The organism is Helicobacter pametensis ATCC 51478, from assembly GCF_000518225.1.
GTDB lineage: Bacteria > Campylobacterota > Campylobacteria > Campylobacterales > Helicobacteraceae > Helicobacter_G > Helicobacter_G pametensis.
Genome location: NZ_JADE01000008.1, coordinates 1 through 57380, shown reverse-complemented (window position 1 = coordinate 57380; position 57380 = coordinate 1). Strand labels below are relative to the sequence as shown.

Sequence of the window (57380 nt, the reverse complement as noted above, 5' to 3'; positions counted from 1 at the left end):
AACTCATGACACACCTCACATACAAAATAAGCCCTCACTCGATCAGCAAGCTCATAAAATCCCTTGCGATCCAGTTCAGTTTTCACCACAATCCCCTCTTTTTCAAAAAGCTCCATATTGCGATAAAAGGTGGTTTTGTTGGCATCAAGAGAAAAAGATTCGAAACTCAAGGGAGCTCTAGCACGCGCAAGAATTTCTATCATCTGCACTCTCAAATCACTCACGCTGATTCCGTGATCTTGAAGAAGTTTGCGTGCATTCATCAAGCCCAAATCCTTTTTTATTTTAATTTTATCACTTCTATTATGCAACTTAGTTGCATCTGCTAAAATAACTATTTCATTATCCCACACCAAGGAAAAACTATGAAAAAGCTTCAAGCTATCTTTTTTGCATTCTTTGCTTGGACACTTGGCTTTCTTTATGCCAAACCTCTCATCTCTGTGAGCATCCCTCCTCAAGCTTACTTTCTCAAACAAATCGCTGGTGACACAGTGGAGATTCACACCCTGATCCCCCAAGGAGCAGATCCTCATACTTTTGAGTTCAAACCTCAAATGATCCTAGATCTTCAAAAGAGTGATTTGTATTTGACGATGGGATTGGAGTTTGAACACATCTGGATTCCCAAACTCAAAAACAATCTTGCACACACCCAGATCCTCTCCATCGCCCCAATCACAAAAGACCCTCACACTCACAAGCATTCCCATCATCTCCACCATCACAACCCACACACTTGGCTCAGCCCAATGCTAGTCAAAGATATCGCACACAAGATCACTCAAATCCTTATCTCTCATTATCCCCAACACAAAGCACTTTATGAACACAATCTAAATGCTTTTCTTGAGCAGATCAATGCTTTGCATCAAAACATTACAAACCAGCTCAAATCTCTCAAAAATCGCACATTTATCACCTATCATCCAGCATGGGGACACTTCGCCAAAGAATTCCAACTCAAAGAAATCTCAATCGAATTTGAAGGCAAAGAGCCCACACCTCAGATCCTAGCCCAAACCCTCAAAGCCATCAAAACACATCACATCAAAGTCATCTTTGTACAAAATGGTTTCTCCACACAGGCTGCCTCTACTCTTGCCAAACAAACAGGGGCTAGTATTTGGATCACAAACCCCCTAGCTTATGACTGGGAGCAAGAGATGCTTCATTTCGCACAAGGCTTGATTCAATGATTTCTATTTGCAATCTAAGCTTTACCTACAATCACCAAGAAGTGCTCTCCAATCTCTCACTAGAGTATGATTGCTCGCAGTTTCTGGGAATCATTGGCAATAATGGTGGTGGAAAATCAACTCTGATCAAACTCATCCTAGGCTTGATCCAAGATCCTACCCACGCCATCCACAAAGACATCTCTCCCGCACAAATAGGCTATGTCCCACAACACATCACAGGCAATCCCAATTTCCCAATCTGTGTCTTTGATCTTGTTTTGATGGGATGCACACGCCCCTTTGGACTCTACACCCAAGCAGACAAACAACGCACTCAAGAGATCCTACATGAACTCAATCTTGCTCATCTTGCCCATCAAAACTTCAATGCCCTTAGCGGAGGACAGAAGCAAAAAGTATTGATTGCTAGAGCTTTGTGTGCTGATTCTAAGCTTTTGATTTTGGATGAGCCCACTGCACACATTGACACCCACTCAACCCTTGAGATCTTTTCCTTGCTTTCTACTCTGCATTCCCAAGGCAGGGGAATCATTGTCGTCTGCCATGATCTTGAACTCTTGCTGACTTATGCCACGCATATTGCTCATCTTCAAACAACTCTTTCACTCTTTGAGATTCCACGCCAAAGAGAAGAATTACTCCAAGAATTTGGATGCAAACACCACATCAAAGGAAATTGTGATGCTTGAACAACTGCTAGCTCTTCTTGAAATGCCCTTTATCCACAATGCGCTCCTCTCCATCATCCCCCTAAGCATTGCTTGTGGAATCCTAGGATCACTGATCATCATCAACCGCCTCTCTTATGTCGCTGGGGGACTTACTCATGGAGCCTATGGGGGGATTGGGATTGGAGCATATTTTGGGATTCCTATCCTTATGAGTGCGATGATCTTCTCACTTGGATTGGCTTTGCTTGTGGCCTACCTCATCAGGCACCATAGGCATGCGAGTGATAATTTTATCGGTGCTATTTGGGCTTTTGGAATGGCACTTGGAATCCTCCTCATCCAGTCTAGCTCTGGTTATCAAGCTGATATGATGGGCTATCTATTTGGCAATATTTTGGTGCTTTCAAATTTCAATCTTTGGATGATGTGGGGATTGGCTTGTCTATTTTTGGTTGCTGTTATTGGACTTTATCCCCAAATCCAAGCTCTCAGCTATGATGAGGATTTTGCCAAAACTAGGGGCATTAGAAGTGGGGGGTTGTTTTATCTTCTTATTTTGATGATTGCCTCATGTGTTGTGATCACGATGCAAGCTGTGGGGCTGATCCTTGTGATCGCACTTCTAAGTATCCCCACTTTTATCGCCCAAGGATTAAGCAAAACACTCAAAGGTATGATGGGATTCTCTGTGTTGTTTAATCTACTTTTTTGTCTAATAGGACTTTTGGGGAGCTTCTTGCTCAATCTATCAAGTGGAGCAAGCATTGTGATGGTGAGTGTTTTGGGATTTGGGATTTATCTTGGAATAAAGTGGCTATTGGATCCCAAAAGATCGCGCAAAAGCCCTAAGATTTTGCCCTGATTTTGTGCATTATTCAAAAGTTTTGAAGCTCCAAAGGATCGTAGTTTGTATTCTTTCACATCTTCTTCACTCAAAGCATTGATACACTCAATCATCGCTTCAAGTGAAAAATCACGCGATACCCTCCCTAGATCATAGTCTGCAATCAAATCTTTGACATCAGGATTGGGTGTGCTAACAAGCATCAAAGATGATCCAATATATTCAAAGACCTTGTTGGGGATTGTGCCAAGGAGATTATAAGTCTTTGGAGGCATATAGTAAAGTCCGATATCAAACTGATTCCCAAAAGGAATGATCTCCTCAAATTTCACAGGCTGATGCAAGAAGATCTTCTGTCCTCTATCCCATCTTGTTTTGATCATCTGCTCAATCTTGGCTCTATAATGTGATTCACCTCCCACAAGCACCAAATGCAACTCAAAGCACTCCTCCAACCCATCACTCAAACACACCACATCTTCAATGCTACGATTGGATGAGAGGGCTCCATGATAAAGAATGCGGATGGATGACTTCACTTCAGATGGGGGCAAATCATAAAAATAGGGCCAAGAAGGATAATACACAGGAGAGATTCCAAACTCTTGGGCATAGCGCTTCACAAAACTAGGTGAAACACTTAGCACACAATCAGCCTGAGGCAAATACTCTCTACACAAATCAGTATAAAAACGCTTAAAAAGCAGATTCCATCGAAAATCTGAAGTTATCCATTCTGGAAAATACTCTTGAGCATCAAAAATCACTTTGGCATTCTTTTTGTATTTGAGTGCGATGGGCAATAGTGGCAAATCAAAACAAATAATGGCATCAAAGCTCTGAGATTGAAGCAATGGAACAATTTCTAGACGATTTTTTGTCCAGATAAGTTTCTCCCATTTGGAACACAAGACATCCATATAGAGTTTCATCTCTTGCCAGAAATTGCGCTTTTGATAGCTTGAGAAACTAAACATTTTCACCCCCTCACACACCCCACTTCCAATCCCTATCGCATAGAGCTCAAAGCACTCTCTCAGATTCTCAATCATTCTCCTTGGACGAGGATTGCTTGAAGGATCAGAGGCGGTGAGAATAAGAATCTTGTCCATTCAAGCATTCCAAAAAACTCTCAACCCCCATCTCTTCTCTATTTTGGTTATAGCGTGCAAGCCCCCCCATAATCTCATCGATTAAAGCCTGCTTTTGTCCAGATCCAAGCCCAAGTAAATAGCGTGCTTTCTCTCTATAATCCTCTTCATCCACAGCCATCGTTTTCCATTCTTGCTTGATCTTACTTGGATCTTTGGCAAGCACCAAAGATAGCTTACCTTTGGCCACATATTCGATCCGACTTTCTCCCTGCTCCATAGGGAAACTATCTAGCCATAGGTCAAGAATATGTCCATAAATCGCACTATCAACATAGCCACAGAAATAAAATCTCTTCATAAACTCTTCATACCCCTCCCCCAAAATCTCTTCAAGCTTACTTTGAATCTCTTTGATATTTCCACTCCCACAAGCCAAATATATAGTATCTGGGAACTCCTGCATCAAGGAAACAATCATACGCAAATAAGGCAAGCTATCAATCTTGGTTAGTCGTCCGATTGTCCCTATGATTTGTTTGTCTTTGGGGTATTTGGCACGATGATGATTGATGATCTCCTGAGGCACATAGGGATCATAAAATTCTCTATCCATCACTACGGGTACCCCAACAAACTCATAGCCCTCATGCCTCAAAGAAGTCGCATTGCCACAGATATGTGTCATCTTAGAATCAAGATAGGGCAAGTTATAGACAAAATTGCCATGCGACCAGAAGATCTGCTTTTTTGCACTACGCACAGCAAGAAGAAAATCACTGATTCCATAGCCATTATTGGGACTAATCAAGATATCAACACCATCTTTTTTCATCTCTTCATTTAAACGCAATGCTTTGTGCAGATGTGAGTTATAAAACCCTTCTTGATTGCACTCTGCCCCCACATCAAAAATCTCAATCCCCAATCCACGATAGTTTTGCATCGCAGCTTCAGAGTTATCTGACTTTTCAAGCAAACTCATCAGATAAATCTTAATCGTATAGACTTGGCTAAATTTTGGATGAGCAAGAATTTGCTTCAAAAAGCTGTATTCGACCTTGTAGGGAGAATTCTCCACAATCCGATCTCTCAAGATTCCAATCACGCGCTTAGGTTTTGGAGTAGATTCTGATACACAAGCTAGATGATGCTCTCTGCCAAACTCTTCATACCGCCTAGATGCCACCAAGTCAATCTCATCACAAAAGCTTCTCCATTGATCTTGAGATGCATAGCTATTGCCACACATATGATAGATGAAAAACTGCATATACATCGCATGATCGAGATGTTCGCTTTGAGGGGATTTAAGATAGGCATAAAACAACTCTCTCCACAGCGGATAAAGCTCAAGCCATGAGCGATGATTAAAAAAACTTGTGATGTTCCAAAAGCAATGAAGCTGCCAATTTAGTATCGATCTTGCGCGCATGATGGGCAAACTCATACAATACTCAAGAGCAAGAATCTCACGCATACTTTCCAAAAATAACTCCATGCTAATTCCCATCTTGGGAAATGCCTCACGGATAAATTCTGAAGCACGCCCCATGGGTCCAAGATGCATCTGTAAATGACTAATGCCTTGGATATATCTTTGGATTCCTTTTTTGGATTCTCCACTCAAAATCCATCCCAAGACTTCTAACTCCAAGAGCATCAGATTCTCAATATCACTCAATCCTTCTTGCAAAAAATACTCTTGAGCCGTTTTGATAAACACCTCTAGCTCATTACTACTATCTACCCCCTCAATGGGTGCAAACACCAAATAAGTTGCCAAATAAAAACTCTCCCCCACATCCCCATTTTTGAGCACAAGAGTAAGCAATCTCTCTCTTAAAGTCTGAGCTACTTGCAAATAATCTTGAGGGGATTGCACATAAGCTCTCTCAAAATCACCAATCTCATAACTCAATAATGACTTGAGCAAAACTTCTAGATCACTCTTGTATTGACACTTCTGCAACCCTTCTTTCAATCGATCAATCATCCTTACTCCTATCCAACAACCACATATAGCCCAATCCATAATTCTTAGCATAGGGCTCAATCTCTGCGCTCAAAAAACCATTTTTCTCATGGATCTTGATTACTTTCCCTACGGGAATCTCTGCAAAAAATACATCATCCATCCCATTGGTCACTACCTCATCCCCCACATTGATCTCACTTCCCAAGGGGATAAAATCAATCAAAATTTGATGATTTTTACCTCTGATGATTCCCAAAGAGCGCGACTTGCCAATGAATACACCATAAGAGCACAACGAATCTCCATTGAGATAGCCCACCATACGCTCATGATCTGTCATTTTGGCTACACCCACTACATAACCACCACTTACCAATCCATACAATCTCCCCTCTTCTCCCTCATAATCTGTAAGCCAAACACGATCATAATTCCCCACTTCTACATAAGAAATCGAGCGAATTGGAGTGAATTGCGAGGATGTAAAAGAAGGAAGATTATAAAACCTCAGAATCTGCTCAAGCTCAGAGCGTAACTCATCTCGTTCAAACCTAATTTGTGTAGCATCATGGACTTGCTCTCTTAGCTCTTCAATGGTTGCAGCTTGATCAAAATAAGTCTGATAGGATTGCACAAGCCACTCTTGAGTGTCAAAAACTGCCCCCTTGACCCGATCTCCGATCGCCAAAACCCCACCGCGAAGCATATGATCAACTTTAAAAAAAACAAATAACCCCACCAAAAATAAAACAAAGAAGAAGAGAGGTTTGGATTTCATTACTCAAAACTCAACTGCTCCAAAAGATCCATCTCCTCAATCGCCTTGCTTGTTCCTTTGGCCACACACAATAGAGGTTCCTCAGCCACAAAAACAGGAAGCTTAACAAGATCTGAAAGGTATTTATCAAGCCCTCGTATTAGAGCTCCTCCTCCAGTCAAAACCACTCCATTCTCAACGATATCTCCTGCCAAATCAGGTGGCATAGATTCCAAAACGCTTTTGAGTGAATTTCCAATCTCTTTAAGCTGAGATTTGATCGCTTCTCTGACATCCTCACTTGTGAGTTCAATGGTATTGAGCAATCCACTCACCTGATCTTTTCCTTTTACCTGCATTCTAAGAGGCTGATCAAGCGAGATGGCTGCTCCAATACCGATCTTGATCTCCTCACCAGTCCTCTCTCCAATATAAAGATTATAGTTGGCTCTGACATACTCAACAATCGCTGTATCAAGCTTATCTCCAGCAACCCTCAAAGATTTAGCAATCACAAGTCCACCCAATGAAATCACGCCAATCTCTGTTGTCCCCCCTCCGATATCTACCACCAAACTTCCCCTAGGATCACGCACAGGCAAGCCAGCACCAATCGCTGCTGCCATTGGCTCCTCGATCAAAAACACTTCTCTAGCTCCGGCACTCATAGCTGATTCTCGCACTGCTTTACGCTCAACTCCTGTCAAACCATAAGGCACGCAAACCATAATCCTTGGGCGCATCAGAGACTTTCTTTTGTGAGCCTTTTCCACAAAATAACGAATCATTTTTTCTGTCATATCAAAATCTGCAATCACTCCATCTTTCATAGGTCTAAGTGCATAGATGCCCCCTGGTGTTTTACCCACCATATCTTTTGCATCACTTCCCACAGCAAGCAACTTACCTCTCGTCCCATAACGATCATTTTGGACTGCGATGATGGAGGGCTCATTGATGATAATCCCCTGACCCCTAACAGAAACAACAGTATTGGCTGTCCCCAAATCTATGGCAATATCATGAGAAAAAATCCCAATAAAACGATCTAGTATCATTTGTGCTCCTTTTTGATTTCTGCATCTTGATTTTTCGTTGCTTCAAATACTGCCTTGATGTCTTCAAGAGAACAAGGAAAAATGGCTTGATCTCTGACTTCCTTGGCTCCCACAACATACCCCATCTCTTTCTGCTGTGGCAAATCAAACATCACAGGATTCAATAACCCCTCCAAAATACTTCTCAAACCCCTAGCACCCGTCTTGCGCTCAAGTGCAAGGCTAGCAATCTCCTCAAGTGCTCCATGAGTGAAGAGAAGCTTAGCACCATCCATATCAAAGAGTTTTTGATATTGCTTGATCAATGCATTTTTGGGTTCACTCAAAATCCGAATCATTGCCTCTTGAGAGATTTTTTCTAAAGTCACCACAACAGGCAAGCGCCCAATCAACTCTGGAATCAACCCATACCCCACCAAATCATCAGGCTCAACTTGTGCTAGTAAGCTTGACTCATCTATTTCATCTTTGTTTTGCTGATTGAATCCTAGAGTCTTGCCACTCACACGGCGCTTGATGATCTCCTCCATCCCATCAAATGCCCCTCCACACAAGAATAAAATATTGCTTGTATCAATCTGGATAAAATCTTGATGAGGATGCTTGCGTCCTCCTTTTGGAGGGACATTGACGACACTACCCTCGATGATTTTGAGTAATGCTTGCTGCACACCCTCCCCAGATACATCGCGCGTAATTGAGCGATTTTCTGAAAGTCTAGAAATCTTATCAATCTCATCAATAAACACAATCCCCCTCTGTGCCCTCTCCACATCTCCATCTGATGCTTGAAGCAAACGAGTTAGGATATTCTCTACATCTTCCCCCACATATCCTGCCTCAGTCAAACTTGTCGCATCACAGATTGCTATAGGCACTCCCAAAGTCTTGGCCAAAGTCTGTGCCATCAGTGTTTTTCCACTCCCTGTCGGTCCAATAAAAAGCACATTGGACTTATTGATCTCAACATCTCTATACTCACCCTCATACTCCCCCATATAAACACGCTTATAGTGATTATAAACCGCCACACTCAATACCTTCTTGGCATTTTCTTGTCCGATCACATACTCATCCAACGCTGCCTTTAGTTCGCTAGGTGTAGGTAGCTCTTCGACTACCTCTGAGGGCTTATCCCATTCTTGAGTTTGCTCCAAATCAGAATCAAGGATTTGATTGATCGCTGCGATGCAATGCGCACAAATACAAGCATTTTGATGTGAAATAGCCTCATCGCTCAAAATCACAGACTCTCTAGGCTGAGGCTTACCACAAAAACTACACGGATACATAGGGGGGTTATTCACTGCTTTTTCCTTTCTTAAGAGGGATTCCACGCTCAGATTCCAAAATAAAATGACAAATCTTGGAAAGCACAGGATGTGATTGGCACTGATCTAATTCTGCTCTTGCTAGCTCTTTGAGCGGTGAAGTGCGGGCAAAGAGACGCCTATATAATGCCGAAATCTCATCAATCGTTTCAGAATCAAAGAGTTTGCGCATACGATGCTTATTGAGTCCTCGAATGACTGCGCGATTACCCTCAAGCATACAATAGGGTGGGGCATCTTGACTGAGTGCTGATGCTCCAGCGATCATCGCACCATCACCGATTCTGACAAATTGATGCACAGGGGTAAGTCCCCCGATATTGACATAGTTTCCAATCTCAATATGCCCAGCCAAAGTGGCATTATTTGCCAAAATACAATGATCTCCGATGATGCAATCATGAGCCACATGCACATAAGCCATCAAAAGATTTTGATTCCCAATGATTGTTTTACCACCTCCACCTTCAGTCCCTGGGTTGAGTGTGGTGAATTCTCTGATGAGATTCTCATCCCCGATGATCAACTCTGATTTTTCTCCAGCATATTTGAGATCTTGTGGAGGAACACCCACAGCTGCCCCTGTGAAGATTTTGTTGTTTTTCCCTATTTTTGTGTAGCCAGTGATGGTGGCGTGATTGTAGATCACACTTCCCTCACCGATCTCTACATTCTCTCCAATCACACAAAAATCCCCTATCTCTACATTCTCTCCAATCACTGCCCCCTCACTGATCACTGCTGTTTTTGCTATTTTTGCACTTGCAGAAATACTCATATCAATCCTCCGCATCAGCCACCATGGCCTTAAGTTCTGCCTGCGCCACAAGCTTATCATCTACATAGGCATAAGCCTGTAGCTGCCAAATCGCTCCTTTTTGTTTCAAAACTTCAACTTGGTATTCTAGACGATCTCCTGGAGTGACAGGAATGCGGAATTTCACTTGATCAATCGTCATAAAATACACAATCTTTCCCTCTGCCAAAGAAAAATCTTCTCCAAACATACTCATAAAAGCCAAGATTCCTCCAGCTTGTGCCATCCCCTCTACAATCATTACTCCAGGATAGATTGGCTTTTGAGGAAAATGACCCAAGAAGATCTCTTCATTGATGGTGACATTTTTGTAGGCTTTGATCCTCTGATTGAGTTCCAACTCAAGCACACGATCAACAAGTAGCATAGGATAACGATGAGGCAAAATCTTTTTAATCATATTTACATCTAGCATAAAACAACCTTGAAAAAACTTTTGAAGGGATTATTCTACTAAAACTAATCAAAGAAAGATTGTCTTGTGCCAGCTAAAGAATCTTGGTGACAAAAATACAACTGATTTAGAAATCCATACTTCAATCCATCTAATAGACATCCTTAGAGCATTACAAGCTAAGGCAATGTCAAATCAAGTTTCACTCAAAGCCAATCTTCCATCCAAAAAATCAAAAATCACACGATTTTTGCCGATTCCCAACACACTATTTCTAAGCTTACAAATCCCTTCAAAGGATGTTTTCTCGCCATGGGCGGCCTCATTGCGAATCTTTTGCACAATTGAGAGATTACGAAAGATTCCAGAAATCATCCATTTGAGATTATTGTTTTCTATACCTTGAGAGATAAGAGGATTGTGGAGCAAAAACTTATATGTCCCTAGATTTGGACGAAATTCCCCAAGATCTGCAACACTATATTTTCTGCCCTGCACTTCAAATAAGATCTCTAAAATCTCCCCATCATCTTTGGCCAAAAAGAAAAAAAGAATTTTGAAAAACAAATAAGCCTCCATCTCCACAGCTTTGCCGTATTTGATCGCCACACCACTAAAATCATAGAGCTTATCTTCTTTGTTTTTCTCAAATTCCATTTCTGCAAAAACCAAGTTTTCCAAGCTTTCAGGATGGAGGTGATATCCCGCTTCTCCAAAGACATAAGAGAGTAGATTATTTTTGGTATTGAGAAATTCTTGGGATTTGTAGATATTGGGATAAAAAAGTTCATCACTTGCAAAGTAATCAATCTCATTTTTCATCGCTATTCTGAGAGGATAACGATAAGAATTTCCATAAATCGCATAAGTGTGATTCCCATAATCAGGGGTTGTAAAATTTGCAAGAAACAAATCTCGAATCTTCTCAAAATCTTTATGCACCAGCTCAATGATATCCACGATCACAAACCAAGCCTCGACATTTAATCCTTTGTCTTGATAATAACTTGGAGCAAGAGATGGATCGATGTCATCTTTTATGTTCATTACCTTGGCCACAAAAAGAGAAGAATAATCTGTCAGAAAAAGCTGGAGTGGAAAAGAGCAAGATGTGCTAGCCAAAGCCTTCCAATCGATCTCGTTTGCAGATGATAGAGAAGCAAGGGGGGATTTGATCTTTCCAAATCCTACTGCCCCCCTGTCTTTAAGCACAGCGATATGTAAGTCAATCACATCTTTTTGATAATAAGGGTTAAAAAGGACAAGAAGATTTTGCATGAGCTTCCCTTGGATTTTTTAGAGAAAATTGTAGGGTATTTACCAAGAATCCCCATCCTTTCTTTTTAGATTGGATAGCTATTTGAAAAGATTGAAAATACTATCTAGGATTTCTTTTGGATTTGATTTGGGATTGAAGCTAGTGTTTTTGATAATCAAAGGTATCTTGCATCTAGAACATATCCTTGGCATGATCAGACACCCTTCGGTATGGCTCTCTTTTCTCTTGCACTGAGGACATTCATATCTGATGCGTTTAGGGATCATCTTTTCTCCTTTTGTTTTTGATATTACACCTAAGAGAAAAGACAGGTTATGTCGCCCTATCTCAAGAAAAAAATCTCTCAATCCCATAAATTACTCCACCAATGATCCCGCCCACAACCATGCCATTGATGCGGATAAACTGCAAATCTTTCCCCACCTCAAGCTCAAGCTTTTGGCTGATCTCTTGAGCATTCCAAGACTTGATTGTGCCCTCGATAAATCCTGCGATCTCATCGCTATAATCCCCCACGATATTGACGATCTTGGTTTTGATCCATCGCTCTGTGACAGCAAGTTTGCGAGTGTCATTGATAAAGCTTGTAAGTGTTCTTTTGGCGATATCAGCAAGAGTAGTGGAGATGATTTTATTCTCTTGGATATGTTCTAAAATTGCTGTTAGGATTTTCACACTCATATCTGAGCTTAAAGCTCCTTCGATTTTAGCATTGACAGAATCCATCGTGTTTTGATCGTGAAAGAGTTTGTGGATATAGTCCTGCAATGCTTTTTTGAGCTGGATAAGCTCTTGGGTATTAGGATTTTTGAGTTTATTGATATATTCCTCGATTCCATTGATAACCTTATCGTCATAGCTTGTCAGAAAGCTCACAATTTTGTTCCCCCAAGAATCTCCTACAAGCTCATCTCTAAGCTTACTTTTAAGTCCTTGAAATTTCTCATCAACAATCCTTACAATCTCTTGAACAATCTCATCATAAGATGCACTATTTTGGATGGACTGGAGAGCTTCACCAATCAATCTAGAGAAATTGACTTTCTCTAAAAATCTAAGATTTTTCTCTTCATTCTTGACTTGTTCGCATAGAGTGGGGATCTTGGATTCTAAAGCTTGGGCGATAGAATCTAGGGAAAAGGATGTGCTTCTACCCTCAATGAAGCTTTCTATGATTTTTCTAAGACTGAGTTTTTCTAAAAATGTGGATTTGCGCAAGTTTTCTTTGCTAAAAAACTCACTTTTGATAAATTGTCCTAAATTTTTGGCTATGGCATCTTTACTCTTAGGGATGATAGCTGTGTGGGGGATAGGAAGCCCTAGAGGGTGCCTAAAAAGTGCTACCACAGCAAACCAATCAGCGATCCCCCCTACAAGAGCTGCCTCACTTATGGCTTTTAGCCATGGAAGATCTAGTGCATGGGAAAGATAGAGCAATCCTCCTGCTACAAAGAGTAGAGAGGTGGTGAGGAGCTTTATTTTTTGAAGTTTTTGGATTTTGTCGTTATTCATATTTTCTCCTAGTTTCTTTAAGAAGCACAGTTTATGCTAGGAGAATGACAAGATATGTCAAAACTTCTATTAAAAAATAACTTTTAACAGATAATGCAACTTGTTTTCTTTGTCTTGAATTCTGTTAATTTTTGCCTTAATTTCAGGAATAAAGGAAAGACCTTTTCCTACAATATTAATACCTCCTTTGATTTTTGCAATAAATTCTTTCTTTTCTTTGTGAAAATCTTCAAAAACAAAATTGATTTCAATTTCTTTCTTGTTTGTTTCTTCATGAGTCAAATAGTCATTTATTGCTTTGGTTACAGATGAAGAGAAACCTTTAATATTGATATTATTTTGTGCGATATACCTTCTTAGCTGCTCTCTACTCTTTTTCTTTCCACTCAAAACAGTTCTTATTTTACCCTGCGTCTTGATTCCTTGATCTTTTTGTGTTTGATTTTCTGCATTTATTCCCAGATTCGCATAATTTCTTTTTGCAGAATCTGAATTACCTCCTGAAAGTTTTGCAGAGATTTCTCCTGACTGCCCTCCATTAGTCTTCTCTGACTTTAAAAAAGACCAAGAAAGAATAATCTCTTTAGCTCCCATATCTTCAAAAATACATTGCAGCAGTTCAAGCTCCTTCAAAACATAAACTATTTCATAATGTTCAGCAACAAAATATGCTTGGTGCAAAAAAGGAGCTTTTTTTACAAAAATGACTTCTTCCTCTTTGGGTTCATAAACCACTGTTTTTGCACAAGAATCCAAATCATGCAAAACAATTTCAGCACTCTGTTCTATTATCCTAATATCTCCAAAAAGCTCCTCTCTTAGTTTCGGATGTTCTCTCAGCTCATACTTATGTCTTGGTGAGCAAATCACCATAAGGTCTTTCATCATCTCTCCTCTATTTAAAAAAATAACAAGCAATAATCAATACAAAAAACAATCCAAAAACAAATATTTTTTTATTGTTTTGTTTTTTTTGAAAAGCTTTCTTTAGCTCCAGATATCTAGAAAATGGAATTTCCAATCGGGCAAAAGTTTTTTCAATCTCTTCTTCAGAGGTATTTTTGTCCCACACAATGGTAACTGGTCTTATCCTATTGAAAATATCACGAATAGGATGAAAAACAAAACAAAGATTTTTATCACTCACTTTTAAAAGCTTTTCACTGTGTCCCAATTTAATTTGTCTTGTGGTGGCATAAATCTCACTAAAAATCCAATCTCTTTTTTTCTGATCGCATTCTACAACCCCATCGCATACCGCTATAGAATTTTCGCTTGTATCAATTGGTTGCATGGTCGCTAAGATCATTGATATTTCTCCTGCATTACTTGCAAAAGCTCGATGCAAATTTTTTTGATCTCATCTTTGTTTTGTGCATTAATAATATATGTCTTAACACCAAAGTCTCTTTGTATTTTTTCTTCTAGTTCTACTTTTTGTTGTTCTGTTGCAAATTTATCAGCATGTGTACCAATAGCATAAAATAAAACTTGCTCTTTTTCACATTCTTCCTTATATGCTTGTAGTCCAAACGAGTAGTTCTTTTCATCCTCAAATCTTTCAGCATTAAAAACATACAAAAAGACTTTTAAGGCATCAGATTTGAAAAACTCCTCTCTCACGCCCTCGTTTTCTTTCTTTTGACTTTCGCTACTGCTAACATCTATCATTTGCATAATCTTGAAATCACTGGCCTCATCCTTAAATGCCTCACGAATATCTACCTTTTCATGCTCCGGAGTAGCAGTCTCATGCTTCTTTCCAGATAATGTAGAAATAATTGTTGATTTTCCAACACCCATTTCTCCATGCAACAAAAAAACAACTTCTTTTTTCGAAAAATAATCCCATGCCAACTTTGCCGCACCAGCAACCAAAACACCAGCACCAGCAACCACAACAAACCGCGCCACATTTATCTCCTTATACTCCACATTTATCTCCTTATATTTAAATAGTTGGATTATATCCAACATGCTCCATTGAGGGAAAGACCAAGTTAGCAAAATCAAAAGTTTCAATAAAAAATCTTTATTCTCTAATTCATCATCCCCAAATACCCCTCCATCCTCTCTCTTAGTCGTTCCTTGAGACTCTCAGGAGAGAGGATGAAGATATGAGGTATCCACTGCTGAATGATTCTCAAAATCTCCTCATCATAACTTGACTGCGTGATGATCTCCATCCCACTCTCATCTTTGTTCAGAATCTTTTGATTGGGCAAGATTCTACGCTTTTCAAAATACGGCATCGCATACTTATCGATAAATAGTGTGATTTCATTTTTACTTGCAGAAAGAAATGCATATCGATTGGCTTCAATCTCTTCAAGCAATCCTTGATCTAGCTCAAATCCCTCATCTTGAAGCGCTAGATTCTTGATCTTCTCAAGAGCAAAAGTCTTGATATCCTCCCCATCCACACCAAGCAAATACCATCTTCCAAGATAATGCACAAGCTTATAGGGCTTGATGTCCCTTGATTTTTGATGATAATGGAAAAAGATTTTTCTCCGATTCAAAATCGCCACTTGGAGTCTTTCAAACTCTTGAGCTTGAATTTTTTCAAAATTTGCTGGATGGATGAGAAGAGAGGTATTGAGATTGGGGTTGAACAAATCCTGCAGGGTTCTGCTCTCAAGATTGGGGAAAAGCTCCTCAATCCCACACAACTTCAAAAACTCTCTCAAATCCTCAAACCCCACACTTCCCAAAGCATAAGAGGCCAAGGAAATCTTTCCATTCTTCTTTTCGATAGGAAGAAATGAAAGCCTTTGGATGTCTCTCTGTATCGTGCGTATATCTACTCCAAACTCACTAGCAAGCTCACTGACACTCAATAACTCCCCACTATTAAGTTTTGAAATAGTATGCACCAAACGCAGCGCAAGCCTATCGTGATCTTTACTCATAAAAACCCTTTTGTTTTTGATAAGTATAACCCATTGATTCTAGATCGCATTTGTGCCAAATCTAGCTCAAACTACCTTCATCAGGAGATTTTCTATCCTTCTTTATTTGTTTTTTGGTCATTTGCGATTGTTCTTTGCTCACATCTTCCTCATCGATCCACTCATCAAACAGATCCAAAACCCCATACTCTTCCCCCTTCTTGGCTCTTTTTTCTTGCACTATCTCCCCCAGCGTATAGGCAGCAACACCTAAAGCCACGCCACCCAATGCTTTAAGGATTGTTTTCATTTTTCCCTCTTAGAAAATTTTTCTAGCAAACAATATAATTTTGGTGATCCAGCTCACATTGTTCCAATTTTGTCGTTTGATCTCCTCAGGTATATGCTCTACTTTTGCGATATACTCAAGCCTACCTCCACAGAAGAAGCATCCCACCCCAGCAGAACTCAGTCTCTCAGAGTAGATGCTGATATTGCATCTCTGACACTCAAGCAGATAGACCTTAGGAGATATTCTTCTAACTTTCAAGGCTTTATTAGAATCTTTTGTCAAGGTTTTGACCATCTACGATTCCTTCAAGTGCTTCGCTTACAAAATCCCCCAATCCATACTCGCTATCATCTCTTTCTTGGCGTATCTTTTGAATCATTTCTCCAAGTTTATAGCCCACTACACCGATTGCAACACCAATCATCAAATCTGAAAAATTCATTTTGTTCTCCTTGTTTTGAATTTCAAGGAGAAATTTAATGGAGAGAAATGACAGGTTATGTCATTTTGATTTCGATTACCTCAAAAACCCTCTCTTCCTGAAACACACTATTGATCTCTAGTCTCATATCCCCCTCTAGCTCTTTTTGGATGATCACGATGGGTATCAGACTATGAGCTGGAGCGATCTGTGATCTTAGATGCAATTCATCTTGATAATGGAGAGGATTTTTGCACAGCTCTTCCACACTCTGATAATCTACATGCAGCAAAGCATTTAAGCCCTCCAATGTCAAAAACACACTATCATCCCTCCGACTATACCCCACTCTCCCAATCTCTGGGACATCGATCCACAATAGCTGACCCAATCGCACTGATTTTTTACTACAAGAATGTGCCAAGATATAGCTGGGTATCACTCCATCCGCACCGCTCACTTTTGCGCTCAGACATCGCCAAATCAGCTGAGTTTGCTGAGTAAGAATATAAGGTTTATTGTGTTTTTCTAGCTCATCGCGTTTGGCAAAAACAGCATTGCGGTATTCGATACTTCCAGGCATCACTTGTCCTGAAACTGGAGAGATAAACTCTAGTGGGAATCTCCCTTGTTTTTCTCGCTGTTTTTGAAGTGCGAATTTGCATCCGCAATAATTTTGACGATAGAGATTATCTTTTTTGCTGAGTTCATTTTGTTTTTGCGTCCCGCCATTGCTTCTGACATCAATCTTGACAAAATCAAGTCCAAAATCTTGTGCGATTTTGTCCCCTTGGGCAAACAACACTTGCTGTGTCTTCATCGGAGAAGATAGCAGTGTGGTTGTGAAAGTTTTCTGACCTAGTGTTTGAGCCATTTTCGCACTCTCTATCAATCTCACATCAAAGCACACACTACACCGCTCGCCCTTTTCTGGCTCATCTTCCAGTCCCCTGACAGACTGCGTCCAATCCGCATCATCATATTTCCCTTCATGTAGTTCCACTCCAAGCATCTCGCAACTCCGTCTCACATCCAAAAGTCTCAGATCATGCTCTGATTTGGGATGGATATTGGGATTATAAAAAAACCCGATCATCTTCTCTTCTGGATAGACTTTTTGTAGTTCGCTCAAGAAATAATGACTATCTACACTGCAACAAATATGAACAAGCATCGCTCAATCCTTTCAAATATTTTTCAAAAAAAACCAACCACCCACACTGATCACAACTGCCAAAAAAATAAGCAAAATCACATCAAGGATTCCCATCTTCTCTCCTTGTTTCACATGAAACATTTTTGAGACTTTTGCGCTTCTCTTTTTCTCTCAATTGCCCGCATGCTGCGCTGATATCAAGTCCTTTAGATTCTCTGATCGTACACAGCAATCCCTTGCTCACCAAAAAATCAGCAAACTTTCGCACATCTTCATCATCGGGTCGCTCAAACTCACTCTCTTCGTGTGGATTGAAGAGAATCAGATTGACTTTGGATTTGATACCATCAAGCAACCTTAATAGAGCTTTTGCACTTCCTAGATCATCATTCAAGCCCTTGATGACCAAATATTCAAACATCACTCTCTTGCGAGTATCCACAGGAAAATTTCGGACAGCATCAAGTACACTTTCTATGTTATAAGCCCTATTCATAGGGATAAGTCGACTTCTAAGTTCATCATTCACAGCATGCAAAGAAATCGCTAATTGCACTCCCAAATCAAGCTCTCCAAGCTTTCTGATCTTAGGTGCAATCCCACTTGTAGAGATCGTCTGGCGTCTAGTAGAGATGGATAGACCATTGAGTTCGGCAATGATTCTGATCGCCTTGGTGACATGCTCAAAGTTATCCAGAGGCTCACCCATCCCCATATATACGATATTGACACGCTTCTCTGGTGCTAGGGCATTGTCCTCTTTGAGACGCACGACCTGCTCCACGATCTCACCTGCACTCAAATTTCTCACAAAGCCACCTTTAGCAGTGGAGCAAAACGCACATCCCACCTTGCATCCCACTTGCGAAGAGAGACAAAAAGTATATTTTTCTCCCTCGATGATCTTTCCTTGCTCATCGATTTTTTTGTCTCGCATTTTGATAAATACACTTTCAAAACTCAAGCCATCTTTGGTTCTAAAGAGATACTTTCTACTCCCATCTCTACTTGTCTCTACTTCAATAATGGACAAATTTTTGGCACTAAATTTTTCATCTAGTTCTTGCTGTAAGCTCTTGGGGAGATTGAGCATTTTGTCAAAATCATGGATATATTTCGCATAAAGCCAGTGATACACTTGCTTAGCACGAAAGCTAGGGCTCAGAATCTCCTCTAATTCCTTGAGGCTATAGTCATAGATATTTTGTTTCATTGAAATACACTTTTATATGGGGTTTGGATCGAGTGGGGATTGTAGCAAAACTTACTCAATGCAACCCTTGACTACTTATAAACCCTGCCTCTTGAATCTGCTTTAGGCATAGATAAGGATCTCATCTTTGATGATTTCATATAAAATCTGTATTTTGAAACCCTTAATCTAAAGTGATTTTCTTTTTCTGTTATAGGTTTATATCCAAAGAGGAGTGTAATCACTTGACTGATTTGTGGATGCTTACGCAAAAACTTGACAACATCTTTGCTAAAAATTACTTCATATTTCACAAACCAAGCTCTCTCTTGACTTCCTCTAAAGTCAAAACCTCTCCTCCACTTCTTTCATTTTTAGCTTTTTTGTAGGCTTTCTCATCTTCATCGCTCCATTGGCCATCCTCATCCACTGCTACGATTTCAAATGGGATTTTTCTTTGTGCGATGACTTGAGCGGCAAACATTCTAAAAGCTGAGGGGCAGTCCAAACCCATTGCCCCAAGCACTGATTCTAATTTTTGTTTTTCTTGAGAATCCATTCTGAATTGAATCAATGATGTCATTGTATGTATCCTTTCTACTCTTGTATGATTTTGTATGTTTTGATTTGTTTGGCGAAGCATATTGTGGCAAACAGCAGAATCTAAAAATTATACAGCTATGCAACTATGCATTTTCTATATTTTTAAAATTTTTATCATTTTTTTCTTGACAAATAAGCTGGGGGGGGGGCATAATTCACTTTCAGAATCAAAACAAAGGATCTTCCATGAAAGCAAAAGCTTTACTTTTAACCCTCTTATTAAACTCGTGTTTATTTGCATTTCCCTCACATTGCTATGATGCAATATCTGGAGATTATGATCTGCAAACAGGAAAAGAAAAATCCCTACAAAAAGATGAATTTAAACTCTATTTCAAACGGAATGAAAAAGATTTTTTTGTATCTGGAAATCAATCCAAATGGAATCCCCTCATTATGATTGCCGACAATATAGACAACTCTCAATTTCTCGAACCCGTTGATGCTGGTTTTGTCCTCTATACCTATCACAAACAAATTAAAAAAATGGTGATCCAAAAAAGCTACAGCTATCCATTATTTGGATCATTGGTTGTTACGGCAGTTTTGAACAAATGTGTCGAATAGGAGAAAAAATGGAAAAATTTTCACTCTACGAAAAAGACAATGTTTTAGAAACAATTTGTGAGTATCTAAAAACAACAAATATCGAAACACAATACTTTGATAGCTATTTTGAATTTCTTAATTTTTTCCAAAATATAGAAGTTTTTGATCATCATTTTTTTACTATCGGTGCCTACTTAATTTATGGTTGGATGCCAACAATTCCAAATATAAACATCACTCAAGAGGCAATCAATACTCTAAATAAAGCAAAACAAGAAGAACCATTGGATCACAGTGATTATCTTAATCTTATAAAAAGTGTAAATAATTCGATTGTTGGAGCTTCAAAGATTTTGCACTTTGCGAATCCAAAAAAATATCCTATATTTGATAGTCGTATCAAAAGCTTTTTTGAAAAAAACCTTCTTATCGAGGATATTTACAAAAAAACATATAACAACAAAACAAAAGAAATAAACCAATATCTTATCTATAAAACACTTTGCGAAGAAATTATTGAAATGGATTTTTTTCAACAAATCTTTGATGTCGTTTCAAGCGCTTATCCAATTACAGCAAAATTCACAAAAATGAGAATGCTAGAGAATCTATTTTTTAGTTTCGACAAAAATTCAAAGTAATCTTACCTTGTGTTATAGGGTGAGTCTCCCCCTTTGTTTGCATGAAGGAGTAAGAAAAAAAAGGGGGGGGGGGATTTAACAAAGTATGTCAGAGAAAAATCTAAAAATAACTTCTCTAAACCTCAAGTTTTTCAATCACTCCTCTCAATCTCCCCATCACTTCCTTACAATTTTTCAAAAACTCCTGATGAGCCTCGCTCCCACAATAATTACTCACACAAAATACCCCAATAGCAGGAATCTCAAAAGCATTTGCCACGCTTAATACAGAAAAAAACTCCATATTCTCTAGCAAGATTCCCTTCTCCTGTATTCTTTGAGCATGATGGATATCTGTCGTGATATAGTTACTTGAATTGACTACAACCTCTCTCAATCCAAGAGCTTTGATCCTTTGAATTGTTTCATGTGAAACATCACTCAAAGCACAGATACGATTTTCAATCGGTGTATAGCTATCATGAAGCAAAAGAGAAGATTCTATCTGCGTGGCTTCACTACTGACACAAAGCTCAAGCAGTTCCATATCCCCATCATAGCTCCCAGCACTCCCCACAAAGATCAAACAATCTGGTCTTTCTCTCTCGCAAACTCTAGCAAGATTGATCGCACTCTCTATGAGTCCCACACCAATACTCACAGCAAACTCAAACTCCTCCCCATTTCCCGCACACACAAACATACTTTCTCCAAAACATCTAAAACATTACAAAAAAACGATACAATCCAAGCCAAAAGGACAGTGCAAATCGTGAATTATAGAGCAAAAAAGAGATTTGGTCAGAACTTCCTCAAAGATCAGACTTATCTCCGCCAAATCATCGAAGCGATTCCCGCTACACAGTCACAGATGATTGAGATCGGGATTGGCTTGGGTGATCTGACAGATGAGCTACTCAAACTCCACAATTTGATAGCTTATGAAGTTGATAGGGACTTATGTTCTTTGCTTAGTGATAGACACCAGATGACTATAGAGAAAGGATGCCTCAAGCTTATCTGTTGCGATGTGATGGGATTGGAGAATCAATATGCATGGCTACATGCAGAGCCATATTTTTTGATCTCCAATCTTCCCTACTATATTGCGACACATATTGTTTTGCGATTACTGAGAGATCCAATGTGTGAGGGATTGGTCGTCATGACACAAAAGGAGGTCGCACATAAATTCTGCGCGCAAGTCTTTGACAAAGAGTTTTGTGCTCTGAGTGTGATCGCACAAAGTGTTGGGAAAATAGACTATTTGTTTGATGTTCCTCCATCCGCTTTTGAACCTGCTCCCAAAGTGACTTCAGCGGTTTTTAGGATTATCAAATCCCCCCAACATCCAACACTTGATGAGCTAGCATCTTTGGAGCGCTTATTGAAGACTGCTTTTGCTGCTCCTCGCAAAAAGCTCTCCAAAAATCTTCTTCATCTCTATCCTGCGCATAAGATCCGTGAGGCATTTCATGCATTGAATCTTGAAGATAATTCAAGACCTCACGAAGTCAGCACTTCGCTTTATCACCAATTTTTAAAACTTTTATAAAGAGGTCAGAAATGGAAAATATCGACAACAAAGAAAAAAGATCAGGCTTCCAGCGCAATCCAAGCAAATCTCACGACAGAGCAACGCGTCCTCACAAAGCAGAGAACCCAAACAATGCTCCATCTTCACAGCATGGATCCTCTGGATTTGGGGGCAATACAAGAAAACCAAGACGATGGAGTGGGAAAAACCCCAATACCAATTCACACAAAAAATCAGAAGAGGGCGAATCTCACAATGGCGTCCATGAGATCAAAAGTATTAGTGAAAAAGGAAATCTCCACCTCCATCGTGAATTGAGAAAAAGTGTTGATTCCAATACACGCATCCAAAAAGGTAGCCTCAATCCTCACTTCAAGCTCAATCTCAATAGCAAAGCCAAGATTAGAATCACACCGCTTGGAGGACTTAGAGAGATTGGTGGCAATATGACAGTCATCGAGACAGAAAAATCAGCCATCATCATTGATGTAGGGATGAGTTTCCCTGATGAGAGTATGCCTGGGGTGGATATTTTGATTCCAGACTTTAGCTATCTGCAAACTATCAAAGATAAGATTGAAGCCGTGATCATTACTCATGCTCACGAGGATCATATCGGAGCAGTGCCATATCTTTACAAAATCATGCAATTCCCACTTTATGGGACACCACTGCCCCTAGGGATGATTAGTGCAAAATTTGACGAGCATGGCCTCAAAAAATATCGCTCACTCTTTAGAAGTGTCGAGAAGCGCAAACCAATCACAATCGGAGAATTTGAAATCGAATGGATTCATATCACTCACTCTGTCATCGATGCCTCAGCACTCGCAATCAGGACAGAAGCTGGGGTGATCATTCATACTGGAGATTTCAAAATCGATCACACACCCATTGATGGACTTCCAACAGATCTACATCGCTTAGCTCATTATGGAGAAGAGGGAGTTATGCTTCTATTAAGTGATAGCACAAATTCTCACAAAAGCGGAGTGACGCCAAGTGAAGCAATCGTTGGCCCCACCTTTGATCGATTGTTCAAAGGTGCTGAGGGGCGCGTGATCATGAGCACATTTAGCTCCAATATTCACAGAGTTTATCAAGCGATTAGTTTTGGAATCAAATACAACCGCAAAGTCGCAGTCATCGGACGCTCAATGGAAAAAAATCTTGAAATCGCAAGAGAACTGGGATACATCAATCTTCCTCAAGGAATCTTTATTGAGGCACATGAGGTAGAAAAATACCCAGATGAAGAGGTGCTTATCGTCACCACAGGATCTCAAGGGGAAACCATGAGTGCGCTATATCGTATGGCTACAGATGAGCATCGCCATATCAAAATCAAGCCCACAGATCTAGTCATCATTTCAGCCAAGGCAATCCCTGGTAATGAAGGCTCAGTCTCTGCTGTGATCAATCATCTCCAAAAAGGTGGAGCGCAGGTGGCATACCAAGATTTCAGTGAAATTCATGTGAGCGGACATGCCGCACAGGAAGAACAGAAGCTTATGTTAAGATTGGTCAAGCCCAAGTTTTTCCTCCCTGTCCATGGAGAATACAACCATATCGCCAAGCACAAAGACACAGCGATCAAATGCGGTGTGCCTGAGCGCAATATTTATTTGATGGAAGATGGAGATCAGATTGAAGTTAATCCAAACTACATCAGAAAAGTTCGCTCCATCAAAACTGGAAAAACCTTTGTCGACAACCAAGTAGATCGAATCATTGATCAAAATATGATTTCGGATCGTCAGAATCTTGCCAATGATGGCACTCTCTCCATCAGTGCCAAGATCGATAAACGCAAACTTGATTTCAGTGATGAACTCAGAATCCACAGCTTTGGACTCATTAGTACAAAAGAAGAAAAGCTCCTTTCAAAAGAGATTCAAGAAGCTCTCTTGCTGATGCTCAAAGCTTTCAAAAAGGATATTACGCCCAAAAACCTAGAGTTTGAAGCCAGAAATCTTCTCAAAAAAATGCTCTTCAAAAAATATAAAAAATATCCATTGATGAGCATCAGCTTCTTTGTGGATTAAACTATGCTTACAACAGCAAAAGAGGTATTACATCAAGAAGCTCAGGCTCTCCTCAATGCTTCATTGGAAGAAAAAGAGCTTGAGCAAATCATCCAATGCATCCTAGACACCCAAGGCAAGCTCATTGTGATGGGCGTAGGAAAGAGTGGATTGATTGGTGCAAAGATTGCTGCAACTCTTGCAAGCACTGGGACTCCAAGCTTCTTTGTCCATCCTACAGAGGCTCTTCATGGTGATTTGGGAATGATTGAGTCAAAAGATTCTATCCTTGCCATTAGCTATAGTGGAGAAAGCGATGAGCTAAAAGTCGTCCTTCCACACATCAAGGCCAAGGGCTGCAAAATCATCACAATGACCAAAGACCCCCAAAGCTCTATCTCAAAACTTGGAGATCACTTTCTTAGTCTTCATATTGCGCATGAAGCCTGCCCCCTCAACACAGCTCCCACCACATCGACGACACTTACTCTTGCCCTTGGCGATGCTTTGGCAGTATGCTTGATGAAAAAACGCAATTTCACACACAGTGATTTTGCCTCCTTTCATCCTGGAGGAAGCTTGGGCAAAAGACTATTTCTCAAAGTTGGAGATCTAATGCAAACACAAAATCTTCCTCTCATCTCCACCCAAACCCCACTCAAAGAGGCTATCATCACTATGAGTAAGGCAAGACTTGGGAGTGCATTCATCCTCCAAGATGGTGCTCTTGTGGCTATCTTGAGCGATGGGGATTTAAGAAGGGCTATGATGAGTGAGTGTTTTGATCTTGGGGCTTTGGCCATTGATTTTGCTTCCAAATCTCCCAAGGCCTGTCAAGATCCAAATCTTTTGGCTTATGATGCACTTAGACTGATGGAAGAGCACAAGATTCAGGTTTTGGCGATTACAGATGCTCAAGGACAGATTCTTGGAGCTTTACACTTGCATATGTTGATTGAGGCTGGAATCAAATCTTGAGGCGACCAAACCCAAGCTTGATCGTGCTCATAAGATCTATAGAAGTTATTGATGTTGTAGAGTTTTGATTTTTTGTGCAAGTTCATCGCTAAGAGCTTGGATTGCACGCTTAAATGAAGTGATATAGTCATTGGCTGGCTCACTCTTGACAATCATTCCACTCTCTAAGATCTTAAAGTCTTTCAAATCTGATAATTCATAAAAAATCCCAACACGCGCAACATCTCCACTCTTTTCTTGAGCAATTTCAAAATTCAACAATTCAAGTTTGAGTAAAAAATCATTCCTTACTCCACCAAATGGAGGGATCGAAACTCCGATACACTGGGCGTCAAATTGTTCAATGATGGCTTTTTTGAGGAGATTCTTGGGCAAATCAACCCAAGAAAGTCTAGGCGCATGAGTTACTTCTCCATTTTGTTTTTTGAGAACGATATTATGATCTTCATAAACTGCAAGTGCGCGAATATCAGCAATCCCAACCCTATAAGGTTTGGAACAACTCTGATCTTTTGAATCAATCGCAAAATCCAAATCATAATAGTTGACTTCAGGAAGAGGTGTTTTTAGGCTAAAGCAGCCGGTTAAAAGTAGTGCGATTGGCAGAAGCGATAATCTTTTCATTCTTTTTTTCCTTTTTCTCGTTCTCCAAAAATTGCCTCATACGGGCTTTTCTCCAAGCGATTTAACAAAAGATTGGCTTTGGAGAAGAAACGATTCATCTCACCGAGACTATTCTCAATCCCAAGCATCGCTGGTGCGACAATAGATCGGATATTGTAGTCTCCACGCTCTAGACTCACATTGATATGATCGATTGTTTTATTGGCGGCGATACTGAGTTTATCAATGTTTTGGCGTGTTTCTTCAAGATTTTGCAAAATCACTTTGAGTGCTACAATAATTTCTTGAATATTTTGGCCATTTTGCTCATTAAACATTTCCTTGACTTGAGCAATAATCTCTCGAGTATCCCCACCACTTTTATCAATATTATCAAGCAATTTCCCCATAAAGCCTTTTTGATAGCAAAGTTCAGAGCCACTATTTAATCTCTCACCACTGCCCTGAATGAGATTGAGAAAACTTCCTCCAGCCAACCCCTGTGTCTCGATACTCAAACATGCATTTTGATAGATAGGGATTTGTGAATCAATAAGCACATCAAGCTGGATAAGATTTGTATCTCCCTTCTTAAATCCAAGAGCTTGCACCTTCCCCACTACGATCCCCTTATAACGAACACTTGTCCCTACACCCACACCAGAAAGCCCTTCATGTGAATAAAGCACATAGGGGCGGAATTTGGATTGATCCAAACTACCTCCACCCATCCAGATCACAAACCCCACCATCGCAATCACAAGCAAGACAAACAACCCACCAATATAGGTAAAATTTACATTTCGTTCCATATTCTCTTCCCTCGCTTGTTTGAAAATAATTCACCAAGATATGTCGCCTCATTGGTAGATGCCAAAGATCCATTGAAAGCAATTTTTTGCTTCTCCAATACGATAAAACGATCCATACAATCTTTGACCGAATCCAAATCATGCGTCACCATCACAATCGTGATTCCAAGTAATTCTCTCAATTTCAAAATCAGCTCATCAAACTTTTCGCTACTTGCTGGATCCAACCCACTTGTGGGCTCATCAAGAAATAAAATTTCAGGACTTAAACTCAAGGCTCGTGCCAATGCTACACGCTTCTTCATCCCTCCACTCAATTCATAAGGATAGAGTGAGCACACTTTGGGTGAAAGCCCCACAAGTGAAAGCCACATTTTAGAATTTTCATCAATCATATTTTGAGAATAGTTGGAATATTCCTTGAGCAACACACCCACATTCTCAAGCACACTCATCGAACTAAACAAAGCCCCAAACTGAAACAACACCCCACATCTTCTCAAAAGCATTTCTTGCCTAGGTAGTGAGAGCATAGAAACTCTCTCATCAAAGATAAAAATCTCCCCCTCAGTAATTGGATTGAGAAACAAAAGTGTGCGGAGCAGAGTACTTTTCCCACTTCCGCTCCCTCCCAATATCCCAAAAATCTCTCCACTCCCAACCTCAAAACTAATACGATCATGAATCAAGGTCGAGCCAAATTTAGTCACTAGATTCTCAACTCTGATCACACTCATATATCAAACCTTGTGAAAATAATTGAAAAAATTGCATTAACCACAATAATCCAAAATAAAGCACTGACAACGCTGATTGTCGTGTATTTCCCTACAGATTGGGTATCCCCAACGATTTGCAACCCACGATAACACCCCACAAGCGCAATCACTGCACCAAAAAATGGAGATTTGATCACTCCAACCCACAAATGAGAAAGATCTACATGCTCATAAAAACGCTCAATATATTGACCAAAAGTGATTCCCGTCTGGATCTTGATCACAACCGCACTTGCAAATAAAGATGCCATATCTGCCAAAAACACAAGCAATGGCATCGCAATCACAAGAGCCAAAAATCTAGGAATCACAATAAAGCGATACCAATCAAATCCCATAATCTTCATAGCATCTAGCTCTTCTGTGATCCTCATCACACCAATTTGAGCGGCAAAAGATGAAGCACTTCTTCCAGCAATCACAAGAGCTAAGATAAAGGGTCCCATTTCTCTAAGCGCTAGCTTTGCCATCGTCTCTACACTTGCAAGAGGCACACCCATTTTTTGGAGTTGAATCACCCCTTGGATACTGATCGCAGCACTCACAATGGCACAAGTGATAATCCCCACAGGCAAAGCCCTAAATCCAGAATTATTGATATGAAAGAGGAGGGCAGAGAAGCGCAAAAGTGTGGGCTGTATCATTGTCCGAAATAGATTAAATACAAACAATCCAAAAAATGTACAAAAATTCCTCAATCCTTCTAGCCAACCATACACCCACCTACCAAGAGATTCTAAAATTCTTCTTTTTTCTTTTTGGGGGACAAAACCCCGTCTATGACGAATCAAATCAAAGATCTCTTGACATTTTGTAGCCGCATCAATAAGTTCATATTGGACACCCTGATGTCTAAGCATCTCATCTACAAAAATTGCAAATGAAAAATCTAGCTTCTCTAGTCTCAGACAGCTAATCTTGATTTTCTGTACTCCTCCTAGATCGATAACTTTCTTAGAAGAGCGATAATCACACACACCTTCCAAAAACAAAGTCGATGTGTTGTGGCAAAAAGTCATTATTCCACCGTCACACTTTTGGCTAAATTTCTTGGCATATCCACATCGCTCCCCACACGCACAGCTACTTCAAGTGCAAAAAGTTGCAATGCAACCATCATAGAAAAAAACTCTTCCATATAATGCTTGCAGGGCTGAATATAGAGCATATCATCAGCTCCGTCAAATTCTTGAGAGCTCACAGCACAAATAGTCGCATCGCGCGCACTAAGCTCTTCTACATTGCTTTTGATTTTCTCATATAAAAGATGCTGGGGCATCAATGCCACTGTGAAAAGCTCAGAATCTGCCAAGGCAATGGGTCCATGCTTCATCTCACCACTTGGATATCCCTCAGCATGCAAATAACTAATCTCTTTGAGTTTGAGAGCAGATTCTAAAGCGAGTGGATAAAACACATCTCTTCCAATGAAGAAAAACCCATGTCCATGTAAATATCGCTTTGAGAGTCTCTTGATGCGATCATGAAGCTTAGAGCAGACCTCTGTCTTCTTAGCACTCCCAATCATGGCTTGAATATGCTCATCTATCTCTTGCACACTCAAAACCCCTCTCTTACCCCCAAGGAATACAGACAAAAGCCAAAGCACCATCACCTGAGTAGCAAATGCCTTAGTCGAAGCTACACCCTTCTCAATCCCTGCACGCGTCAAAAGCACTTCATCGCATTCTCGCACAATCGAACTATTATCTACATTGCAAATAGCCAAAGTCTTAAGACCTGATTTTTTGACATATTTGACTGCTTCAAGTGTGTCAAGTGTTTCTCCACTTTGAGAGATTGCGATAAATAACTCATGATCTTTAAGAATGGGAGTGGCATAGCGAAATTCACTTGCAATCACAACATTTGTTTTGATTTTTCCATAGCGCTCCAAGAGATATTTTCCCACCATTCCAGCATGATAACTTGTCCCACAAGCACAGATTGTAATCTCATCCACCCCATCCCAAAACCCTAGATTCTCAAACTCAAGCTCAACTCTTCCTTCATGGATGCGCCCCATCATTGACTCAAGCAAAACAGCATGCTGCTCATAAATTTCTTTTTCCATAAAGTAGCGGAATCCATCCTTTTGTGCATAGCTCCGATCTTGGCTCAATTTAGAGATCTGTCCTACACTCTCAAAATTCTCCAGATCCATCACCCCCACACTCCCATCTTCAAGATAGCTGACCTCATCTGCCCAGCCAATCAGTGGGGCATCACTACTTGCAAAAAACACACCTTCTTTCCCACGCCCAACAATCAATGGAGAGGCATTTTTGGCATAAAAAATCTTATTGGGTTCTTTTTGAGTGATGAGCAAAATCGCATAGGCCCCCTTAAGCTCAGCCACACTCATCTCAAAAGCCCTCAACGCATCTCCACATTCCTTCAAATACTCTTCAAAAAGATGCACAATCACTTCAGTATCTGTTTGGGACAAAAAACGATGCCCCATGCATTCAAGCTTTTCACGAAGCTCGCGATGATTTTCGATGATTCCATTATGAACAACATGGCTAAAATCAGCACTATGAGGATGAGCATTGGCTTCTGTGGGTTTCCCATGCGTCGCCCAACGCGTATGACCAATCGCGACACCAAAACCGCTTGAGCTAAAATCTTTGCTTTTTTGCTCCAAATTGATCAATTTGCCAACAGCTTTAAAAGCATGCAATTCACCATGGCTCAATACGGAAAAGCCAGCGCTATCATACCCTCGATATTCAAGTTCTCGCAACCCCCCAATGATCAAATCTTTTTTCTCAAGATTGCCAATATAACCAACAATTCCGCACATGATTTCATCCTAAAATTAAGATTGGTTTTGCATTTTACCTCACTTCATTTATAAAAATATTGAGGCAAAATATTTTCTCTATAATTTTATTTTTATCTCTAGGACATCAAGGAATCATTAAGTGGAAACTCGCATCAAAGAAACATCTCAAGATTCTAAAACCATCTTTTCAATCATCATTCCACTCTACAATACTCGACCATATCTTGCAAGGTGCCTAGATTCTGCGATCAATCAAACCTTTGAAGACATAGAAATCATCATTGTGGATGATTGTGGGAATGATGGCTCTATAGGGATCGCTCAAGACTATGCAAAAAGAGACAAAAGAATCAAAATCATCCACAATCCACACAATCTTGGCACTTTTCATTCAAGGATTGAGGGGATGAAAATGGCTCAAGGAAGCTATGTTTTATTTTTAGATAGCGATGATTATATTTCTTTGGAAACTTGCTCTATTTTGCATCAAAACATTTTGCATTCTCCACACCCCCTAGATGTCATTGTGTTTAATATGGAGGGTTGCTCTTGGGATCAGCCTCTTTTAGATTTGGATCATCAGTCCAATCAGGCTTTGATTGAAAAATTCTATGGAGCTAGCATTTGCGCGCGCGCATACTCTCAATCCATCATCCAGCAAACACTCCTAGCCCTTAGCTCTCACTTCCCTCCCATTCCTAGGCTTGTGATGCATGAAGATGCTCTGCTGTGTTTTATATTGCTTTTCTTTGTCCAATACTTTGAGATCACAGAAGAAATTTTATATTTTTATTTTCCCAATCCTCAATCCACCACAAGGGCAAAAGACAAAAAGCGATTTAGGATCTATAAGCGCAACACACAAGATATCGTCAGACTTTTCACTTATTTTGATTCTCTACCTATAAGCAAAGCACCTCATTTCACACATTTTAAAAATCGTTTACATACTGATTTGTCCAATAAAGTCAAGGAATACAAATACCACCAAACAAAGCATTATTTTTCCAAATCTCCCAAATTTTCCTCCTATATTGCATCCCAGATTCTTGAATTTCGATACAACAAAACACACAAAAACTTCATCAAAACCATGATCAAAATCTCCATTTATCTCTCAACTTTGGGCAAGAAAAAGATCTAGAATAAAGGGCATAAGGAACTATGAATTATTCTCTAGGACTTCTTAGCATGCTTTTGGCAAGTATCTTTTTTTCCCTTATGAATGCATGCATCAAAGTCCTAAGTCTGCATCTAAGCATCACACAATGCATGCTTTTTCGCTCAATTCTGATGAGCTTATTTATCGCCTCTTTGTTTCTCTTCAAACCTATTGAAAAAACACACACCAAAGGTGGCTATCTCCCTCTTTTGATCCGCAGTGTCTGTGGGGCAAGCTCTATGCTACTCTTTTTTTACAATATCTCCACTATCCCTCTTGGCACGGCATCTACCTTTGCTCAAACTGTCCCACTCTATGCTGTATTTTTTGCTTATTTTTTTCTCAAAGAATCTCTTCATCCCATTGTTTTTTTGGCAACTTTTATCGGATTTGGCGGGATCATCCTTATTGGGAATCCGGATGCCAATATCCCATGGCTCAATATCATTATTGGCATATTGAGTGGGATTACTGCTGCTATGGCGCTTGTGAGTGTGCGAGGATGCAAGAAGTATTTTGATGAGAGAGTGATAATCTTGACTTTTGGGATCGTGGCTTCTTTGATGAGTTTTGGAGGAGTGCTTACACATTCTATAGTTCCTTTGGATTTTTTAGCTTGGAAGGAGATCCCTCATCATGCTTGGATTCTGATCCTTGCTATGGGGATCACAGGAACTCTTGGACAATTTTTTATGACCAAGGCATTTATGCTAGCACCTGCAGGGATCGTCTCGCCTCTAGATTATGCAAAGATTGTTTTCAGTCTATTCTTGGGGATTCTTTTGGGTGATCCTTTCCCAGATTTTTATACTTTACTGGGAATCTCTTTGGTGATTCTCTCTGGAATCTTGATCGCTATGCCCATTTTTATACAGGATTTCAAAACCAAATTAAGGAGGTCAAACAATGATTGATTTTGACAACATCAAACATATTGCCATTATTGGACTTTCACCCAATCCAGACAAGCCAAGCCACCAAGTCGCCCTCTATCTCCAAAGCAAAGGATATGAAATCTTCCCCATTTATCCCAAACCTCAGATCATTCTTGGCAAAATGGCTCTTCCCAACATCCAATCTTTAGCAAATCTCCCTATTGAGTGGGTTGTAGTGTTTCGCAAAAGTGAATTGTGTGAGCAAATCACACAAGAAATCATCGCCTTGCATTCTCCAAGCATCAAAGGAATCTGGCTACAACTAGGGATCAAAAATCCTCAAGCTCAAGCATTGGCTCTGCAACATGGACTAGAGTTTGTTCAAGATCATTGCATCAAAATCGAGCGAGAAAAATATGAGAATTAATCTCGCCTTTATTGCGCTACTTCTATTCAATGCTCTACTTTTGGGTTTCATGATCACCCAAATCAGTATCAGCTCTCAAGAGGCTCAAGGTATTTTCAGCACAAGCGACTTTAGCTTTGTCTATGCAAGATATTTTCTTGATCATTTTGGATTCAATGATTTTGCCCTAAGACTGCCATTTCTAGCCATCCACTTCTGCAATATCTGGCTGATCTTTGAGCTCTCCAAGCTCTATCTCAAAAAGCCAAAAGACGCGCTGATCTGTGCTTGGATCTATGCATTTCTTCCAGGAGTAGATATCACATCCATTCTTGTAGGCAAAAGTGTATTTATTCTATTTTTTGCACTCTTGCTTTGCTATGTCCATATCAGACGATATTACTCTTTGTTTTTTGTTTTGTGCACTTTTGGGAGTTTGCTTGATTTTAGTTTTAGTGTCATCTTTTTGGCTCTCTTTATCTATGCTTTTCGTTTCAAACACAACAAAACACTGATTTTCTCACTCATTGGCTTCTCAATCAATATGTATTTTTTCAAACTGCCCATCGGTGGGTCACCAAGCGGACATTTCCTAGACACTGTCGGACTCCTTGCGCTTTTGTACTCACCATTTCTTTTTGTGTATTTCATCTATACGCTTTATCGTGGGATCATCAAAAAAGAAAAAAATCTCATGCTCTACATCAGCGCAACTTCAATCATCTTTTCCCTACTTCTTTCACTGCGTCAAGAGATTGATCTTTTTAGTTTTATCCCACTCAGTGTGGTCGGTCTTCCCATCGCGATCAAAGATTTTTTACATAATATCCGCTTGCGACTTCCTACTTTTAGGAGAGCTTACTTGAGGCGTTTTTATACGATCCTGTTGCCTCTTGTGTTTGAAGTTTTGGTTTTGTTTGGCAATAAGTTTTTATTTCTCTCTGAACCCAAAAGACATTTTTTGAGTAATTTCTATTTTGCTAAAGAATTGGCAGAAACTCTCAAAATGCATCAGATCTCAGCTATCAAGACCAATCCCTCTCTTCAATCCCAACTTGCCTTCTATGGAATCAAGAAAGCGGATTATCCCATCCTCAAACAACGCAAAAATGGAGAGATAAAAATCATCTACCTTGGCAAAGTCACCAAAACCTACACAATCAAATAAAGACAAAAAAAAAGGGGGGGGGGGATCAGCGACGCTTGATGCGTATCACGATCCAAAACCAGCGCACAAATCCATAAAGCACATACAAACTCATCAAAAGCACTAAGCTCTCAATGGGACGATAAATCAAAATCGCACACAACACAAGCAAAAGGATAAAAACTTTTAGATTCCATTGCATTTTTTTAAACGAAGGATAGCGCACATTGCTCACCATCAAAATTCCTACAATCAAGACACAAGCAAGCAGGAAATAACCAGCCATAGGCGCAACAAAAACATCCAAACTATTATCAAGTGGACTGAGTTTGGGTGAAGATGTCATCTGGATCAAAGCATAATTTTCATTCAATAAAACCCAAGCGACCAAAAAAGCTGCAGCTGATGGGATAGGAAGACCGATAAAAGAATTTGAATCATCTGAAACTGTGATATTAAAGCGTGCCAAACGAATCGCACCAAAAATCACAAAAAGTGCGCAAGCAACAACACCCAAACGCCCATAATATTGACCAATATAAAAATACACAAGCATCGCTGGTGCCACACCAAAAGCCACTACATCAGCTAGCGAATCAAACTCTACTCCAAATTTAGAAGATGTGTTTGTCAAGCGTGCTACACGCCCATCTAATCCATCCAAGATCATTGACACAATGATCGCCCAGCAAGCCCAAGAAAAATTATCGCGTGAAGCAGAAATAACACTCAAAATAGCTAGGAACATACTCCCAGCAGTGAAAGTATTGGGCAAGATATATAAAGGATTAATTTTCATTTCAAATATCCTATGACGCTCTCTCCCCCTCGAATCTTATCTCCGATATTGACTTTGAGCTCAACACTCTCAAGTTCAAGCTCAACTTTCCCTGCTTTCAAAAACCCCATTCTCTCCCCACGCTCAAAACTTTTTTGCTCATCCAAAGGATTGATTCTAAAAAGATTTTGCTGAATCTTTAGAAAATGATTGCCAAACTTCAAAGATAGATGTGGAGAAAAAGCTTCTTTTTTGTTAGAAAAAAACAATGGAACTCCATGGATAGCAGAGATTTCATAATGATCAATATGCATAGGTGAGCGCAAAATCCCAACATCTAGCACCCCAACGCTAATGACAATTTTGGTGCGATCCCCCTGTGTCAAAATCTCCAAAATCTTCCCATCAATAGGAGCCAAAAATGCATTTGGTGAAAGATGTGTAGCCAAACGCTCAGGATTTCTAAACATCACAATCCACAAGAACAAACAACAAAAGACAATCAAAGCGAACAAATCCCAAGAAAATACCAAACTTAAAATCAAACAAACAAAAAGGATCAATGCTCCCCTCTGTCCATATTTGGAAATATAAAAAGTTTGAGAGTTCATTTTCGCTCCTTAGCTTTCTCCATCTTCATGCGCTACAAGCCTAGAGGCAAGATGATTTTCTTCTTCATAATCCTTGATAATCGCACGCACACGATCACCATCAATGACTTCTTTCTCTAGCAATTCTTGCACCATTTTTTCAATCGCCCCTGAATAATCCTTAAGTGTTTGCTTTACACTAGCATAGCGCTCGCTCAATGTATTTTGAATGAAAGAATCAAGTTTTTCTGAAGTTTTTTCACTATATTCCGCACTTCCACCCATTCCACCATTCAAAAATGAACTTCTAGGTTTCTCAAGCACCATTAAGCCACTCACCTCTGTCATCCCATAATAACTAGCCATTGCCTTAAGGATATCAGTTGCACGCTCCAAATCATTGCTAGCTCCCGTTGAGATCTCTCCCAAAAACACATCTTCAGCAGCCCTTCCTCCAAGCAATACATCAACATCAGCAATCAATTCATGCTTTTGAACCAAATATTTATTTTCTTGCGGTGTGTTGAGCGTATATCCAAGGGCAGCCATCCCACGAGGAATGATAGAGACTTTATTGACCTTATCTGCTCCTTTTGTGAGCTCGCTGATGAGGGCATGCCCACTCTCATGATAGGCTACGATTTTTTTCTCTTTCTTGCTGATGCGTCTTGATTTTTTTTCCAATCCCGCAATCCCACGCTCAACAGCTTCTTTAAGATCAGCGTGTGTGACCTCTTTTTTGTTGGCTCGCCCTGCCAAAAGTGCTGCTTCATTGATAATATTTGCCAAATCTGCCCCAGCAAGACCGGCAGTCATTTTGGCAATTTCTTGCAAATCCACATCTCTTGAAGGTTTGATCCCCTTGATATGGACACGCAAAATGTCAAGACGACCTTTATAATCAGGCTTATCCACAAGCACTTGACGATCAAATCGTCCTGGACGCAAGAGTGCGGGATCCAAAATTTCTGGACGATTCGTCGCAGCAAGCACGATAACAGGAGCAGATTCGCTACCAAATCCATCCATCTCAGCCAACAATTGATTGAGAGTTTGTTCTCTCTCATCATTCCCGCTTACAATCCCTCCAGCTGCACGACTTTTTCCAATCGCATCAATCTCATCGATAAAAATAATACTTGGGGCTTCTTTTTTGGCCATCTCAAACAAATCCCGCACACGACTTGCTCCAAGTCCGACAAACATCTCAATAAAACTACTCCCGCTCATTGAGAAAAATGGAACATTAGCCTCACCTGCCACGGCCTTAGCAAGAAGCGTCTTTCCTGTCCCAGGAGGACCCACCAAAAGCACGCCTCGCGGAATCTTTGCTCCAAGAAGCGTATAGCGATCAGGATACTTGAGAAAATCTACAATCTCAACAACTTCTTCTTTAGCCTCCTCATTGCCTGCCATATCATCAAATTTGACATTAGGTTTTTCTGCATTCACCAACTTTTTGGCACTTCCCATACCAAAGATGCCATTACCCATATTTTTTTGCACACGATTGGCCATAAACATCCAAAAACCAATAAAAATAAGCACAGGCAAAATCCAGCTTAACACTTCCATAAAGATATTTTCTTCACTAAAACCACTGTATTGGATCTTGTTTTCATCAAGAAGCTGGACAAGAGATGGATCTGATACTTTCTTGACCACATAAAGTACGCGCTCATCACTCGAGACAGCACGAATCAAAGTCTGACCGATACTAACAGCACTGACTTCTTTATTTTTGATGAGCTGTTTGAGTTCGTAATAACTGATTTCTTTTTTTGTATTGATGGTATTGAGCTTACCATTGAGTGCCCCATCACTAGGAGAGAAAAATCTAAAAATCACCATCGCGACAAGCGCAAGAATAGCAAAAACCAAAATAGGGTTTTTAGAAAACGGCTTTTTGTCTTTTGGATTCTCGTTCATAGCCTACCTTTTATAATAAAATTTATCTTTAATGTTACTTAAGTTTTACAAGTTTTAAGGCAATCCACTCGCCTTTTGCCAATATTTTAACCACCTCATAATCAGCAAAGCGACGCAAGATTTCTTCCTTGTATTCCTCTAAGATTCCAGAGAGAATCAAAGTCCCATTCTCCCTAAGTTTGCGATCAAAATCTCCCTTGAGCATGCCCAAAATTGAAGCCAAAATATTGGCAACAATCACATCATAGGTATTTTGAGCCAAAGCAATCGATCCTACCCAAGAAATAGGAGAGGGCTGATGATTGAGCTTAAAATTTTTCAAACTTTCTTCAATAGCCAAAGAATCTGTATCGCAAATCTCCACATTGGCTCCAAGCATCGTTGCAGCAATACTCAAAATCCCACTCCCACATCCCACATCCAAAAGCCTTTTTTTCTCCAAATCCATCTCTTCTAGCAACTCTAAGCACATAGATGTCGTAGCATGATGTCCAGATCCAAACGCCAATGCAGGATCAATCATCAAATCCTTCAAATCCATATTTTGACTTTTTGGATGCCAAGAAGGACGGATATAAAATCCTCCGACACATACAGGCAATACAGATTGCTTATAAGCCTCGATCCAATCCTTGTTCTGACAGACCCTATAGCCAAAACCAAAATCCACCTTCATATCAAGGCGCGAAGAAAGGAGACCCGCATACTCCACAAGCTCATCTAGAATCAAATTGGGATCTTTAAGTGTGCGAATGATAAACTGAGAATATTTCTGCTCTTCTTGAGGAAAAAAGCGCATAAAATCAAATGAGCTAAGATCACAATGATAGCCATCTAAATGATAGGGGGTTTGCACCTCTTCAATGCAAGGCTGGATATTACACGAGATAAAATCAAGAAAAATCTCTTGAAGCTCATAAGGCTCTAAGAGAATCTCAAAATACTGATCATTATTGTTCTTCATTGATTCCCAAAACAGCCTCAAGTTTTTCTTTGAGGATTTGTGGAGTAAAGGGCTTGACGATATAGTTATTGACTCCTGCTTTGATAGCTGTAATCACCTCAACTTTCCCCCCTTCTGTTGTCACCATAATAATAGGAATATCAACAAATCGCTTATCTGCTCTTGTTTTTCTAACTAGCTCAAGCCCATTCATCTCAGGCATATTCCAATCCGTGATCAATACCCCAATATCACTATTTTTGTCCAAAATTTCCCAAGCTTGCAGCCCATTTTCTGCCTCAAGAATCTCTTCATATCCTAGCCTGATTAAAGTATTATTTATAATTCTCCGCATTGTCGAGCTATCATCAACAATAAGCAATTTCAATTGGCTCTCCTAGGATCAAAATCAAACGCGAAATCATAACACAAGAAATTCTCATAAGCGTGCGAGGCCTAGGAGCCATTCTTGATTTTGTTCAATCTCTTTTCCTTCTTTTTTAAGCAATCCCTTATAAATCGCTCCAAGATCAGAGATTTCCAAACTTTCCATCACATCCACACACAATATACTCTCTTGCTGAGAATCAATTCTATTGAGCAAGGATGTGATTTTTTTGATCAAATCTTCTCTTGAGAAAACTTCTCCGTTTTCATCTATATAGCACATCGCTTGATTTCCTTTTGGATAGATTGGATAAAAATATCAGAAAATCCTCGATTCTTTGGAAACTTCTCTAGCCAACCTTGCAAAACCTGCACATAATCACCCAAAGTCATCTGACCCTTAAGAAGCTCATACTTTAAATAAACCCAATAGGTATTGAGTACATCACTTTGACAATACTCATCGATTTTGTCCAAATTGCATTCGCCATAGTAGATTCTATAAACTTCATCACCACTCACATCATATTTGCCTGGCAATCCACACAAATGTGCCACATCATCCAATCTTAACCCCCTCACACTCCCAAAGTGTCCCAAACTATCAAGCAAATCTGTGTGAAATCTCTCGCTATATCTTGCGCGATAATTTTCCCATTTGGTTTTGTTGTATTGGGGATTGTCTTGCTCAAAATACGCCAGAGATTCCATATTGTATTTCATGGCTCGAAGCATTATGGTGGGTAAATCAAATCCTCTCCCATTGAAGCTCACAAGTTTGGGTTGATTTTTGTTAAACCATTTGAGAAATTCTCCCAAAGTGATCTCTTCAAGATTCTCATCATTGATCTCACATTTGCGACCAAATACACCCACTCGCTCAAATCTTCCATATTCATCACACACAACACTCGCGATTGAGATAATTCGATGGAAAGCGATAGGCAAAAACTCGCTTCCACTCTTTTCTTTTTGATCTGCAAAAGCCTGCAAACAGACTTCCATCGCATCGCCCTCATATCCAAACTTATCTCTCAAAAGCTCCACATCAGGAACACTCTCAATATCAAACACACAAATCATCTTCATCCTCCATGCTAATTTTGCCCATCTATAGGACAAATAAAAATTATCTTTTTTTAATTTTAATCAAGTAAAATACCTCAAGGTGGGAAAGTCAATCAAAGGAGATATCGGTGAAAAAGATCATTCTTGCATCACTTTTGGCAATGAGCTATAGTTTGGCAGCAAACCTTGACACAAACAAAATTCAAATGTATTGGGAATCTTATAAAACAAGCCTCAAGGTTCCAGTCAAGGGAAGCTTTGCTGATATTAAGTATAAATTTGGCAAACAAGATGGGATTAGCGGAGCTTTACTTGGCGCAACAGCCAAGATCAATCTTGGCACAGTCATCACAGGCAACCCCACATCTGAGCAAAATCTCACACAAGGATTTTTCCAACATTTTGCCAGCAAAGACATCAGGGTTAAGATTGAGCAGGTGATGGAAGGCAAAGATCAAGGCACACTCCTAGCAAAGATCACAATGAACAAAAAAAGCCAGCTTATTCCCATGCAATACACAATCAAAGAGGGAACATTAGTTGCCAAAGGCGTGCTAGATGTGCGATCATTTAGATTGGATCAAGCACTTGAAAGTCTCGCCAAACTCTGCGAAAGTCTCCATGAGGGCTTCACATGGTCTCAGGTTGAAATTGGTTTCACAATTCCTCTCAAATAAAACGACTAGAAGCCAATGTCCTTGGCTTCTACCTTGATGCTATAAGTATTGCACTCCCAATAAATTTCTCTCACCTCAGATGAGTTATCCATCTGCTCCAAACCAATATGTGTCAAAAGTGGAGGAAGAATCTGCAAGCTTTTTTTACTCTGAATCTTGGCACAAATCATAATAAGTGTTGCATTTTGAGATTCTCTTGGATGTACAAAGCGTGCTACCTCAGCATTCAACCCACTCTCTCTAAGCGCATAAAATACACGGTGAGCTTCTTTCGCATCATAACAAAACACAAATTTCCCATTTGGTTTCAATGCTCTTTTGACGGATTTGAGCATTGATTCCAAAGGCATAGATCGCTCATTGCGGGCAAGATTGAGTCTCTCATTTTTGGATGGAAGAATCTCGCCTCGATAGAATGGAGGATTTGAAATCACCAAATCAAATTTTTTCTCAGTCCTAAAATCCAAAAAATCACCACAATGCAAGATTGCTTCTGCCACATTGAGCTTTGCCAAAAAAGCATTGGCTGGATCCTTTTCAATCATTTCTAGCTCGCATGCAAAATCCCTCAAACACAGTGCTCCCAAAATCCCACTTCCACATCCCACATCAAGCACCCTCATCCCTCGCTTCAAGAAACTCTTTGCAAAAGCAAACAAAAACAAACTATCACTGTTGTAGCAATAGCCATCTTTGAGCTGATAAAGACGGATTAGAGATGGTCTTTGGGCTTGAACCATAAAGCCACATCCTTTTGTTTAAGTCCAAATTGACACAAATACAAAAGATCAAATTCAATCTTGGAGGATACATCTGTAGCCATACCTTCCAATACAGGAGCCACAATCAGCAAAAAACAATCAATCCTCTCTTGCAATGCCTTCAAAAGCGGATATCCCCCCTCAATGAGATTGAACCCTCTCTCCAAGCTCAACTCTTCCTTGTCATAACACACTCTAATCTCTTTGGCACAGATTGAATCTAGTGGAGCAGAGTGTTTGGTGAGAATTTCAATACGGGGGGTTTTATTTTGCCAACGCGAAAAGCGCGTATCTAGGCGTGGATGATCACATCTCACCGTATTGCCTGACACGACGATCAAATCAGCATTACTTCGTTGTGTATGTGTAAAAATTTTAGAATCCATATTAGAAATCTGCCCACGCTTATAATCTCCATTAAGGCGTTGGGCAAGTTTAAAGAGATTAAATCTTCCTTTTTTGAGATAGGTAAGGAAGGGATAGAGCAAATTTAAGCTTTCTTCCAAGCAGATTCCGCCAATCACCTCAATTCCACAAGAAGATAAAAATTGAGCCCCACCCTGAGCTTGGTCTGTCAAATCATAGGATCCAAAAATCACACGCTTAGGTTTAAGAATCGCAAGCAGTTTGGCACATGAAGGGGTTTTTCCTTCATGCAAACAAGGCTCCAATGTGACAAAAATACTACATCCCTCAAATATTCCACCGTGATGAAGTGCTAAAAACTCCCATAATTCTTTGGGAGAAAGAGAATCTAGATTGACTTGTGGTTCTTGGGGCGAAAGTCTCAAAAAAGCTTGCTTGAGTGCCAATAATTCAGCATGAGAAGAACCAAACCTCACATGGGATTTCAAAGCCAAGACTTGAAAATCCTCAGATAAGATCAGTGCACCTACAGATGGATTGGGGAGTGCGAAGGTCTGTGTCTCCCAAGCCTTTGCAATTGCTTGAAGAAGAAAGATCTCTTCTGTTGTTACCATTGAAAAATTGTTTTGACCTTTTTTGTTTGACTGTAGGCAATCTTTTGCTCCCCATTTGCACCACAAATGACAAAAGAATCTTCATCGCTTGAGAGAAGTTTGCCTTGAATTTTGCTTTTATCCATCATCTTCACCTCAATCTCTTCGCCCAATGAAAGTAAAAAATGGCGAGGATTCTTAAGCACTCTTTCTACCCCAGGAGAACTTACCTCTAGCACATATTCTGAAGAGATAGGATCCTCAACATCCAAAAATGGAGAGAGTAGCTGACTTACCTCTTGACACTGATCTAGGCTTACTCCTTGAGGGGAATAGATGCTCACTCTAAGAATCTCTTGGTTATTTTCCCTCAAAAGCTCAACCCCATAAAGCTCACAACCACAGCTCTTGACATACTGCTCAATCTTTTCTTGAATCTCCAAAGAAATCACGATCCCTCCCTCTCCTTTGCAATTTGAGCAAAAATCTGATCCAAATTATTTCTTGAGATCAGACTATCATCACACTTAAAGCTTAACTTTGGGCATTTAAACCACCCACTTGATCTCAAAATATATTCCCGCAAAGCTCCTTCTGCTTTTTTGAGTTCTTTTAATATTAAGGTTCGCTCTTGAGGAGAGAGATCACTAGATTCGATAAAAACTTCTGCATGATATTTTCCCCTTGAACACACCACATCTGTCACGCTAAGAGAGTGAAGATCTGGATTGCTTAGGGTGCTCAATGCCTCAGATACAAGCTCTTTGAGCAGTGATTGAGATCGTTGAAGTTTGATCTTTTCATCCATTATAAACTCTGTTTTTTTGCTATTTCTCTATAGGTTTCAAACACATCGCCAACGCGCACATCATTGAAATTCTCAAGCATGATTCCACACTCATATCCTTTGGCAACTTCTTTGACATCATCTTTGAAGCGCTTAAGCGAAACGATACTTCCATTATGCACGACCACTCCATTTCGGATAAGGCGCACCTTGATCCCTCGCTGAATACTTCCATCAACCACAAAACATCCAGCAATCGTCCCGACTTTGGGGATATTAAATGTTTCTCTCACCTCAGCTTGTCCAGTATTTTCTTCTTCAAAAACAGGAGACATCATTCCAGAAACCAATGCCTTCACATCATCAATCAAACCATAAATGATCGAATAGGTTTTGATCTCGACTCCCAATTCTTTGGCTTTATTTTTCACACTTCCTGCAGGACGCACATTGAATCCCAAAATCACACAATTTTCTGATGCACTTGCCAAAGAAATATCACTCTCAGAGATTCCTCCCACCCCAAAACTAATCATATTGATCGCCACTTCATTATTCTCTTCATTGAGTTTAAGCAAACTTCCTTTGATTGCCTCAAGCGAACCTTGAGTATCAGCCTTGATAATCACAGGCAATGATTTAAGCTGTCCCTTTGCCACCATCTCTCCAAGCTCATCAAAGCTTACCTTAGTGCTCTTGCTCAATTCTTTTTGACGCAAATAAGCAGTCTTTTGGATAGCGTGCTCTCGTGCGATGCTGTCATTTTCCACACTCACAAGATTAGAACCAGCACTTGGCACTTCAGAAAGTCCTGTCACAACAGCCACACCTGATGGATAAAGCTCCTTGATACTCTCTCCTCTATCATTCAAAAGCGCTCTAACACGCCCATAAGCAGTATCTGCTACGATCGGATCCCCCACACGCAAAATCCCACTTTGGACAATGACTGTCGCCACAGGCCCGCGCCCTTTTTCCAAGCTCCCCTCCAATACAACAGCTTTAGCATATTGCCCATGATGAGCTTTGAGCTCAAGAAGCTCAGCTTGGACCAAGATATTTTCTAAAAGATCCTCGATTCCCTCACCTGTCCTAGCAGAAAGCGGAATAAAGTCATATTCTCCTCCCCACTCACTTGGAGTGAATCCAAGCTCGGCGCATTCGGCCTTTGCCTTATCGGGATTGGCATTTTCTTTATCCATTTTATTGATTGCGATAATGATTTGCACACCGGCGGCTTTTGCATGATTGAGTGCTTCGATAGTTTGCTGCTTGACCCCATCATCAGCTGCCACAACGATGATCGCAATATCTGTGACTTGAGCCCCGCGCGATCTCATCTCCGTAAAAGCCTCATGCCCTGGAGTATCGATAAAAGAAATCATCTTGCCATTTTTTTCTACCATATAAGCACCGATGTGCTGTGTGATCCCCCCAGCTTCTCCACTGGCAACCCTTGAATTACGGATTTTATCAAGGAGTGAGGTTTTTCCATGATCGACATGTCCCATAATTGTCACAACTGGGGGTCGCTCAAATTGTTCTAAATCCTCAATCTCCTCTTGGATCTCAAGCTCTGGCACAAGATTCTGGAAAGAAATCTCAAGGCTAAACTCTTCAGCCAAAATTTCTAGCGCATCACGATCCAAGAAATCATTCTTTGTCACCATAACACCAAGCCTAAAAAGCGCCCCAATCACTTCTTTGAGCTCTCTTCCAGCAGCATCAGCAAACTCATAAACTCGAATCTCTTCAGGGATACTGATCGCACTTTGGACACTCTTCTTCTCAATCGGAGCAGCTGGAGCCTTACGCTTCTTGCGATCGCGTCTAATTGAGCCTTCATTGACCCATTTATTGCGCTTTTGAATCTGGACACGATCTACAAGAGCTTGTTTGGCTTTGTTTTCCTCATCTTCATTTTTGATCTCTTGCTCATGCAAATCAAACAACACGATCTCATCGCTCTCATCTTCATAGCTATTGCCAAAATCACGATCGATATCCATCTTTTGCTCATTTTGTTTATGTGAAACATGGAGCTTTGGTTTTTCTTTTTTGCGAATCTTGGGTAGAACTTCTTCTTTCTCTTCTGTTTTGATCTCTTGAAACAAATCTTTGATACTTGGTGCGATAGAAGTTTGCTTGGCTTCTTCTCTTTGAATCTTTTCTTGAGATTCTTTGCCTTTTTTGACAATCGTGATTCCTACGCGCTTGCTAGCTAGTTGCTCTTCTTTGCTCGGCGCACTATTGGATGACTCCAAAATTTCAGCTTTTTTTTCTTGTTTTACCTGCTTGGGCGATTCTTCTTTTTTGGTGGCTTCCTTCACTTCTGATTTTTTTGAATCTTTAGCTGGTTTCTTTTCTGCTTTGGATTTGCTTTGGGATTTTTTAGCCCCCTCTGGAAGAATCCCACTCTCAATATAATTTGCAAGCTTCTCAGCATCCTCATCATCAATCATAGTGCTCGCATTTTTGACAGCAATTCCGATCTCTTTGGCTTTTTCAATGACTTCTTTGACATTATTTATTGCTAACTCTGTAGCAAATTCCTTGATCGTGATTCCCATAAAACGATAATCTCCTTCATCTGATGTCTGGCTTGGGCATCGAATTTTTTGATTTTTGCGAGTCTATCCTCTGATTTTGGATTTTTCAAGCATTCAGGACAGAGATAAAAACTTCTCCCATAACCATCAAAAACTTTCAAGCCATCACCCCTCATCGATAGCCTTAAAAGATCCTTTTGCACAAATCGATTTCGACAAACAACACACATCCGAATGCTTTTCGCCGAAGCCAGTGAGTGCATCTTTTCAAAATCAGCCATTCTACCAAATTAGCCTTGTTTGAGGACACCTAAATTATCAAAATCCAAAGCAAGCACCCTAAACTCACCAAAACGCTCACTAAGCTTCTTGGCAAGCTTAGTTTTATCATCTGCATAGCAAAGATTAAAAATCGTTGATCCACTCCCAGAAAGCGTGCTCATCAAGGCACCATTGGAGAGTGCAAATCGTTGCACTTCTTTAAGAATAGGAAATGTTCCCATTCGTCTATCTTGATGTAGCATATCCTTGCTAGCAAGATTGAGAAATTCCCATTTTCCACTCCAAAAGATTCCGCTCAGAAAACTTGCGTGTGAAATATTAAACACACAATCCTTAACGCTATATTCCTGAGGTAAGAGAGAGCGTGAGTATTTTGTATTCATGGGACGATCTGGAATCACAACAACAGCTCTAATCTCTTTGGGTAAAGTTTGCTTGAGATAAAAAACCTTATGCTTCTCAAGCATCGAAACTACAAAGCCTCCAAATGTCGCTGGAGCGATATTATCAGGATGCTTCTCATATCCAATTGCACGATTTAAGATCGCTCCCTTATCTAGTCTTTTGCCCGCAATCGCATAAGCTCCACTAATCGCCCCTACAATCATTGCAGAGCTACTTCCAAGCCCGCGCGATATGGGAATCTGATTGAAAAACTTGAAGTGAAAATGCCTCTCTTTTACTCCAAGATCCCTAAGTGTTTCTCTAAAAATCTTGATAAACAAATTATTCTCATCTGCTCTCAATCTCTCTGCCCCCTCTCCCTTGATCACGACCTTTGTCTCAAGGGCAGGCACAATCTCAAAACGATTCCTAAAATTAAGCGCCAATCCAAGACAATCAAATCCTGGACCAAGATTGGCACTTGTCGCTGGAACTGTGATAACCAAAATTTCTCCTTAAACCGCAGGGAGCACATATAGCGGCTCACATGCTTGATCAAACTTGCTTTCATCCAAAAATTCAGGAAGCATAAATTTACACAAAGGCTCCTCACTAAAGCTCTCTAGCACTATATTTTCATTTTGCTTTTGAAAATAACGATTCCCAAATGCCTTGATTGGAGCATTTTTATTGAAAAAAAATGAATCTGTGCAAAATAGCTCAATCCCCTCTATCACCTTAAGAGTTTGCAAAAAAATATGTGTCAATTTGATGGCTGTAAAACTCCCAGGCCCTCTTGCATAAAAGATTCTTCCCACATTTTCAGATTCAAGGATTTTGTGAAGATCCACTAGAGCATCAAGAGTTTTTTGATGACTCTCAAAAGATCGCACCAATCTACTCTGAGTGTAGATCCCATATAAAATAGGAGAAACACTAGAGAGAAGCAGCAAATCATTCTTTTGCATAAGCAAATTCAGCCTCACTCTCCTTCTCAAAATCTGGCAGTGTCACAATCTCATAAGCATCACTCTGTGCCAAAATTTGTTTTGTGAGAAGATGGTTGAGCTTATGACTTCCTGCAAAGGCGACATAAGTCCCAAGTAGAGGCATCCCCAAAATCGCCATATCCCCAATAGCATCCAAAATCTTATGCCTTGCAAACTCTTCAGGATAGCGTAACCCTTCTTTATTGAGCACACCATTCTCATCCAAAACAATACAATTATGCAGCCCACCGCCTTTAGCAAGCCCAATAGAGCGCAAATAATTCACCTCACTCAAAAAACCAAAAGTCCTAGCCCTTGCGATCTCTTCTTTATAGGCTTGGGTGCTAAATTTGAAACAATACACTTGTTCTTTGATACTGGGGTGATCAAATTTGATCTTGAAATCAAAAATCGTTTTGTCACTTGGCTCGATACGGACAAATTTTTCCCCATCTCTTACCTCAATGGGTTTTTTGATCTCAATTGCCTTTTTGTTGGCATCCAAGGTTTCAATCTCTGCCTCATCAAGGAGTGCACAATACCCAATGGCACTTCCATCCATGATGGGAATCTCTTCATTATCCACACTCACCAAAAGATTATCAATCCCATAGGCATGCACAGCAGACAAAAAATGTTCAATCGTGCTAATCTTGGCACCATCCTTGCCCAAAACAGTGGCCATTGTCGTATCTACAACAAAATCAGGATGCAAGGGAATCTTAACATCCAAATCTGTCCTAAAAAACACAATCCCACTATCAGCTGGAGCTGGATCAAGAGACATCTTGACTGGCACTCCTTTGTGCAACCCAATCCCTACAACCTCAACACGCCGTTTTATCGTTGTTTGCTTCATTTCATTTGTCCTTTTATGATTTTCTCACCTTTTTGCAAAACATTTGTAATGTTATTTTTGATCCATCTAGAATCCATCCATTCAGCAATTCGCACAAAATGCCCCTGCACAATGATTCCAAAATGAAGATGATCTCCAAAAGCCCATCCAGTTGATCCAGTGTAGGCAAGGATTGAACCACTCTGTAAGAAATCACCTAGCTTTGAGTTAAATTTCGAAATATGAGAATAAGATGAAGCAAGCCCCAATGCGTGATACATCACAATCGTATTACCATAAAGCCCAAGCTTCTTTTCCAAAATCACCTTGCCGGCATTTGAGAGCAAAATCGGTGCATGTTTAGTGCTAGCAACATCAAGTCCCAAATGAAAAGAGTTGCTGATATTTTGCTCTTTATAAATATAGTGTCTTGCATCCCCGAAAGATCCGACGACTTGCCCTCCTTTTAGGGGATAAAATCTCTCAAATACCAAAGGATGATCAATCATCTGAATCTGAAAACTATTGGAAGCTTGATAGATCTCACTCTCATCTTCGCTTCTAATTTCTTCATTGAGATATTTAAACTTTGATTCTCCATTTGCAAAGCTATTGGGATCGCGTTTGCCAATCTGTAAAAGCATCTTATGAACTTGATCAAAATTCTTCTCTTGCAATTTAAGTGTTGATTTGCGATAGCCTTTGGTTCTCTTGACAATAGCCACGCGATACTTGGTCTGATTGTTTGCATAATCTGTGGCGATAATGGTGGGAGAGAAAGAGGTATTTTTGATCGGCCAAGCCACAAGAACAGCATAATAGCCCTTAGCAATATAAGGAAAGGGTTTGAACTCATCAACACCATTGCTAAACACGACATTTTTAAGATTCTCATCCTCTGCCTTAAACACAATAAGCGCACTCCCCCCATAAGTAATAGCAAAGGAAGAAGCCAATACATCGACCTTCGGAGCAATCGAATCAATCACAAGATTTAATTCTTTCTTTTGTGTATTACCGCTGAAAAAATTTGCATTACTCCAATCTGTGACGCTAATCACATAATGCAATCTCTCTCCTTCTTGGAGCTTAAGTTTTGGGATGGGAAGATTGATTTTGACTTCTTTGGGTTTATCTAAGACAACCTCTTTGATATCCAATACCTTAGATCCACTATGATCAAAAGCTATGATTGAATACTCTTTGATACTATTTTCATCTCTGAAAACAATGGGCATCTCTCTCTTAGGATTCCAATATGAAACATCTGGCATCTGTATTTCTGGCATTCTCTGCTCAAAAATATCTGATTTACTCGCAAAATAAACCAAAGCAATAATGGCTGCAAAAAATAAAAAAATAAAAAAGCCTCGATAGCTTCTTTTTCTTCGGTAGCCTCTAACTCTTCCCATTTGCAATGATTCCTCAAAGGTTGATAATGATCTGATTGACTTAAAATGATATCAAAAACATCTTCTAAAACTCGAAACGATTCTTCTTCCCTTGAAGCTGCTCAAGCCTAATCACCTCTTTGAGCAAAGTCGCAACTGCCACAAACAAATCATCTTCGATAGGATGCTCCACTTCAATGCGTGCATAAAGCTCTCTAGCCAATGGAGGATTCTCAATCACTTGTATTTCATGCTCGCGAGCAATGCTCTTGATGCGAATTGCAAGATGATCGATTCCTTTTGCCACGACAATAGGCACTCCAAATCTATCTTTATCTTCTTTGCTAAAGCGTAACGCCACAGCATAATGCGTAGGGTTTGTCACGACGACAGATGCACTGGGGATATTTTTCATCATACGATTCATCGCAGCCTTAAGCTGCATCTGGCGAATCTTTTGTTTGATCTCTGGACTTCCCTCTTGTTGTTTGTGCTCATCTTTGACTTCTTTTTTGCTCATCTTAAGAGATTTGGTGTACTGGTATTTTTTGATCAAAAAATCGATCAAAGACAAGACAGCAAACAAAACAAGCAAAATCCCAATGAGAAGCAAAGCCTTATTTTTAAACCAAACCATTTGCCCGAAAACATCCGTTTTGCTCATCATAGGAATCTCATCCAAAAAACTCACAAAAACCAAAAAACCCACGCTAAAAGCCAGCAAAACTTTGAAAGTGATAAAAAATCCCTCTATAAGCTTTCTGAGAGAAATGACATTTTTGATTCCCTTGATGGGATTGATTTTGGAAAATTTCGGAATGATTGTTTTGGGGGCAAATAAAAGTCCAAATTGCAATACATTGCCCAAGATTCCACCAATGATCAAGGCTAGAAAAATAGGCGCAATCAACAAAAAAGTCTGATAAGTCAAAGAAAGAAAAAGATTTAGGGCATCTTGCACACTCAGCTCATGATTGACTAGATGCATCACCTCACGATAAACCCTCTGAGATCCTTCAAGCCAATAAGTAAAAAGTAAAAAAATAAGAGCTAACCCCACAATAAGCCCCAAAAATCCTACAACTTCTGGACTTTTGGCAACATTTCCTTCTTCTCTAGCTTTGGCAATCTTTCTAGCAGAAGGGGCTTCTGTTTTTTCTTCATCTGCTGCCATATTTCATCCTCTCCAAGGCCCTATCATAGTCTTCTGGCGTATTGAGATTGCTAAAGATTGATTCATCTTCATAGATCACGGGTAAATTTCGTTGATCCAAGACAAAACTAGACATTCTAAAATCTTCCCTCAAAATTTTCTCCTCAAGAGCTTCTAAAATTTGTGGAGTATAGATACCGATAAGAAAATGTGACTTTTGTGCTGTTTGAGCATAGACAATATCATACTTCTCCTCTATAAAATGCTCTTTAAGTCGCACAAAATGTTCTTCAAGCAAAAATGGACAATCCACAGAAACCACAAAAATACTCTTATGCAAAGAACAAAGTGCCTTTTGCAATCCAAACATAGGAGAAAAAATCTCACTCTCTTCAAGCAAAAGAGGTGCATCCAGAGAACGATAAAGATCCTTTTGCCCCTCCTTGCAGCACAAATACACTTCTTCAAAAATCTGCTTGTATTTGATGATCAAAGTTTCGAGTAAAGTCATTTGACCAAAGGGAAGCAAAGCCTTGTTTTTACCCATCCTAGAGCTTTTCCCTCCGCACAAAATCACACAAGTCCGATCAATCATTTTCTCTCCCATCCTCAAACTCAAAAGAATTATGAAGTTTTAAAACAAAAACGATCTGTTTTTCGTTATATTCCCAAAAACATAATGAAAATATGTTTCCAACGCACCCTAATAATAGGAGCAAGTATGCTAATTGATTCCTTTGATCGTAAGATTGAATACCTTAGAATCTCCGTCACCAAACAATGCAATTTCCGATGTCAGTATTGTATGCCCGACACACCAGAGAATTTCTTAGACAAAGATTCTCTGATCCCTCTTGATAAAATGTTTGAGTTTGTCAAAGTCGCTATCGATGAGGGGATCAAAAAAATCAGAATCACAGGAGGAGAACCTCTACTTAGAGAGGATCTTTCTAGTTTCATTGCCTCAATTCGTTCTTATGCCCCTTCAATTGAGCTTGCATTGACTACAAATGGATATTTTCTCAAAAAATACGCCAAATCCCTCAAAGAATCTGGTCTAGATCGTCTCAATATTTCTCTTGATTCTCTCAAGCCCTCTAGGGTTGTTGTCATCTCTAAGCGTGATGTTTTGCCTCAAATCCTAGAGGGGATCGATGAGGCTCAAAGAGTCGGATTCCCCATCAAGCTCAATATGGTTCCACTCAAAGGAATCAATGATGATGAAATCATTCCCATGCTTGAGTATGCTAGTCAAAGAAATATGACTTTGCGCTACATCGAATTTATGGAAAATCACCATGCCAATTCCAAACTTAGAGGATTGAATGAGGCTGAAATTCTTCAAATCATCTCACAAAAATACAAAATCCTAGAGATTCCCAAACAAACCCTTGGACCATCCAAAAGCTTCAAGCTTGCAGAAAATAATGCAATCTTTGGAATCATCGCCCCCCATAATGATGATTTTTGCAAAAGCTGTAATCGTATCAGACTTACAAGTGAGGGCACCATCTGTCCATGCCTTTATTATCAAGAAGCTGTTGATGCAAAAGAGGGCATCCTTGAAGGAGATTTGGCAAAAATGCGAGAATCTATCCGCCTCTCAGTCAAGAATAAACCAGAAAAAAATCAATGGGATTTGGATCAAAATGAACATAGCGCACGCGCCTTTTACTACACTGGAGGATAGATACACTCTCTCCTTTTGCATCAAAAATGACAATGGAGGGGGGGGGGGATCATGGCGATGCACACGGGCTTCTTGGAATTTCTTAGGTTAAGTTTTGGTTTATTAAAATTATAAAAAGATAATTTTTCTATGACTTTTTGATAAAATGCTCTGCACTTAAGCATCAAAGGCAGACATTATGGATCCCAAAACCTTCAACCCTAGCCGCATTCTCTACTATGATTTCTTCTCTAACTTGTTCATCTATGAGCTCTTAATCAACAAAAAAGATATTTTGCTACAACAAATCGATATCCTTTCCAAAGCACCTCTATGTGATCTTAAACTTTATCAAACCATTCAAACCAATCTCTATCAGAACTTCACACATCTCCAAGAAGAATACACAAAGCTCTTTGCTCTCCCATTTAAGACATCTATCTCCCTTTATCTCTCGCACTATCAAAATGGATACTTAGGAGGAAATCCTCTCTTGCAAGTCAAAGCACTTCTTAAGGAATCAGGCTTTTTTCTAGATCGCTCAATCACAAAGGAGAATGAAGATCACTTTGGCATTTTGTGTCTATTTATGAAATTTCTACTTCTCAAAGAAAATAAGGAGCAGTCCAATCAAGTTTTTGAAGAATGCATCAAACCCCTAGGACCACACATCACCAATGCCCTCTCCTTGCAAAATCAAAGTCCAACTTATCATGCTGTGGGCAAGATTTTAGAAGAATTTATGGCCTTTGAACTTGAACTACAACATGCCCTGACATAAAAACATCATTTGTCTTTATGTGGGGGCATAAGGAGGTTTCTATGACGAATTCGCGTCGTAAATTTTTAAAAACCACGATAAAGACTTCATCTTTCGTCGCTGGTGGATTGGTTTTGGCTGGATGTGGGAGCGAGATTTCAAAATCCGCTCAAAATAAAAATCAGAAAAAAGAGATTCTTTACAATGGAAACACTCCATACTGGAAAGAATACTATGCAAATGCAAAATGACTAAGGAGCTCAAAATGCAGACAACAAACTCTCGTCGTACTTTCATGAAAATGTCAGCCCTAGCCGGATTTTCTTCAATTGGAAATATCATTGGAGCCCAAGAAACGGTTCTCAAAGAAGGAAATAGTGAAGAATTAAAAAATGCCTACCCTGGATCTCAAAAGATCAAAACTGTTTGCACCCACTGCTCTGTAGGATGTGGAATCATTGCAGAAGTCAAAGATGGTGTGTGGGTGCGTCAAGAAGTCGCTCAAGATCATCCAATCTCACAAGGAGGACACTGCTGCAAGGGAGCGGATATGATTGATCGTGCTAGAAGCGAAACCCGCTTGCGCTATCCTATTGAAAAAATAAATGGAGAATGGAAAAGAACAGATTGGGATTCTGCGATGGATAAAATTGGCACAAAGCTCAATGAGATTCGCACCCAATACGGCCCAGATAGTGTGATGTTTATCGGTTCTGCCAAAGTAAGCAATGAGCAAAGCTACTATATTCGCAAGTTTGCAGCTTTCTTTGGAACAAACAATATCGATCATCAAGCGCGCGTTTGACACTCTCCAACAGTCGCCGGTGTGGCGAATACATTTGGTTATGGAGGGATGACAAATCACCTTGGAGATATGAGATTCTCAAAATACATTCTCATTATCGGTGCAAATCCTGCGGTCAATCACCCAGTAGGAATGGTTCATCTCCTAAGAGCCAAAGAATCTGGAGCCAAGATTGTTTGTATTGATCCACATTTCAGCAAAACTGCTGCAAAGGCTGATGAGTTTATACGCATCAGAAGCGGAACTGATGTCGCCCTAGTCTATGGAATGATCAACTACATCAAGGCAAACAAACTCTATGATGAAAAATATCTCAAAGAGCGTGTTTATGGATATGAAGAGATTTTTAAAGAAGCAGAAAAATATCCTTTAGATGAAGTGTCAAACATCACAGGCATCGCAAAAGAAACTATCATCAATATGACAAAAGAAATGGCACAAGCCAAACCCGCAGCACTCATTTGGAATCAAGGACTAACTCAACATACTGTGGGGACAAATAACACAAGAATCATGCCCATCCTACAAATGCTTCTTGGAAATATTGGCAAAAATGGCGGGGGAGTTAATATTTTGAGAGGACATGATAATGTCCAAGGTGCATCAGATATGGGGAATCTCTCAGATACTTTGCCTGGATATTATGGTTTGGGTGAGGGGGCTTGGAAGCATTTTTGCAATCATTGGAAAGTGGATTATGAATGGATGAAAAGTAGATTTGCATCAAAAGAAATGATGGAAAAAACAGGCTATGCTCTCTCCACTTGGCGTTTTGGTGTTTTGGATGAAGAGAATTTTACACACAATGCCAACACACCCCTCAAAGCCCTTGTCGTCATTGGTAATGGGATCTCAACAACCTCACTACTTGATAAAACCAAAATGGCCCTTGATCAAATGGAGCTTGTTGTTTTCATCGATCCATATGTCAATGATGTAGCCGTAATCACAGAAAGAACAGATAATCTCTTTTTGTTGCCCGCAGCTTCTCAGATGGAGACAAGTGGATCAGTCGCTGCCACAAATCGCTCCTATCAATGGCGATATCAAGTGATGAAACCGATGTTTGAGTGCAGAGAAGATCATGAGATTTTATTTGATCTTGCGCAAAGACTAGGATTCAAAGAAGAATTTCAGCGCTCACTTTATGAAATTGCCAAAAAAGAGGGGAGAGAGAATTTTATTTGGCCTGATGATGCCACTACAGAGATGGCTCAAAGCATTAGAAGCATTGGATTGCAAGGTATGAGTGCTAAGCGATTAAAATCTCACTGTGATCATTGGCACCTATTCAACAATGTCACTTTGGCTGGAACTGGCCCCATGAAAGATCAATTCTATGGACTTCCATGGCCATGCTGGAGCGAAAAACATCCAGGGACTCCTGTGATGTATAATGATCAAATTCCTGTTATGCAAGGGGGAATGGGCTTTAGGGTGAGATGGGGAGAAAAATCTCCTGATGGACAAAGTCTTCTTAGCCAAAACAAACTTCCAAACTCTCAAATTGCCGGACATCCAGCAATCTCAGCAGAAAATATCGAAAAAATTCTCGGAATCAAGCTCACAGAGAAAGAAAAAGAAGCAACAAAAGGCACTACATTTGCAACTGGAGATACCAATATTTTGGTAGAAAAAGCGCTTGAGGCAGGCATCTGTCCTTATGGAAATGGAAAAGCTAGAATGGTTGTCTGGAATTGGGCAGATCAGATTCCACGCCATCGAGAGCCTCTGCATTCATTCCGCCAAGATTTGATCTCCAAATATCCTACATTTGCAGACAAGAAAAATCTCTTTAGAGCCAATGTCAAATTTAAAAGTGAGCAAGATCATGATTGGAAAAAAGATTATCCACTCAATATGCTCACTGGTCGACTTGTCGCGCATATGGGAACTGGCACAGAAACAAGAAGTGCTAAATATCTCGCAGAGATTGCACATACAATGTTTGTAGAAATCCATCCAAACACAGCAGCAAACTACAACATAGGAGATGGGGATGATGTATGGGTGCATGGAGTAGGTGGAACCAAAATTTTAGTCAAAGCCAAACTCTCCTATAGAGTTGATGAACACAGTGTCTTTATGCCACAAAATTTCTCTGGTGTTTATAGTGGAAAAAGCCTACTTGATCGTTACCCATCTGGCACAAAACCTTATGCGATCGGAGAAGCGGCATCTTTGGTCGTGGGCTATGGATTTGATTACAACACAGCATGCCCCGAAACCAAATGCGGTCTATGCCGTATAGAAAAAGCATAAGGAGGAGTAAATGAGTGCATTAACTTCTGGAGGTTCAACCCTCCAAAGTCATTCAAGGATCAAATTCTATTGTGATGAGGATCGATGCATTGATTGTCATGGATGTGATGTGGCTTGTAAAGAAGCTCATCATCTTCCTGTAGGAATCAATCGCAGAAGAGTTGTCACACTCAATGATGGGATTGAGGGCAAAGAGAAAAGTATCTCTATTGCCTGTATGCATTGCTCTGATGCTCCTTGTGCCAAAGTCTGTCCAGTGGATTGCTTCTACATTAGAGAAGATGGGATTGTCTTGCATGACAAAAAGACTTGCATTGGATGTGGTTATTGTCTCTATGCCTGTCCTTTTGGAGCACCACAATTCCCTAAATCTGATGTCTTTGGTTCTCGTGGAACGATGGATAAATGTACATTCTGTGCAGGAGGTCCTGAAGAGACACATTCTGAAGAAGAATACAAACTCTATGGACAAAACAGAATCGCTGAAGGAAAAGTTCCGATGTGTGCTGCAATGTGTTCAACAAAAGCACTTTTGGCTGGAAGCAGTGAAGAGGTGAGTGAAATCATCCGTCATCGTGCTATTGCTAGAGGAAGTGGAACTCCAAAGATTCCTTATACTTGGTCCAAGGCTTATGGCGATTAAGGAGAAGAGATGAGAGTATTGTTGTGTGTATGCTTCTTGCTCTTTGCCTTTGGTGTGAGTAAAGAAGTCAAAGAACCCATTGATTTCTCTCCCAACACTCATATCTATGGAGTGAAACAAATTGAGCAAATCAAAAATTGGGGAGTTGATTCCCCAACAGCTGGAGTAGTCAGTGGAAGTGTGAGAGAGATGCAAGGATTGACTATAGGGGTTTTGGGAAATGGAGAACCCATCAAAGGGATTGAGGGTGTCACTGGATTAGGTGAGCTCTTCACCCTTTTACAAAACAAATTCTTTGCTCCCATTTTCTTGGCAATCATTATTCTTGTGCCCTTAGCTTTTGCAACACATCTAATGATTTTCAAATCCAAGAGCTTCTCTCATGGAGTGAAATACAAAATCTTCTCCAATTACAACATCGCAATCCATTGGCTTGCTGCTGTGCCTTTTATTGTGATTTGTATCACTGGACTGATTATGGTGTTTGGAGCAAAGCTTGGTGGAGGGACATTTGTCAGACTGGCTAGAGATTTACATGGGATTGCAACCATTGGATTTACCATCTTTGGTCCTTTGATGTTTTTGATGTGGGTGAAGGCAAGCTTGCCTAAAGCTTATGATCTCAAATGGCTTTTGATGCTAGGAGGCTATCTCACAAAAGGCAAAAGCATCTCCACTCCCATTCCTTCTGGACAATTTAATGCTGGGATGAAGATGTGGTTTTGGACTTGCACTGTGGGAGGATTTATCATGATTGCTACAGGTGCACTTCTTTACTTTCAGCTTGCTCCCATCAATGCTCTAAGACTTAGTGCCATTATTCACAATGTCTTAGGATTTGCCATCATTGCTTTACTCATCACTCATATCTATATGTCTGTGTTTGCAATTGAGGGAGCATTGGGAGCGATGATTGATGGAAATATGGGGGAGGAAGAGCTAGCGATCTTGCATTCTTACTATTACAAAGAATTACAAGAGAAGGGGAAATTGGAGGGGATGAGGGT

At 40.0% G+C, this 57380-nt stretch carries 64 protein-coding genes (1 of these 64 running past the window's edge); 19 read left to right on the top strand and 45 right to left on the bottom strand.

Translation table 11 applies throughout. The annotated features are described in order from the left end of the window. Positions 1-263 carry the 5' portion of a transcriptional repressor gene (locus T391_RS0102290; RefSeq protein ID WP_027326980.1) on the bottom strand. 85 nt of this gene lie to the left of the window's left edge, so only the first 263 of its 348 coding nucleotides appear in the window; it begins with the start codon at positions 261-263; its stop codon lies off the left edge, out of view. A 102-nt stretch (positions 264-365) separates the two neighbouring features. Here T391_RS0102290 and T391_RS07695 point away from each other — a divergent pair, with 102 nt between their 5' ends. The 3 genes from T391_RS07695 to T391_RS0102275 are packed head-to-tail and all read left to right on the top strand — an operon-like array spanning position 366 to position 2735. Continuing rightward, positions 366-1199 (top strand): metal ABC transporter solute-binding protein, Zn/Mn family, encoded by an 834-nt coding sequence (locus T391_RS07695; RefSeq protein ID WP_034583533.1) that lies wholly within the window; start codon positions 366-368, stop codon positions 1197-1199. Further along, positions 1196-1891 carry a metal ABC transporter ATP-binding protein gene (locus tag T391_RS07690; RefSeq protein ID WP_051420541.1) on the top strand — a complete coding sequence of 232 codons (696 nt, stop codon included), beginning with the start codon at positions 1196-1198 and terminating at the stop codon, positions 1889-1891. Before T391_RS07695 ends, T391_RS07690 begins: the two co-directional genes overlap by 4 nt. Beyond that, a complete protein-coding gene (locus T391_RS0102275; RefSeq protein WP_233709529.1) occupies positions 1884-2735 on the top strand; it encodes a metal ABC transporter permease in 852 nt (283 codons plus the stop codon). The genes T391_RS07690 and T391_RS0102275 overlap by 8 nt, the downstream gene beginning before the upstream one ends. On the opposite strand, the gene T391_RS0102270 is transcribed toward T391_RS0102275, so the two are convergent. The 19 genes from T391_RS0102270 to T391_RS07670 form a co-directional block, all read right to left on the bottom strand. After that, a complete protein-coding gene (locus T391_RS0102270) occupies positions 2669-3829 on the bottom strand; it encodes a glycosyltransferase family protein (protein WP_027326978.1) in 1161 nt (386 codons plus the stop codon). The two genes, T391_RS0102275 and T391_RS0102270, sit on opposite strands and share 67 nt — an antisense overlap. Next, complete coding sequence (locus T391_RS07685; protein ID WP_051420540.1) at positions 3798-5804, bottom strand: hypothetical protein; 2007 nt, start codon at positions 5802-5804, stop codon at positions 3798-3800. Before T391_RS07685 ends, T391_RS0102270 begins: the two co-directional genes overlap by 32 nt. After that, positions 5797-6564 carry a rod shape-determining protein MreC gene (gene mreC, locus T391_RS0102260; protein ID WP_027326977.1) on the bottom strand — a complete coding sequence of 256 codons (768 nt, stop codon included), beginning with the start codon at positions 6562-6564 and terminating at the stop codon, positions 5797-5799. The genes T391_RS07685 and mreC overlap by 8 nt, the downstream gene beginning before the upstream one ends. Beyond that, positions 6564-7601 carry a rod shape-determining protein gene (locus T391_RS0102255; protein ID WP_027326976.1) on the bottom strand — a complete coding sequence of 346 codons (1038 nt, stop codon included), beginning with the start codon at positions 7599-7601 and terminating at the stop codon, positions 6564-6566. Before T391_RS0102255 ends, mreC begins: the two co-directional genes overlap by 1 nt. Next, positions 7598-8893, bottom strand: a complete 1296-nt coding sequence (gene clpX, locus T391_RS07680; protein WP_051420550.1) for an ATP-dependent protease ATP-binding subunit ClpX — start codon at positions 8891-8893, stop codon at positions 7598-7600. The genes T391_RS0102255 and clpX overlap by 4 nt, the downstream gene beginning before the upstream one ends. Positions 8894-8900: 7 nt before the next feature. Continuing rightward, positions 8901-9710 carry an acyl-ACP--UDP-N-acetylglucosamine O-acyltransferase gene (lpxA, locus tag T391_RS0102245; RefSeq protein WP_027326975.1) on the bottom strand — a complete coding sequence of 270 codons (810 nt, stop codon included), beginning with the start codon at positions 9708-9710 and terminating at the stop codon, positions 8901-8903. Between the two features lies 1 nt (position 9711). Further along, positions 9712-10164: a 3-hydroxyacyl-ACP dehydratase FabZ gene (fabZ, locus tag T391_RS0102240; RefSeq protein ID WP_027326974.1), complete on the bottom strand. Its 453-nt coding sequence runs from the start codon at positions 10162-10164 to the stop codon at positions 9712-9714. Positions 10165-10338: 174 nt separating this feature from the next. Then, positions 10339-11421, bottom strand: coding sequence for an HP0729 family protein (locus tag T391_RS07675; RefSeq protein WP_051420539.1), 1083 nt, complete (start codon positions 11419-11421; stop codon positions 10339-10341). Positions 11422-11749: 328 nt separating this feature from the next. Further along, positions 11750-12934 (bottom strand): DUF445 domain-containing protein, encoded by a 1185-nt coding sequence (locus T391_RS0102225; protein WP_027326972.1) that lies wholly within the window; start codon positions 12932-12934, stop codon positions 11750-11752. Positions 12935-13003: 69 nt separating this feature from the next. Beyond that, on the bottom strand, positions 13004-13819 hold the full coding sequence (locus T391_RS0102220) for a hypothetical protein (protein WP_027326971.1): 816 nt from the start codon (positions 13817-13819) through the stop codon (positions 13004-13006). Positions 13820-13829: 10 nt separating this feature from the next. Then, positions 13830-14243 carry a hypothetical protein gene (locus T391_RS0102215; protein WP_027326970.1) on the bottom strand — a complete coding sequence of 138 codons (414 nt, stop codon included), beginning with the start codon at positions 14241-14243 and terminating at the stop codon, positions 13830-13832. Continuing rightward, complete coding sequence (locus T391_RS0102210) at positions 14240-14956, bottom strand: GTPase domain-containing protein (protein ID WP_156923053.1); 717 nt, start codon at positions 14954-14956, stop codon at positions 14240-14242. Before T391_RS0102210 ends, T391_RS0102215 begins: the two co-directional genes overlap by 4 nt. Before the next feature lie 17 nt (positions 14957-14973). After that, on the bottom strand, positions 14974-15846 hold the full coding sequence (locus T391_RS0102205) for a helix-turn-helix transcriptional regulator (protein ID WP_034583530.1): 873 nt from the start codon (positions 15844-15846) through the stop codon (positions 14974-14976). 61 nt (positions 15847-15907) lie between these two features. Continuing rightward, positions 15908-16135: a hypothetical protein gene (locus T391_RS0102200; protein ID WP_027326967.1), complete on the bottom strand. Its 228-nt coding sequence runs from the start codon at positions 16133-16135 to the stop codon at positions 15908-15910. Positions 16136-16144: 9 nt separating this feature from the next. Continuing rightward, complete coding sequence (locus tag T391_RS0102195) at positions 16145-16411, bottom strand: hypothetical protein (protein WP_027326966.1); 267 nt, start codon at positions 16409-16411, stop codon at positions 16145-16147. After that, the gene (locus T391_RS08570; RefSeq protein WP_156923052.1) at positions 16383-16559 is read right to left on the bottom strand and encodes a hypothetical protein; all 177 of its coding nucleotides are present in this window, start codon (positions 16557-16559) and stop codon (positions 16383-16385) included. Before T391_RS08570 ends, T391_RS0102195 begins: the two co-directional genes overlap by 29 nt. Positions 16560-16614: 55 nt before the next feature. After that, positions 16615-17712: an epoxyqueuosine reductase QueH gene (locus T391_RS0102185; RefSeq protein ID WP_027326965.1), complete on the bottom strand. Its 1098-nt coding sequence runs from the start codon at positions 17710-17712 to the stop codon at positions 16615-16617. Positions 17713-17794: 82 nt separating this feature from the next. Beyond that, positions 17795-18907, bottom strand: coding sequence for a dual-specificity RNA methyltransferase RlmN (rlmN, locus tag T391_RS0102175; protein ID WP_034583527.1), 1113 nt, complete (start codon positions 18905-18907; stop codon positions 17795-17797). 289 nt (positions 18908-19196) lie between these two features. Then, positions 19197-19469, bottom strand: a complete 273-nt coding sequence (locus T391_RS07670; protein WP_034583524.1) for a type II toxin-antitoxin system RelB/DinJ family antitoxin — start codon at positions 19467-19469, stop codon at positions 19197-19199. Between the two features lie 206 nt (positions 19470-19675). Between T391_RS07670 and T391_RS0102165 the strand changes: the two genes are divergently transcribed. Together T391_RS0102165 and T391_RS08365 are read left to right on the top strand one after the other, a co-directional pair. Beyond that, positions 19676-20056, top strand: coding sequence for a hypothetical protein (locus T391_RS0102165; RefSeq protein WP_027326963.1), 381 nt, complete (start codon positions 19676-19678; stop codon positions 20054-20056). 8 nt (positions 20057-20064) lie between these two features. Next, the gene (locus T391_RS08365) at positions 20065-20679 is read left to right on the top strand and encodes a hypothetical protein (protein ID WP_051420538.1); all 615 of its coding nucleotides are present in this window, start codon (positions 20065-20067) and stop codon (positions 20677-20679) included. 115 nt (positions 20680-20794) lie between these two features. On the opposite strand, the gene T391_RS0102155 is transcribed toward T391_RS08365, so the two are convergent. Further along, positions 20795-21361, bottom strand: a complete 567-nt coding sequence (locus T391_RS0102155) for a 5'-methylthioadenosine/S-adenosylhomocysteine nucleosidase family protein (protein WP_027326962.1) — start codon at positions 21359-21361, stop codon at positions 20795-20797. A gap of 69 nt (positions 21362-21430) precedes the next feature. On the opposite strand from T391_RS0102155, the gene rsmA reads away from it, so the two are divergent. Genes rsmA through T391_RS0102140 form a run of 3 tightly spaced genes read left to right on the top strand, consistent with a single transcriptional unit; the run spans position 21431 to position 25197 of the window. Then, the gene (gene rsmA / locus T391_RS0102150; RefSeq protein ID WP_027326961.1) at positions 21431-22213 is read left to right on the top strand and encodes a 16S rRNA (adenine(1518)-N(6)/adenine(1519)-N(6))-dimethyltransferase RsmA; all 783 of its coding nucleotides are present in this window, start codon (positions 21431-21433) and stop codon (positions 22211-22213) included. Positions 22214-22224: 11 nt separating this feature from the next. Next, entirely contained in the window at positions 22225-24240 is a 2016-nt protein-coding gene (locus T391_RS07660; protein ID WP_084340093.1) for a ribonuclease J, read from the top strand. A gap of 3 nt (positions 24241-24243) precedes the next feature. After that, positions 24244-25197, top strand: a complete 954-nt coding sequence (locus T391_RS0102140; RefSeq protein ID WP_027326960.1) for a KpsF/GutQ family sugar-phosphate isomerase — start codon at positions 24244-24246, stop codon at positions 25195-25197. A 45-nt stretch (positions 25198-25242) separates the two neighbouring features. On the opposite strand, the gene T391_RS0102135 is transcribed toward T391_RS0102140, so the two are convergent. From T391_RS0102135 to glmS, 5 genes are read right to left on the bottom strand one after another with little or no spacing between them, the layout of a single operon-like run. Then, positions 25243-25821, bottom strand: a complete 579-nt coding sequence (locus tag T391_RS0102135) for an ABC-type transport auxiliary lipoprotein family protein (protein ID WP_027326959.1) — start codon at positions 25819-25821, stop codon at positions 25243-25245. Beyond that, complete coding sequence (locus tag T391_RS0102130; protein ID WP_027326958.1) at positions 25818-26612, bottom strand: MlaD family protein; 795 nt, start codon at positions 26610-26612, stop codon at positions 25818-25820. Before T391_RS0102130 ends, T391_RS0102135 begins: the two co-directional genes overlap by 4 nt. Further along, positions 26597-27349 (bottom strand): ABC transporter ATP-binding protein, encoded by a 753-nt coding sequence (locus tag T391_RS0102125; RefSeq protein WP_027326957.1) that lies wholly within the window; start codon positions 27347-27349, stop codon positions 26597-26599. Before T391_RS0102125 ends, T391_RS0102130 begins: the two co-directional genes overlap by 16 nt. Next, the gene (locus T391_RS0102120; RefSeq protein ID WP_034583520.1) at positions 27346-28410 is read right to left on the bottom strand and encodes an MlaE family ABC transporter permease; all 1065 of its coding nucleotides are present in this window, start codon (positions 28408-28410) and stop codon (positions 27346-27348) included. The genes T391_RS0102125 and T391_RS0102120 overlap by 4 nt, the downstream gene beginning before the upstream one ends. Then, a complete protein-coding gene (glmS, locus tag T391_RS0102115; RefSeq protein WP_027326955.1) occupies positions 28410-30197 on the bottom strand; it encodes a glutamine--fructose-6-phosphate transaminase (isomerizing) in 1788 nt (595 codons plus the stop codon). Before glmS ends, T391_RS0102120 begins: the two co-directional genes overlap by 1 nt. Positions 30198-30318: 121 nt before the next feature. Between glmS and T391_RS08730 the strand changes: the two genes are divergently transcribed. The 4 genes from T391_RS08730 to T391_RS07650 are packed head-to-tail and all read left to right on the top strand — an operon-like array spanning position 30319 to position 33790. Beyond that, on the top strand, positions 30319-31323 hold the full coding sequence (locus T391_RS08730) for a glycosyltransferase family 2 protein (RefSeq protein WP_051420537.1): 1005 nt from the start codon (positions 30319-30321) through the stop codon (positions 31321-31323). Between the two features lie 20 nt (positions 31324-31343). Continuing rightward, the gene (locus tag T391_RS0102105; RefSeq protein WP_027326954.1) at positions 31344-32255 is read left to right on the top strand and encodes a DMT family transporter; all 912 of its coding nucleotides are present in this window, start codon (positions 31344-31346) and stop codon (positions 32253-32255) included. Then, the gene (locus tag T391_RS0102100; protein WP_027326953.1) at positions 32248-32643 is read left to right on the top strand and encodes a CoA-binding protein; all 396 of its coding nucleotides are present in this window, start codon (positions 32248-32250) and stop codon (positions 32641-32643) included. The genes T391_RS0102105 and T391_RS0102100 overlap by 8 nt, the downstream gene beginning before the upstream one ends. Then, complete coding sequence (locus T391_RS07650) at positions 32633-33790, top strand: glycosyltransferase family protein (RefSeq protein WP_156923051.1); 1158 nt, start codon at positions 32633-32635, stop codon at positions 33788-33790. The genes T391_RS0102100 and T391_RS07650 overlap by 11 nt, the downstream gene beginning before the upstream one ends. Positions 33791-33815: 25 nt before the next feature. Here the strand turns inward: T391_RS07650 and pssA are convergent, their stop codons facing one another. From pssA to T391_RS0102060, 7 genes are read right to left on the bottom strand one after another with little or no spacing between them, the layout of a single operon-like run. Next, positions 33816-34568 (bottom strand): CDP-diacylglycerol--serine O-phosphatidyltransferase, encoded by a 753-nt coding sequence (gene pssA / locus T391_RS0102090; RefSeq protein WP_027326952.1) that lies wholly within the window; start codon positions 34566-34568, stop codon positions 33816-33818. Further along, positions 34565-35158: a phosphatidylserine decarboxylase gene (locus T391_RS0102085; RefSeq protein ID WP_027326951.1), complete on the bottom strand. Its 594-nt coding sequence runs from the start codon at positions 35156-35158 to the stop codon at positions 34565-34567. The genes pssA and T391_RS0102085 overlap by 4 nt, the downstream gene beginning before the upstream one ends. Positions 35159-35167: 9 nt before the next feature. After that, positions 35168-37066 (bottom strand): ATP-dependent zinc metalloprotease FtsH, encoded by a 1899-nt coding sequence (ftsH, locus tag T391_RS0102080; protein WP_027326950.1) that lies wholly within the window; start codon positions 37064-37066, stop codon positions 35168-35170. Between the two features lie 34 nt (positions 37067-37100). Continuing rightward, on the bottom strand, positions 37101-38030 hold the full coding sequence (prmA, locus tag T391_RS0102075; RefSeq protein ID WP_027326949.1) for a 50S ribosomal protein L11 methyltransferase: 930 nt from the start codon (positions 38028-38030) through the stop codon (positions 37101-37103). Further along, positions 38017-38397, bottom strand: coding sequence for a response regulator (locus tag T391_RS0102070; RefSeq protein WP_027326948.1), 381 nt, complete (start codon positions 38395-38397; stop codon positions 38017-38019). The genes prmA and T391_RS0102070 overlap by 14 nt, the downstream gene beginning before the upstream one ends. Before the next feature lie 51 nt (positions 38398-38448). Next, positions 38449-38679, bottom strand: coding sequence for a hypothetical protein (locus T391_RS0102065; RefSeq protein WP_027326947.1), 231 nt, complete (start codon positions 38677-38679; stop codon positions 38449-38451). After that, a complete protein-coding gene (locus tag T391_RS0102060) occupies positions 38667-39479 on the bottom strand; it encodes a 3'-5' exonuclease (RefSeq protein ID WP_027326946.1) in 813 nt (270 codons plus the stop codon). Before T391_RS0102060 ends, T391_RS0102065 begins: the two co-directional genes overlap by 13 nt. Positions 39480-39592: 113 nt before the next feature. Between T391_RS0102060 and T391_RS0102055 the strand changes: the two genes are divergently transcribed. After that, positions 39593-40141, top strand: a complete 549-nt coding sequence (locus T391_RS0102055) for a YceI family protein (protein ID WP_027326945.1) — start codon at positions 39593-39595, stop codon at positions 40139-40141. A gap of 5 nt (positions 40142-40146) precedes the next feature. On the opposite strand, the gene T391_RS0102050 is transcribed toward T391_RS0102055, so the two are convergent. The 12 genes from T391_RS0102050 to T391_RS0101995 form a co-directional block, all read right to left on the bottom strand. Then, a complete protein-coding gene (locus tag T391_RS0102050) occupies positions 40147-40881 on the bottom strand; it encodes a tRNA1(Val) (adenine(37)-N6)-methyltransferase (RefSeq protein ID WP_051420535.1) in 735 nt (244 codons plus the stop codon). After that, the gene (gene ribD, locus T391_RS07645) at positions 40854-41882 is read right to left on the bottom strand and encodes a bifunctional diaminohydroxyphosphoribosylaminopyrimidine deaminase/5-amino-6-(5-phosphoribosylamino)uracil reductase RibD (protein ID WP_051420534.1); all 1029 of its coding nucleotides are present in this window, start codon (positions 41880-41882) and stop codon (positions 40854-40856) included. Before ribD ends, T391_RS0102050 begins: the two co-directional genes overlap by 28 nt. Further along, positions 41876-42313: a ribosome maturation factor RimP gene (locus T391_RS0102040; protein ID WP_051420533.1), complete on the bottom strand. Its 438-nt coding sequence runs from the start codon at positions 42311-42313 to the stop codon at positions 41876-41878. Before T391_RS0102040 ends, ribD begins: the two co-directional genes overlap by 7 nt. Beyond that, positions 42310-42669, bottom strand: a complete 360-nt coding sequence (rbfA, locus tag T391_RS0102035) for a 30S ribosome-binding factor RbfA (protein ID WP_034583514.1) — start codon at positions 42667-42669, stop codon at positions 42310-42312. Before rbfA ends, T391_RS0102040 begins: the two co-directional genes overlap by 4 nt. Further along, positions 42669-45218: a translation initiation factor IF-2 gene (gene infB, locus T391_RS0102030; protein WP_027326941.1), complete on the bottom strand. Its 2550-nt coding sequence runs from the start codon at positions 45216-45218 to the stop codon at positions 42669-42671. The genes rbfA and infB overlap by 1 nt, the downstream gene beginning before the upstream one ends. Further along, positions 45182-45427 (bottom strand): DUF448 domain-containing protein, encoded by a 246-nt coding sequence (locus tag T391_RS08495; RefSeq protein WP_267891530.1) that lies wholly within the window; start codon positions 45425-45427, stop codon positions 45182-45184. The genes infB and T391_RS08495 overlap by 37 nt, the downstream gene beginning before the upstream one ends. Positions 45428-45487: 60 nt before the next feature. Continuing rightward, positions 45488-46369: a homoserine kinase gene (gene thrB / locus T391_RS0102020; RefSeq protein ID WP_027326939.1), complete on the bottom strand. Its 882-nt coding sequence runs from the start codon at positions 46367-46369 to the stop codon at positions 45488-45490. A gap of 9 nt (positions 46370-46378) precedes the next feature. Further along, positions 46379-46831: a hypothetical protein gene (locus tag T391_RS0102015; protein ID WP_027326938.1), complete on the bottom strand. Its 453-nt coding sequence runs from the start codon at positions 46829-46831 to the stop codon at positions 46379-46381. Next, on the bottom strand, positions 46818-47711 hold the full coding sequence (gene lpxC / locus T391_RS0102010) for a UDP-3-O-acyl-N-acetylglucosamine deacetylase (RefSeq protein ID WP_027326937.1): 894 nt from the start codon (positions 47709-47711) through the stop codon (positions 46818-46820). The genes T391_RS0102015 and lpxC overlap by 14 nt, the downstream gene beginning before the upstream one ends. Next, complete coding sequence (locus T391_RS0102005) at positions 47708-49102, bottom strand: M23 family metallopeptidase (RefSeq protein WP_051420531.1); 1395 nt, start codon at positions 49100-49102, stop codon at positions 47708-47710. Before T391_RS0102005 ends, lpxC begins: the two co-directional genes overlap by 4 nt. Before the next feature lie 64 nt (positions 49103-49166). Next, positions 49167-50255: a flagellar biosynthesis protein FlhB gene (flhB, locus tag T391_RS0102000; protein WP_027326935.1), complete on the bottom strand. Its 1089-nt coding sequence runs from the start codon at positions 50253-50255 to the stop codon at positions 49167-49169. Further along, positions 50242-50829 carry a molybdenum cofactor guanylyltransferase gene (locus T391_RS0101995; protein WP_027326934.1) on the bottom strand — a complete coding sequence of 196 codons (588 nt, stop codon included), beginning with the start codon at positions 50827-50829 and terminating at the stop codon, positions 50242-50244. The genes flhB and T391_RS0101995 overlap by 14 nt, the downstream gene beginning before the upstream one ends. Before the next feature lie 126 nt (positions 50830-50955). On the opposite strand from T391_RS0101995, the gene moaA reads away from it, so the two are divergent. From moaA to T391_RS0101960, 6 genes are all read left to right on the top strand, one after another. After that, the gene (gene moaA, locus T391_RS0101990) at positions 50956-51924 is read left to right on the top strand and encodes a GTP 3',8-cyclase MoaA (RefSeq protein WP_027326933.1); all 969 of its coding nucleotides are present in this window, start codon (positions 50956-50958) and stop codon (positions 51922-51924) included. Between the two features lie 178 nt (positions 51925-52102). Further along, a complete protein-coding gene (locus T391_RS0101985) occupies positions 52103-52684 on the top strand; it encodes a TorD/DmsD family molecular chaperone (RefSeq protein WP_027326932.1) in 582 nt (193 codons plus the stop codon). A gap of 41 nt (positions 52685-52725) precedes the next feature. After that, a complete protein-coding gene (locus T391_RS0101980; RefSeq protein ID WP_034583508.1) occupies positions 52726-52914 on the top strand; it encodes a hypothetical protein in 189 nt (62 codons plus the stop codon). A 14-nt stretch (positions 52915-52928) separates the two neighbouring features. Beyond that, positions 52929-55730, top strand: coding sequence for a molybdopterin-dependent oxidoreductase (locus T391_RS0101970; protein ID WP_084340090.1), 2802 nt, complete (start codon positions 52929-52931; stop codon positions 55728-55730). Positions 55731-55740: 10 nt separating this feature from the next. Beyond that, positions 55741-56373: a formate dehydrogenase FDH3 subunit beta gene (fdh3B, locus tag T391_RS0101965; RefSeq protein WP_027326613.1), complete on the top strand. Its 633-nt coding sequence runs from the start codon at positions 55741-55743 to the stop codon at positions 56371-56373. Positions 56374-56382: 9 nt separating this feature from the next. Further along, the coding region (locus T391_RS0101960; RefSeq protein WP_034583502.1) for a formate dehydrogenase subunit gamma at positions 56383-57380 on the top strand (998 nt) is incomplete at its 3' end.

Bases quoted from the DNA above. Each gene is read 5' to 3' on its own strand.
- T391_RS07695 (WP_034583533.1), top strand. From the start codon at position 366: ATGAAAAAGCTTCAAGCTATCTTTTTTGCATTCTTTGCTTGGACACTT.
- T391_RS07690 (WP_051420541.1), top strand. From the start codon at position 1,196: ATGATTTCTATTTGCAATCTAAGCTTTACCTACAATCACCAAGAAGTG.
- T391_RS0102275 (WP_233709529.1), top strand. From the start codon at position 1,884: ATGCTTGAACAACTGCTAGCTCTTCTTGAAATGCCCTTTATCCACAAT.
- T391_RS0102270 (WP_027326978.1), bottom strand. From the start codon at position 3,829: ATGGACAAGATTCTTATTCTCACCGCCTCTGATCCTTCAAGCAATCCT.
- T391_RS07685 (WP_051420540.1), bottom strand. From the start codon at position 5,804: ATGATTGATCGATTGAAAGAAGGGTTGCAGAAGTGTCAATACAAGAGT.
- mreC (WP_027326977.1), bottom strand. From the start codon at position 6,564: ATGAAATCCAAACCTCTCTTCTTCTTTGTTTTATTTTTGGTGGGGTTA.
- T391_RS0102255 (WP_027326976.1), bottom strand. From the start codon at position 7,601: ATGATACTAGATCGTTTTATTGGGATTTTTTCTCATGATATTGCCATA.
- clpX (WP_051420550.1), bottom strand. From the start codon at position 8,893: ATGTATCCGTGTAGTTTTTGTGGTAAGCCTCAGCCTAGAGAGTCTGTG.
- lpxA (WP_027326975.1), bottom strand. From the start codon at position 9,710: ATGAGTATTTCTGCAAGTGCAAAAATAGCAAAAACAGCAGTGATCAGT.
- fabZ (WP_027326974.1), bottom strand. From the start codon at position 10,164: ATGCTAGATGTAAATATGATTAAAAAGATTTTGCCTCATCGTTATCCT.
- T391_RS07675 (WP_051420539.1), bottom strand. From the start codon at position 11,421: ATGCAAAATCTTCTTGTCCTTTTTAACCCTTATTATCAAAAAGATGTG.
- T391_RS0102225 (WP_027326972.1), bottom strand. From the start codon at position 12,934: ATGAATAACGACAAAATCCAAAAACTTCAAAAAATAAAGCTCCTCACC.
- T391_RS0102220 (WP_027326971.1), bottom strand. From the start codon at position 13,819: ATGAAAGACCTTATGGTGATTTGCTCACCAAGACATAAGTATGAGCTG.
- T391_RS0102215 (WP_027326970.1), bottom strand. From the start codon at position 14,243: ATGATCTTAGCGACCATGCAACCAATTGATACAAGCGAAAATTCTATA.
- T391_RS0102205 (WP_034583530.1), bottom strand. From the start codon at position 15,846: ATGAGTAAAGATCACGATAGGCTTGCGCTGCGTTTGGTGCATACTATT.
- T391_RS0102200 (WP_027326967.1), bottom strand. From the start codon at position 16,135: ATGAAAACAATCCTTAAAGCATTGGGTGGCGTGGCTTTAGGTGTTGCT.
- T391_RS0102195 (WP_027326966.1), bottom strand. From the start codon at position 16,411: ATGGTCAAAACCTTGACAAAAGATTCTAATAAAGCCTTGAAAGTTAGA.
- T391_RS08570 (WP_156923052.1), bottom strand. From the start codon at position 16,559: ATGAATTTTTCAGATTTGATGATTGGTGTTGCAATCGGTGTAGTGGGC.
- T391_RS0102185 (WP_027326965.1), bottom strand. From the start codon at position 17,712: ATGCTTGTTCATATTTGTTGCAGTGTAGATAGTCATTATTTCTTGAGC.
- rlmN (WP_034583527.1), bottom strand. From the start codon at position 18,907: ATGAAACAAAATATCTATGACTATAGCCTCAAGGAATTAGAGGAGATT.
- T391_RS07670 (WP_034583524.1), bottom strand. From the start codon at position 19,469: ATGACATCATTGATTCAATTCAGAATGGATTCTCAAGAAAAACAAAAA.
- T391_RS0102165 (WP_027326963.1), top strand. From the start codon at position 19,676: ATGAAAGCAAAAGCTTTACTTTTAACCCTCTTATTAAACTCGTGTTTA.
- T391_RS08365 (WP_051420538.1), top strand. From the start codon at position 20,065: ATGGAAAAATTTTCACTCTACGAAAAAGACAATGTTTTAGAAACAATT.
- T391_RS0102155 (WP_027326962.1), bottom strand. From the start codon at position 21,361: ATGTTTGTGTGTGCGGGAAATGGGGAGGAGTTTGAGTTTGCTGTGAGT.
- T391_RS07660 (WP_084340093.1), top strand. From the start codon at position 22,225: ATGGAAAATATCGACAACAAAGAAAAAAGATCAGGCTTCCAGCGCAAT.
- T391_RS0102140 (WP_027326960.1), top strand. From the start codon at position 24,244: ATGCTTACAACAGCAAAAGAGGTATTACATCAAGAAGCTCAGGCTCTC.
- T391_RS0102135 (WP_027326959.1), bottom strand. From the start codon at position 25,821: ATGAAAAGATTATCGCTTCTGCCAATCGCACTACTTTTAACCGGCTGC.
- T391_RS0102130 (WP_027326958.1), bottom strand. From the start codon at position 26,612: ATGGAACGAAATGTAAATTTTACCTATATTGGTGGGTTGTTTGTCTTG.
- T391_RS0102125 (WP_027326957.1), bottom strand. From the start codon at position 27,349: ATGAGTGTGATCAGAGTTGAGAATCTAGTGACTAAATTTGGCTCGACC.
- T391_RS0102120 (WP_034583520.1), bottom strand. From the start codon at position 28,410: ATGACTTTTTGCCACAACACATCGACTTTGTTTTTGGAAGGTGTGTGT.
- glmS (WP_027326955.1), bottom strand. From the start codon at position 30,197: ATGTGCGGAATTGTTGGTTATATTGGCAATCTTGAGAAAAAAGATTTG.
- T391_RS0102105 (WP_027326954.1), top strand. From the start codon at position 31,344: ATGAATTATTCTCTAGGACTTCTTAGCATGCTTTTGGCAAGTATCTTT.
- T391_RS0102100 (WP_027326953.1), top strand. From the start codon at position 32,248: ATGATTGATTTTGACAACATCAAACATATTGCCATTATTGGACTTTCA.
- T391_RS07650 (WP_156923051.1), top strand. From the start codon at position 32,633: ATGAGAATTAATCTCGCCTTTATTGCGCTACTTCTATTCAATGCTCTA.
- pssA (WP_027326952.1), bottom strand. From the start codon at position 34,568: ATGAAAATTAATCCTTTATATATCTTGCCCAATACTTTCACTGCTGGG.
- T391_RS0102085 (WP_027326951.1), bottom strand. From the start codon at position 35,158: ATGAACTCTCAAACTTTTTATATTTCCAAATATGGACAGAGGGGAGCA.
- ftsH (WP_027326950.1), bottom strand. From the start codon at position 37,066: ATGAACGAGAATCCAAAAGACAAAAAGCCGTTTTCTAAAAACCCTATT.
- prmA (WP_027326949.1), bottom strand. From the start codon at position 38,030: ATGAAGAACAATAATGATCAGTATTTTGAGATTCTCTTAGAGCCTTAT.
- T391_RS0102065 (WP_027326947.1), bottom strand. From the start codon at position 38,679: ATGTGCTATATAGATGAAAACGGAGAAGTTTTCTCAAGAGAAGATTTG.
- T391_RS0102060 (WP_027326946.1), bottom strand. From the start codon at position 39,479: ATGATTTGTGTGTTTGATATTGAGAGTGTTCCTGATGTGGAGCTTTTG.
- T391_RS0102050 (WP_051420535.1), bottom strand. From the start codon at position 40,881: ATGGTTCAAGCCCAAAGACCATCTCTAATCCGTCTTTATCAGCTCAAA.
- ribD (WP_051420534.1), bottom strand. From the start codon at position 41,882: ATGGTAACAACAGAAGAGATCTTTCTTCTTCAAGCAATTGCAAAGGCT.
- rbfA (WP_034583514.1), bottom strand. From the start codon at position 42,669: ATGGATGAAAAGATCAAACTTCAACGATCTCAATCACTGCTCAAAGAG.
- infB (WP_027326941.1), bottom strand. From the start codon at position 45,218: ATGGGAATCACGATCAAGGAATTTGCTACAGAGTTAGCAATAAATAAT.
- T391_RS08495 (WP_267891530.1), bottom strand. From the start codon at position 45,427: ATGTGTGTTGTTTGTCGAAATCGATTTGTGCAAAAGGATCTTTTAAGG.
- T391_RS0102015 (WP_027326938.1), bottom strand. From the start codon at position 46,831: ATGCAAAAGAATGATTTGCTGCTTCTCTCTAGTGTTTCTCCTATTTTA.
- lpxC (WP_027326937.1), bottom strand. From the start codon at position 47,711: ATGAAGCAAACAACGATAAAACGGCGTGTTGAGGTTGTAGGGATTGGG.
- T391_RS0102005 (WP_051420531.1), bottom strand. From the start codon at position 49,102: ATGGGAAGAGTTAGAGGCTACCGAAGAAAAAGAAGCTATCGAGGCTTT.
- flhB (WP_027326935.1), bottom strand. From the start codon at position 50,255: ATGGCAGCAGATGAAGAAAAAACAGAAGCCCCTTCTGCTAGAAAGATT.
- T391_RS0101995 (WP_027326934.1), bottom strand. From the start codon at position 50,829: ATGATTGATCGGACTTGTGTGATTTTGTGCGGAGGGAAAAGCTCTAGG.
- moaA (WP_027326933.1), top strand. From the start codon at position 50,956: ATGCTAATTGATTCCTTTGATCGTAAGATTGAATACCTTAGAATCTCC.
- T391_RS0101985 (WP_027326932.1), top strand. From the start codon at position 52,103: ATGGATCCCAAAACCTTCAACCCTAGCCGCATTCTCTACTATGATTTC.
- T391_RS0101980 (WP_034583508.1), top strand. From the start codon at position 52,726: ATGACGAATTCGCGTCGTAAATTTTTAAAAACCACGATAAAGACTTCA.
- fdh3B (WP_027326613.1), top strand. From the start codon at position 55,741: ATGAGTGCATTAACTTCTGGAGGTTCAACCCTCCAAAGTCATTCAAGG.